The organism is Marinomonas pollencensis, assembly GCF_003387375.1.
GTDB lineage: Bacteria > Pseudomonadota > Gammaproteobacteria > Pseudomonadales > Marinomonadaceae > Marinomonas > Marinomonas pollencensis.
Genome location: NZ_QUNG01000009.1, coordinates 57,672 through 114,691, shown reverse-complemented (window position 1 = coordinate 114,691; position 57,020 = coordinate 57,672). Strand labels below are relative to the sequence as shown.

General features: G+C 45.1%; 61 protein-coding genes. 24 read left to right on the top strand and 37 right to left on the bottom strand.

Annotation, left to right across the window (positions count from 1 at the left end; translation table 11 throughout):
- Window positions 1-451: 451 nt before the first annotated feature.
- From pcnB to pgi, 5 genes are read left to right on the top strand one after another with little or no spacing between them, the layout of a single operon-like run.
- Entirely contained in the window at window positions 452-1,882 is a 1,431-nt protein-coding gene (gene pcnB, locus DFP81_RS13290; RefSeq protein ID WP_115898385.1) for a polynucleotide adenylyltransferase PcnB, read from the top strand.
- 11 nt (window positions 1,883-1,893) lie between these two features.
- Window positions 1,894-2,379, top strand: coding sequence for a 2-amino-4-hydroxy-6-hydroxymethyldihydropteridine diphosphokinase (gene folK, locus DFP81_RS13285; RefSeq protein ID WP_115898384.1), 486 nt, complete (start codon window positions 1,894-1,896; stop codon window positions 2,377-2,379).
- Window positions 2,380-2,382: 3 nt separating this feature from the next.
- Entirely contained in the window at window positions 2,383-3,210 is an 828-nt protein-coding gene (panB, locus tag DFP81_RS13280) for a 3-methyl-2-oxobutanoate hydroxymethyltransferase (protein WP_115898383.1), read from the top strand.
- The gene (gene panC, locus DFP81_RS13275; protein ID WP_115898382.1) at window positions 3,207-4,058 is read left to right on the top strand and encodes a pantoate--beta-alanine ligase; all 852 of its coding nucleotides are present in this window, start codon (window positions 3,207-3,209) and stop codon (window positions 4,056-4,058) included. Before panB ends, panC begins: the two co-directional genes overlap by 4 nt.
- Before the next feature lie 27 nt (window positions 4,059-4,085).
- The gene (gene pgi / locus DFP81_RS13270) at window positions 4,086-5,732 is read left to right on the top strand and encodes a glucose-6-phosphate isomerase (protein WP_115898381.1); all 1,647 of its coding nucleotides are present in this window, start codon (window positions 4,086-4,088) and stop codon (window positions 5,730-5,732) included.
- Between the two features lie 80 nt (window positions 5,733-5,812).
- On the opposite strand, the gene DFP81_RS13265 is transcribed toward pgi, so the two are convergent.
- Entirely contained in the window at window positions 5,813-6,151 is a 339-nt protein-coding gene (locus DFP81_RS13265) for a zinc ribbon domain-containing protein YjdM (protein WP_115898380.1), read from the bottom strand.
- Window positions 6,152-6,576: 425 nt separating this feature from the next.
- Here DFP81_RS13265 and DFP81_RS13260 point away from each other — a divergent pair, with 425 nt between their 5' ends.
- The 3 genes from DFP81_RS13260 to DFP81_RS13250 are packed head-to-tail and all read left to right on the top strand — an operon-like array spanning window position 6,577 to window position 8,285.
- Complete coding sequence (locus DFP81_RS13260; protein WP_115898379.1) at window positions 6,577-6,909, top strand: cupredoxin domain-containing protein; 333 nt, start codon at window positions 6,577-6,579, stop codon at window positions 6,907-6,909.
- A 13-nt stretch (window positions 6,910-6,922) separates the two neighbouring features.
- Window positions 6,923-7,759 carry an FTR1 family iron permease gene (locus tag DFP81_RS13255; RefSeq protein WP_181903094.1) on the top strand — a complete coding sequence of 279 codons (837 nt, stop codon included), beginning with the start codon at window positions 6,923-6,925 and terminating at the stop codon, window positions 7,757-7,759.
- Entirely contained in the window at window positions 7,746-8,285 is a 540-nt protein-coding gene (locus tag DFP81_RS13250; RefSeq protein ID WP_115898377.1) for an iron transporter, read from the top strand. The genes DFP81_RS13255 and DFP81_RS13250 overlap by 14 nt, the downstream gene beginning before the upstream one ends.
- Window positions 8,286-8,410: 125 nt before the next feature.
- Here DFP81_RS13250 and DFP81_RS13245 read toward each other — a convergent pair whose 3' ends face one another.
- From DFP81_RS13245 to DFP81_RS13215, 7 genes are all read right to left on the bottom strand, one after another.
- Window positions 8,411-9,112 (bottom strand): nitroreductase family protein, encoded by a 702-nt coding sequence (locus tag DFP81_RS13245; protein ID WP_245959163.1) that lies wholly within the window; start codon window positions 9,110-9,112, stop codon window positions 8,411-8,413.
- Between the two features lie 150 nt (window positions 9,113-9,262).
- Window positions 9,263-9,739, bottom strand: coding sequence for a transcription elongation factor GreA (gene greA, locus DFP81_RS13240; protein ID WP_115898375.1), 477 nt, complete (start codon window positions 9,737-9,739; stop codon window positions 9,263-9,265).
- Entirely contained in the window at window positions 9,739-12,954 is a 3,216-nt protein-coding gene (gene carB, locus DFP81_RS13235) for a carbamoyl-phosphate synthase large subunit (protein WP_115898374.1), read from the bottom strand. The genes greA and carB overlap by 1 nt, the downstream gene beginning before the upstream one ends.
- 16 nt (window positions 12,955-12,970) lie before the next feature.
- On the bottom strand, window positions 12,971-14,101 hold the full coding sequence (carA, locus tag DFP81_RS13230; protein ID WP_115898405.1) for a glutamine-hydrolyzing carbamoyl-phosphate synthase small subunit: 1,131 nt from the start codon (window positions 14,099-14,101) through the stop codon (window positions 12,971-12,973).
- Between the two features lie 260 nt (window positions 14,102-14,361).
- Complete coding sequence (locus tag DFP81_RS13225; RefSeq protein ID WP_115898373.1) at window positions 14,362-14,913, bottom strand: DJ-1 family glyoxalase III; 552 nt, start codon at window positions 14,911-14,913, stop codon at window positions 14,362-14,364.
- A gap of 61 nt (window positions 14,914-14,974) precedes the next feature.
- Window positions 14,975-15,433 carry a ribosomal protein S18-alanine N-acetyltransferase gene (gene rimI, locus DFP81_RS13220; protein WP_245959162.1) on the bottom strand — a complete coding sequence of 153 codons (459 nt, stop codon included), beginning with the start codon at window positions 15,431-15,433 and terminating at the stop codon, window positions 14,975-14,977.
- Between the two features lie 84 nt (window positions 15,434-15,517).
- Window positions 15,518-16,339 carry a hypothetical protein gene (locus tag DFP81_RS13215; RefSeq protein WP_115898371.1) on the bottom strand — a complete coding sequence of 274 codons (822 nt, stop codon included), beginning with the start codon at window positions 16,337-16,339 and terminating at the stop codon, window positions 15,518-15,520.
- 253 nt (window positions 16,340-16,592) lie between these two features.
- Between DFP81_RS13215 and DFP81_RS13205 the strand changes: the two genes are divergently transcribed.
- Both DFP81_RS13205 and DFP81_RS13200 read left to right on the top strand, forming a co-directional pair.
- Window positions 16,593-17,387 (top strand): transporter substrate-binding domain-containing protein, encoded by a 795-nt coding sequence (locus DFP81_RS13205; RefSeq protein ID WP_115898369.1) that lies wholly within the window; start codon window positions 16,593-16,595, stop codon window positions 17,385-17,387.
- Between the two features lie 88 nt (window positions 17,388-17,475).
- The gene (locus DFP81_RS13200) at window positions 17,476-18,282 is read left to right on the top strand and encodes an amino acid ABC transporter permease (RefSeq protein WP_115898368.1); all 807 of its coding nucleotides are present in this window, start codon (window positions 17,476-17,478) and stop codon (window positions 18,280-18,282) included.
- A 43-nt stretch (window positions 18,283-18,325) separates the two neighbouring features.
- Here DFP81_RS13200 and DFP81_RS13195 read toward each other — a convergent pair whose 3' ends face one another.
- From DFP81_RS13195 to nrdR, 11 genes are all read right to left on the bottom strand, one after another.
- Entirely contained in the window at window positions 18,326-18,772 is a 447-nt protein-coding gene (locus DFP81_RS13195) for a DUF6314 family protein (RefSeq protein ID WP_115898367.1), read from the bottom strand.
- A gap of 48 nt (window positions 18,773-18,820) precedes the next feature.
- The gene (locus tag DFP81_RS13190) at window positions 18,821-19,303 is read right to left on the bottom strand and encodes a phosphatidylglycerophosphatase A family protein (protein WP_115898366.1); all 483 of its coding nucleotides are present in this window, start codon (window positions 19,301-19,303) and stop codon (window positions 18,821-18,823) included.
- A 57-nt stretch (window positions 19,304-19,360) separates the two neighbouring features.
- Window positions 19,361-20,311 (bottom strand): thiamine-phosphate kinase, encoded by a 951-nt coding sequence (gene thiL / locus DFP81_RS13185; RefSeq protein WP_115898365.1) that lies wholly within the window; start codon window positions 20,309-20,311, stop codon window positions 19,361-19,363.
- A 172-nt stretch (window positions 20,312-20,483) separates the two neighbouring features.
- The gene (locus DFP81_RS13180) at window positions 20,484-20,780 is read right to left on the bottom strand and encodes a YkgJ family cysteine cluster protein (protein WP_115898364.1); all 297 of its coding nucleotides are present in this window, start codon (window positions 20,778-20,780) and stop codon (window positions 20,484-20,486) included.
- A gap of 70 nt (window positions 20,781-20,850) precedes the next feature.
- A complete protein-coding gene (locus tag DFP81_RS13175) occupies window positions 20,851-22,149 on the bottom strand; it encodes an MFS transporter (protein WP_115898363.1) in 1,299 nt (432 codons plus the stop codon).
- A 404-nt stretch (window positions 22,150-22,553) separates the two neighbouring features.
- Complete coding sequence (nusB, locus tag DFP81_RS13170) at window positions 22,554-23,057, bottom strand: transcription antitermination factor NusB (protein WP_115898362.1); 504 nt, start codon at window positions 23,055-23,057, stop codon at window positions 22,554-22,556.
- 8 nt (window positions 23,058-23,065) lie between these two features.
- Window positions 23,066-23,542 (bottom strand): 6,7-dimethyl-8-ribityllumazine synthase, encoded by a 477-nt coding sequence (ribH, locus tag DFP81_RS13165; RefSeq protein WP_115898361.1) that lies wholly within the window; start codon window positions 23,540-23,542, stop codon window positions 23,066-23,068.
- Between the two features lie 11 nt (window positions 23,543-23,553).
- The gene (gene ribBA / locus DFP81_RS13160) at window positions 23,554-24,696 is read right to left on the bottom strand and encodes a bifunctional 3,4-dihydroxy-2-butanone-4-phosphate synthase/GTP cyclohydrolase II (RefSeq protein WP_115898360.1); all 1,143 of its coding nucleotides are present in this window, start codon (window positions 24,694-24,696) and stop codon (window positions 23,554-23,556) included.
- Between the two features lie 63 nt (window positions 24,697-24,759).
- Window positions 24,760-25,446 carry a riboflavin synthase gene (locus DFP81_RS13155; protein ID WP_115898359.1) on the bottom strand — a complete coding sequence of 229 codons (687 nt, stop codon included), beginning with the start codon at window positions 25,444-25,446 and terminating at the stop codon, window positions 24,760-24,762.
- Complete coding sequence (ribD, locus tag DFP81_RS13150; protein ID WP_115898358.1) at window positions 25,447-26,610, bottom strand: bifunctional diaminohydroxyphosphoribosylaminopyrimidine deaminase/5-amino-6-(5-phosphoribosylamino)uracil reductase RibD; 1,164 nt, start codon at window positions 26,608-26,610, stop codon at window positions 25,447-25,449.
- Window positions 26,607-27,107 carry a transcriptional regulator NrdR gene (nrdR, locus tag DFP81_RS13145; RefSeq protein ID WP_115898357.1) on the bottom strand — a complete coding sequence of 167 codons (501 nt, stop codon included), beginning with the start codon at window positions 27,105-27,107 and terminating at the stop codon, window positions 26,607-26,609. Before nrdR ends, ribD begins: the two co-directional genes overlap by 4 nt.
- Window positions 27,108-27,401: 294 nt before the next feature.
- Here nrdR and DFP81_RS13140 point away from each other — a divergent pair, with 294 nt between their 5' ends.
- From DFP81_RS13140 to DFP81_RS13130, 3 genes are all read left to right on the top strand, one after another.
- Window positions 27,402-28,307 carry a DMT family transporter gene (locus DFP81_RS13140; RefSeq protein ID WP_115898356.1) on the top strand — a complete coding sequence of 302 codons (906 nt, stop codon included), beginning with the start codon at window positions 27,402-27,404 and terminating at the stop codon, window positions 28,305-28,307.
- 128 nt (window positions 28,308-28,435) lie between these two features.
- Window positions 28,436-30,097 carry an energy-dependent translational throttle protein EttA gene (gene ettA / locus DFP81_RS13135; protein ID WP_115898355.1) on the top strand — a complete coding sequence of 554 codons (1,662 nt, stop codon included), beginning with the start codon at window positions 28,436-28,438 and terminating at the stop codon, window positions 30,095-30,097.
- A gap of 197 nt (window positions 30,098-30,294) precedes the next feature.
- Window positions 30,295-31,392: a hypothetical protein gene (locus DFP81_RS13130; RefSeq protein WP_115898404.1), complete on the top strand. Its 1,098-nt coding sequence runs from the start codon at window positions 30,295-30,297 to the stop codon at window positions 31,390-31,392.
- 20 nt (window positions 31,393-31,412) lie between these two features.
- Here the strand turns inward: DFP81_RS13130 and DFP81_RS13125 are convergent, their stop codons facing one another.
- The 5 genes from DFP81_RS13125 to DFP81_RS13105 all read right to left on the bottom strand — a co-directional run bounded on the left by DFP81_RS13125 (window position 31,413) and on the right by DFP81_RS13105 (window position 34,280).
- Window positions 31,413-31,715 (bottom strand): helix-turn-helix domain-containing protein, encoded by a 303-nt coding sequence (locus DFP81_RS13125; RefSeq protein ID WP_115898354.1) that lies wholly within the window; start codon window positions 31,713-31,715, stop codon window positions 31,413-31,415.
- Window positions 31,708-32,097 carry a type II toxin-antitoxin system RelE/ParE family toxin gene (locus tag DFP81_RS13120; RefSeq protein WP_245959161.1) on the bottom strand — a complete coding sequence of 130 codons (390 nt, stop codon included), beginning with the start codon at window positions 32,095-32,097 and terminating at the stop codon, window positions 31,708-31,710. The genes DFP81_RS13125 and DFP81_RS13120 overlap by 8 nt, the downstream gene beginning before the upstream one ends.
- A gap of 250 nt (window positions 32,098-32,347) precedes the next feature.
- Complete coding sequence (locus DFP81_RS13115) at window positions 32,348-32,707, bottom strand: hypothetical protein (RefSeq protein WP_147299453.1); 360 nt, start codon at window positions 32,705-32,707, stop codon at window positions 32,348-32,350.
- A 26-nt stretch (window positions 32,708-32,733) separates the two neighbouring features.
- Window positions 32,734-33,006: a hypothetical protein gene (locus DFP81_RS13110; protein ID WP_115898352.1), complete on the bottom strand. Its 273-nt coding sequence runs from the start codon at window positions 33,004-33,006 to the stop codon at window positions 32,734-32,736.
- A 314-nt stretch (window positions 33,007-33,320) separates the two neighbouring features.
- Window positions 33,321-34,280: a DMT family transporter gene (locus DFP81_RS13105; protein ID WP_115898351.1), complete on the bottom strand. Its 960-nt coding sequence runs from the start codon at window positions 34,278-34,280 to the stop codon at window positions 33,321-33,323.
- Window positions 34,281-34,414: 134 nt separating this feature from the next.
- Between DFP81_RS13105 and DFP81_RS13100 the strand changes: the two genes are divergently transcribed.
- From DFP81_RS13100 to DFP81_RS13085, 4 genes are read left to right on the top strand one after another with little or no spacing between them, the layout of a single operon-like run.
- Window positions 34,415-34,891, top strand: a complete 477-nt coding sequence (locus DFP81_RS13100; RefSeq protein WP_115898350.1) for an Lrp/AsnC family transcriptional regulator — start codon at window positions 34,415-34,417, stop codon at window positions 34,889-34,891.
- 35 nt (window positions 34,892-34,926) lie between these two features.
- On the top strand, window positions 34,927-36,168 hold the full coding sequence (gene codA / locus DFP81_RS13095) for a cytosine deaminase (protein ID WP_115898349.1): 1,242 nt from the start codon (window positions 34,927-34,929) through the stop codon (window positions 36,166-36,168).
- The gene (locus DFP81_RS13090; protein ID WP_115898348.1) at window positions 36,169-37,551 is read left to right on the top strand and encodes a DUF2868 domain-containing protein; all 1,383 of its coding nucleotides are present in this window, start codon (window positions 36,169-36,171) and stop codon (window positions 37,549-37,551) included. It abuts the gene before it with no gap.
- Window positions 37,552-37,553: 2 nt separating this feature from the next.
- Window positions 37,554-38,939 carry a DUF3482 domain-containing protein gene (locus tag DFP81_RS13085; RefSeq protein ID WP_115898347.1) on the top strand — a complete coding sequence of 462 codons (1,386 nt, stop codon included), beginning with the start codon at window positions 37,554-37,556 and terminating at the stop codon, window positions 38,937-38,939.
- Window positions 38,940-38,943: 4 nt separating this feature from the next.
- Here the strand turns inward: DFP81_RS13085 and DFP81_RS13080 are convergent, their stop codons facing one another.
- Together DFP81_RS13080 and DFP81_RS13075 are read right to left on the bottom strand one after the other, a co-directional pair.
- Entirely contained in the window at window positions 38,944-39,684 is a 741-nt protein-coding gene (locus tag DFP81_RS13080; RefSeq protein ID WP_115898346.1) for a 1-acylglycerol-3-phosphate O-acyltransferase, read from the bottom strand.
- 65 nt (window positions 39,685-39,749) lie between these two features.
- Window positions 39,750-42,047 (bottom strand): bifunctional diguanylate cyclase/phosphodiesterase, encoded by a 2,298-nt coding sequence (locus tag DFP81_RS13075; RefSeq protein ID WP_115898345.1) that lies wholly within the window; start codon window positions 42,045-42,047, stop codon window positions 39,750-39,752.
- A 339-nt stretch (window positions 42,048-42,386) separates the two neighbouring features.
- On the opposite strand from DFP81_RS13075, the gene DFP81_RS13070 reads away from it, so the two are divergent.
- Together DFP81_RS13070 and DFP81_RS13065 are read left to right on the top strand one after the other, a co-directional pair.
- Complete coding sequence (locus DFP81_RS13070; RefSeq protein ID WP_115898344.1) at window positions 42,387-43,463, top strand: PfkB family carbohydrate kinase; 1,077 nt, start codon at window positions 42,387-42,389, stop codon at window positions 43,461-43,463.
- The gene (locus DFP81_RS13065; RefSeq protein WP_115898343.1) at window positions 43,460-44,395 is read left to right on the top strand and encodes a pseudouridine-5'-phosphate glycosidase; all 936 of its coding nucleotides are present in this window, start codon (window positions 43,460-43,462) and stop codon (window positions 44,393-44,395) included. The genes DFP81_RS13070 and DFP81_RS13065 overlap by 4 nt, the downstream gene beginning before the upstream one ends.
- Before the next feature lie 63 nt (window positions 44,396-44,458).
- Here DFP81_RS13065 and rlmF read toward each other — a convergent pair whose 3' ends face one another.
- Both rlmF and DFP81_RS13055 read right to left on the bottom strand, forming a co-directional pair.
- Window positions 44,459-45,448 (bottom strand): 23S rRNA (adenine(1618)-N(6))-methyltransferase RlmF, encoded by a 990-nt coding sequence (gene rlmF / locus DFP81_RS13060; RefSeq protein WP_115898342.1) that lies wholly within the window; start codon window positions 45,446-45,448, stop codon window positions 44,459-44,461.
- Between the two features lie 55 nt (window positions 45,449-45,503).
- The gene (locus DFP81_RS13055; protein ID WP_115898341.1) at window positions 45,504-46,451 is read right to left on the bottom strand and encodes a LysR family transcriptional regulator; all 948 of its coding nucleotides are present in this window, start codon (window positions 46,449-46,451) and stop codon (window positions 45,504-45,506) included.
- Between the two features lie 111 nt (window positions 46,452-46,562).
- Between DFP81_RS13055 and DFP81_RS13050 the strand changes: the two genes are divergently transcribed.
- A complete protein-coding gene (locus DFP81_RS13050; protein WP_115898340.1) occupies window positions 46,563-47,531 on the top strand; it encodes a DMT family transporter in 969 nt (322 codons plus the stop codon).
- 107 nt (window positions 47,532-47,638) lie between these two features.
- Window positions 47,639-48,055, top strand: a complete 417-nt coding sequence (locus DFP81_RS13045) for a CBS domain-containing protein (RefSeq protein ID WP_115898339.1) — start codon at window positions 47,639-47,641, stop codon at window positions 48,053-48,055.
- Here the strand turns inward: DFP81_RS13045 and DFP81_RS13040 are convergent.
- The 9 genes from DFP81_RS13040 to DFP81_RS13000 form a co-directional block, all read right to left on the bottom strand.
- A complete protein-coding gene (locus DFP81_RS13040; RefSeq protein WP_115898338.1) occupies window positions 48,052-48,402 on the bottom strand; it encodes a DUF6164 family protein in 351 nt (116 codons plus the stop codon). The two genes, DFP81_RS13045 and DFP81_RS13040, sit on opposite strands and share 4 nt — an antisense overlap.
- 76 nt (window positions 48,403-48,478) lie before the next feature.
- A complete protein-coding gene (locus tag DFP81_RS13035) occupies window positions 48,479-49,039 on the bottom strand; it encodes a DUF3833 domain-containing protein (protein ID WP_115898337.1) in 561 nt (186 codons plus the stop codon).
- Between the two features lie 23 nt (window positions 49,040-49,062).
- Window positions 49,063-49,791 carry a hypothetical protein gene (locus tag DFP81_RS13030; protein WP_115898336.1) on the bottom strand — a complete coding sequence of 243 codons (729 nt, stop codon included), beginning with the start codon at window positions 49,789-49,791 and terminating at the stop codon, window positions 49,063-49,065.
- Window positions 49,788-50,312 carry a DUF2878 domain-containing protein gene (locus DFP81_RS13025; protein WP_115898335.1) on the bottom strand — a complete coding sequence of 175 codons (525 nt, stop codon included), beginning with the start codon at window positions 50,310-50,312 and terminating at the stop codon, window positions 49,788-49,790. Before DFP81_RS13025 ends, DFP81_RS13030 begins: the two co-directional genes overlap by 4 nt.
- A gap of 6 nt (window positions 50,313-50,318) precedes the next feature.
- The gene (locus tag DFP81_RS13020) at window positions 50,319-51,590 is read right to left on the bottom strand and encodes an SAM-dependent methyltransferase (RefSeq protein WP_115898334.1); all 1,272 of its coding nucleotides are present in this window, start codon (window positions 51,588-51,590) and stop codon (window positions 50,319-50,321) included.
- A 23-nt stretch (window positions 51,591-51,613) separates the two neighbouring features.
- Window positions 51,614-52,405, bottom strand: coding sequence for a DUF1365 domain-containing protein (locus tag DFP81_RS13015; RefSeq protein WP_115898333.1), 792 nt, complete (start codon window positions 52,403-52,405; stop codon window positions 51,614-51,616).
- Entirely contained in the window at window positions 52,405-53,655 is a 1,251-nt protein-coding gene (locus DFP81_RS13010; RefSeq protein WP_115898332.1) for an NAD(P)/FAD-dependent oxidoreductase, read from the bottom strand. The genes DFP81_RS13015 and DFP81_RS13010 overlap by 1 nt, the downstream gene beginning before the upstream one ends.
- Window positions 53,656-53,707: 52 nt before the next feature.
- Window positions 53,708-54,454, bottom strand: coding sequence for an SDR family NAD(P)-dependent oxidoreductase (locus tag DFP81_RS13005; RefSeq protein ID WP_115898331.1), 747 nt, complete (start codon window positions 54,452-54,454; stop codon window positions 53,708-53,710).
- Window positions 54,455-54,463: 9 nt separating this feature from the next.
- The gene (locus DFP81_RS13000) at window positions 54,464-54,895 is read right to left on the bottom strand and encodes a nuclear transport factor 2 family protein (protein ID WP_115898330.1); all 432 of its coding nucleotides are present in this window, start codon (window positions 54,893-54,895) and stop codon (window positions 54,464-54,466) included.
- Between the two features lie 236 nt (window positions 54,896-55,131).
- Here DFP81_RS13000 and DFP81_RS12995 point away from each other — a divergent pair, with 236 nt between their 5' ends.
- The 3 genes from DFP81_RS12995 (at window position 55,132) to DFP81_RS12985 (ending at window position 56,739) form a co-directional block, all read left to right on the top strand.
- Complete coding sequence (locus DFP81_RS12995; RefSeq protein ID WP_115898329.1) at window positions 55,132-55,707, top strand: sigma-70 family RNA polymerase sigma factor; 576 nt, start codon at window positions 55,132-55,134, stop codon at window positions 55,705-55,707.
- Window positions 55,708-55,709: 2 nt separating this feature from the next.
- The gene (locus tag DFP81_RS12990; RefSeq protein WP_245959160.1) at window positions 55,710-56,429 is read left to right on the top strand and encodes a ChrR family anti-sigma-E factor; all 720 of its coding nucleotides are present in this window, start codon (window positions 55,710-55,712) and stop codon (window positions 56,427-56,429) included.
- 127 nt (window positions 56,430-56,556) lie between these two features.
- Window positions 56,557-56,739 (top strand): hypothetical protein, encoded by a 183-nt coding sequence (locus tag DFP81_RS12985; protein WP_115898328.1) that lies wholly within the window; start codon window positions 56,557-56,559, stop codon window positions 56,737-56,739.
- Window positions 56,740-57,020: the final 281 nt, after the last annotated feature.

The following is a 57,020-nucleotide window of genomic DNA, read 5'->3' as shown; positions in this document are numbered from 1 at the left end:
TATGATTTTTGGCACAAGAAATGCCTTATATAGATCACAACGATAATAAGATTGACCAAGAATAAGAATAAGTTAGTCGTCGTGTGTAAGTTCTTAACAATAAAAATAAGATATAGGAACACCGTAGCCTCTTAAAACAAAAATAAAAACTTGAGGCTATGGATAGAAAATCGCTTTGGATAATTGATTTTTTTAGATATAGAAGCCTTCGGGCAATGAAAACATTGCAATAATAAAAATAAAACCTGAGTAGAACTGCATAAGCAGCACCCACTTTGTTTTCGGAACTAGTATCTTCATGTATCCAAAGCGATTATTTTGTTTTCGAATAATCGCTTCTCCCCTACGCTCGTCTTACTATAAATCTTCCATTTTGAATGCTCTATTACTCGTGTAACTTCTTTGCCACACGTGTAGAATACAGTTTTCGCTAACTAAAATTTGTTGTCTAATGCTTACAGGATTAAAATCTCTGGTACGTAAAGCCACCTCAATCTTTGCCTCTCCTAAGGCTCAGACTTATCCCATTATTATTCCGCGCAGTGATCACAGCTTATCTCGCCAGCAGTTAAGCCCAAACGCGGTCAAGGTCCTTTATCGCTTAAACAAAGCAGGCTTTGATGCTTACCTTGTTGGCGGCTGTATTCGTGACCACTTGATCGGCGTTAATGCGAAAGATTTCGACGTCGTTACCAACGCGACTCCTGAAGAAATTCACGATCTATTTTCCAATTCACGACTGATAGGTCGACGCTTTCGTCTTGTACACGTGACATTTGGCCGTGAAATTATCGAAGTATCTACATTCCGAGCCAACTCAGCGAAAGATGATAGCGCGAGTAAGCCGCAAGAATCGCTAAAAGGAAAAGACTCGGCACGTTCTGCCCACGGCATCATGCTCCGTGATAATGTCTATGGCAGTATTGAAGAAGACGCGGAACGTCGCGACTTTACCTTTAATGCTCTGTATTACAATGTTCAGGACTTTAGCATCCATGATTATTGTGGCGGCTTAGAAGACATTGAAAACAAAAAAATACGTATTATTGGTGACCCAAGAGAGCGCTATCAAGAAGACCCGGTACGTATGCTCCGCGCAATCCGCTTTGCTGGCAAACTGGGCTTTGATATAGAAGAAGAAACGGCCGCACCAATAAAAGAAATGGCTCACCTACTGGACCATATTCCACCGGCACGCTTGTTTGAAGAAGTCCTTAAACTATTAGGCAGCGGTAATGGCATTAAAACTTTCCATTTATTACGCCAATACGGTCTCTTCAAATACCTGTTCCCAGACACTGAAGCCCTCTTGGTTAGTGGTTGGAAGCGTGATGATATAAACCCTGAAGCTTTTATTCTTCAAGGCTTAGAAAATACAGACAAGCGCCTACAGGCAGGTAAAACTACTGCGCCTTACTTCTTATATGCGGTGATGTTATGGCCAAGCGTTGTGCTTCGCCATGAAGAATTCCAAGCCCAAGGCATGCCTATCACTCCAGCTTTACACCAGGCTGCTAGCATGGTGCTAGACAACCAAGTTGCTTCTACGGCCATCCCGCGACGCTTTTCTACCCCAATGCGAGAAATTTGGGATATGCAATTCCGCTTACCAAAACGCTACGGTAAACGGGCGTTCGTGTTGCTTGAGCACCCACGTTTTCGTGCCGCATTTGATTTCTTGCTGATTCGCGAGTTAAGTGGCACAGAAATGGGTGGACTGGGCGCTTGGTGGGAAGCATTTCAATTTGCCAGCGAACATGAACAGAGAGAGCTCATTAAAAGCATCGATGCTCGTTCGAACGACAAAGAAGGCCCTAAAAAGCGCCGTCCACGTCGCCGCAGAAAAAGCAATGCGCCACAAAGAGAAACTCCTGAAAAATAAGAGGGACCAGAGTGAAACTGGCTTATATTGGACTTGGTAGTAACTTAGCAAACCCAATAGCTCAAATGAATAGCGCTATTGAGCAATTGTCTACACACCCAGATTTGGTAGATTTTCGCGTCTCTGCGCTCTACTCTAGTAAACCGGTTGGCCCTCAAGACCAGCCGGATTATGTAAATTCCGTTGCGGCGCTACGAACACAATTAACGCCCATCGAGTTACTCGACTTATTACAGAGTATTGAACAAGATCATCAGCGTGTTCGTGAGCGCCATTGGGGGCCACGCACATTGGACCTTGATTTATTACTATACAACAATGAGACCATTGATTTACCGCGTCTTACCGTTCCTCATCCTTATATGCTAGAAAGAGGGTTCGTCATCCGTCCCCTTATGGATCTGGCACCAGAAATGCTCTTAACGAACGGCAAAACCGTCACTGAGCATTTACGCCAACTTGATACCAGTGATTTGGTTTCTATAGAAGAAGAATGATCTATGTATTCAAATAACTCTGAAAAAAAGCTCAGCCGTCCAATCTCTTTGTCAGACCTAAAACAAATGAAGGAAAACAAAGAAAAGTTCACCTGCTTAACCAGTTATGACGCAACATTTACTCATGTTATGAATCAAGCAGGCGTTGAAACTATTCTGATTGGCGACTCTCTTGGCATGGTGATTCAGGGTCAAGACAGCACCTTACCTGTTACCATTGAAGACATGTGTTACCACACAGCGGCGGTCAAGCGAGGCAACACAAACGCCTTTATTCTCGCCGACATGTCTTTTATGACCTACAACTCCACTGAACACGCTTTGGAGAATGCAGGCAAGTTGATGCAAGCTGGCGCTAACATGGTCAAAATTGAAGGCGCGGCATGGCTAAAAGATATTATTAAAGCGCTGAGTGATCGCGGTATTCCGGTGTGTGCTCACCTTGGTCTAACACCTCAGTTCGTTAACAAATTAGGTGGTTACAAAGTGCAAGGTAAAGGCCAACAAGCCGCTGATTTGCTGTTGGCAGATTCCCTTGCATTGGTTGCGGCTGGCGCGGATATTCTGCTTTACGAATGCATTCCTAGCGAGCTTGGAAAAACACTAACAGAGGCCGTTCCGGTACCCACCATTGGCATTGGCGCAGGCCCACACACAGACGGTCAAGTCTTGGTAATGCACGATATGCTTGGTGCTAACATAGGCAAACGTCCACGCTTTGTAAAAAACTTCCTGACTAACGGCCGCAGCATTCAAGAGGCATTTGAAGCCTATGTTTATGAAGTCAAGAACCAACAATTCCCTGCACCAGAACACGGATTTAAATCATGAAAACCTTTCACACTGTTGCTGAACTTCGTGCTGCCTTAAAAAAAGAGCGCCTACAAGACAAAAGCATTGCGTTCGTTCCTACTATGGGCAATTTGCACGATGGCCACATGTCGCTCATCCGTCGCGCTGTCAAAGAAGGGGATGTTGTGGTTTCCTCTATCTTCGTTAATCCCATGCAGTTCTCTGCCAATGAAGACTTAGAGCGCTACCCAAAAACACTGGAAGAAGATAAAAAAGTCTTAGCCGCAAATGGCTGTCAGTATTTGTTTGCCCCAGATGCAAAAGAAATGTACCCAGATGGCAAGCGCAGCCAAACACAAATTGAAGTGGTCGGCTTATCTGATATTTTGTGTGGTGCTTCTCGCCCTGGGCATTTTGTTGGTGTTTCCACCGTTGTGACAAAATTGTTTAACATTGTTCAGCCAGACTGTGCCATATTCGGCAACAAAGACTTCCAACAGCTAAAAGTTATTGAAGATATGGTGCGCGATTTAAGCTCTAACGTCCGTATCATAGGTGTCGATATCGCACGCAACGAAGATGGCTTAGCCATGAGCTCACGCAATGGCTACCTAACAGAAGAAGAAAGACGCATCGCCCCTGCAATCTATCAAACCTTGCTATGGGCAAAAGAAGCGCTACTAGAAAACAGTGCGAGTCACGAGGACATCTGCGAACAAGCTCAACAGAAGCTTGAAGCGGCTGGTTTCCGTCGTGATTATTTTGAAATCCGCGCACAAGATAATTTACAAACACCGTCAGAAGAAGAGAAAAGCCTGGTCATTTTGGCTGCGGCATACCTAGGCAGCGCACGTTTGATCGATAATATGCGTATTGAACTGGCCTAACTCACTTTAAGACTAAGGGAGATTGTAATGCATTCACCTACTGAACTTAGTGCTTGGCAAGCACTGACAGAGCACCAAAAAGAAATTGCTTCTGTAGACATAAAATCCTTGTTTGAAGAGGACAAAGATCGCGCCGCTAAATACACTATCCAAGCTGCTGGCTGGACATTGGATTACGCGAAAAACCGCGCAAACGACAAAACATTTTCACTGTTAAACGATCTGGTTAAAGAAGCCGGTTTAGCGACAGCCATTAAAGGCATGTTTAGCGGTGACCACATAAATAACACAGAAGATCGCTCTGTATTGCACATTGCGTTACGTGCCAGCCAAGCTCAAGAATCTTTGATGGTGGACGGTGTTAACGTATTAGCTGAAGTTCGCGCTACGCTAAAACAAATGGAGCAATTTGTTGCTCAGCTTCACAGCGGCGAATGGAAAGGTTACACAGGTAAAAACATTACTGATGTTGTTTCTATCGGTATCGGTGGCTCTTACCTTGGACCAAAAGTCGTAGCGGAAGCGCTAACGCCTTACAAAAAAGAAGACATCAAGGTGCATTTCGTTGCCAACATCGATGGCTCCGATATTACTGGCAAGCTAAAACAGCTAAATCCAGAAACCACTGTCTTTGTTATTTCTTCTAAGACCTTTGGCACCCTAGAGACCTTATCCAATGCTAATGCAGCACGTGATTGGTTCCTAGCCAATGGCGGTTCACAAGACTCTGTCAGCAAGCACTTTGCAGCAGTAAGCTCTAACGTGAAGAAAGCGGTTGATTTCGGCATGGCGGAAGAGAACATCTTCCCTATGTGGGATTGGGTTGGTGGTCGTTACTCTCTTTGGTCAGCCATTGGACTACCCGTTGCCATTGCCGTGGGAATGGACAACTTCTACGCCTTGCTAGATGGTGCACATCAGATGGATGAGCACTTCCGCACTGCCCCTCTGGAAGAAAATCTACCTGTCATCATGGGCGCTCTTGGTGTGTGGTACATCAATTTCCATAACGCACAAACTCATGCTTTGATCCCTTACGATCATTACCTACGCGCTATGCCTGCTCACATCCAACAGCTAGACATGGAAAGTAATGGTAAAGCAAACCTATTGAATGGTGACGGCGTTGAAACAGACACTGGCCCAATCATCTGGGGTGGCGCTGGTACAAATGGTCAGCACGCTTATCACCAGCTATTGCATCAAGGTACACGCCTTGTACCTGTGGATTTCATTGCGCCATTGGCGTCACACAATCCAATCAAAGATCACCACGCACAATTGTTTGCTAACTGCCTAAGTCAGTCTCAAGCATTGATGGTGGGTAAAACCCTAGAACAAGCAGAACAAGAACTGCGTGATGCGGGTGCTACAGATGCTCAAGTGGCTGCGATTGCACCGCACAAGGTAATCAAAGGTAATCGCCCAAGCAACACTCTATTAACCGATAAAATGACACCAGCGACCGTTGGTGCCTTGATCGCCTTGTATGAGCACCGTACTTTTGTACAGGGCACAATCTGGGGCATCAACTCATTTGACCAATGGGGTGTGGAACTAGGTAAAGTATTGGGGACGGACATCTTCAACCGCCTAGTAAGCGACAGTGACAACAGTGCGCTAGATGCTTCTACTCAAGCGTTGATCAACGCCTTTAAAAAAGCGCAAGCCTAACCCCTAGCAGCGTCGTAATACGCTAAAAACACCAGCCTCGGCTGGTGTTTTTTTATGCTTATAACATCCCCAAAAGCCGGCTAGGCTCTTTTTACAAACTTTGCCGTAATCATCATGTCACCAACACCATCAACCTTGCAGTCAAGTTGATGATCTTTTTTGTCAAAGAGTCGTTTTATGACGGCTTTAGTACCTATTTTTAATACCAAAGAACTACTCTTTACTTTCAGATCCTTCACTAAAGTAACCTTATCCCCTTCTTCTAGCACTGTACCATTGGCGTCTTTTACTGCCTTATTAGCTTGCTCTGCAGCCAGCTCTTCTGGGTTCCATTCATAAGCGCATTCCGGACAAACTAGATTACTTTGATCTTGATAAACATACTCTGAATGACAATGGGGGCAGGCTGGATAAGACATAAAAGATGAACTCAACTTCCATAATAAAAAGGGGTGAACGGTGTGCCAGCACAAAAGTCTGCTTGGCTCAGTCATCTATTGTACTTTTTCTATCACTTAGGTTCTTTTGGTTTTTTCTATTTCACCTTAAGTTTAGGCAATTTTGTCGATTATAAAGAAAGTTAACCACTAAACCCTGTTTCTATAAGCAATATAAAAGCCGTTTCATATCACCATTAAAACAGAAACATTACTGTCTAGCCCAATTCGCTCCACTATTTTGCTATCGGGTAAACATTACCGACAAAGCAAGACCTTACGCTCAATCTTATTGACCCAAATCCCTAGCCAGCAGGAAAATAAAAAGGTCATGATAATAATAGTTATCATCATAGTTCGCTCTTTTTTAACGCATTCGTTTTTTAATGCATCACGAGACACCCACTATGTTTGTACGCTGCTTGCTTCTGTTCTCTATTTTTTCTCTGGCTAGCCTGCCCGCCTACGCCGAAAGGCTTGCTCTTCAATTGCAGCTTAATAACAAGGGATTCACTCCCAAAGCCTTTAGCCTCCCACCAAACAAGGCCATCAAAATTGAACTCATTAACAACACAAACAAAGTAGCAGAACTAGAAAGCTACGATATGAAATTCGAAAAAATTGTCGTGCCAAAGGGAAAAATCACCGTCTTTACTGGACCTTTGAAAGCTGGCCAATACCGTTTTTTTAATGATTATGCCACGAATGTTGTTGGCATTGTTCACGTCAAACGACCTTAAGGAAAGCGTTCACATGCTCGCTGTTTTACTCATTGTATTTAGAGAAGTGCTCGAGGCTGGCTTAGTTATTTCCATCATAGCGGCCGCATGTAAAGGCATAACTATTCGCCTTCAAGTATGCACTGGCATCGCACTTGGCTTATTTGGTGCGCTACTGTTGGCTAAATTCACCAGCTTGATAGAAGCCGCATTGTCTGGTTACGGGCAAGAAATTTTTAACGCGGGTATTTTAGCCATCGCAGCACTGATGCTGGCTTGGCAAAATATCTGGATGTCAGCCAAAGGCCGTGAAATGGCCGAGAGAAGCAAGGAAAATATCAAAGGCTTATTACTCGATGGCAAAGGCAGCTTTGCTATTGTGATCGTCATTGCCATTGCTGTATTACGTGAAGGCTCAGAAGTCGTACTCTTCTTGTACAGCCTTTTCCTGTCTTCTGGGTTAACCGAAAACAGCATGTTACTGGGCGGCTTACTCGGTACCGCACTGGGGGCTTTCGTCACCTATTCTCTGTACCGTGGCATTGTGATGATCCCTTTACGTTACATTTTCTCCTCTAGTAATTTGATTCTATCCCTCATAGCCGCAGGCTTATCCAGCCAAGCAGTGGGTATTCTTGCCAACATTGGTTTCTTGCCACAATTAGGTTCACAAGTGTGGAATAGCTCTTTCCTCTTATCCAATAACAGCTGGGCTGGGGTATTAGCTCACTCTGTCATTGGTTATACCGCAACCCCCATGGGGCTACAAATACTCACCTGGTGTGCCGTTTTATGCGTTATTTCTCTAACCACTCAACGACTTAAACAAAGCCACAAACAAAATAAGGACACTCTAGATGCAACTCACTAATAACGTGAAAAAAGCGCTTTCCTTCACCGCGTTACTTTGTAGCGCTGCCCTCATAAGCCAATACGCAAGCGCCCGAGAATACCCAGTTGGTGGTCCCATCCATAAAGATGGAATGGAAATCGCTTCGTCTTATTTAGTCGATATTAAGACCGCCCCCTCACCAGCCTCAATGATAACAGGCAAAGATGTGGTACACCTTGAATCTGACGTACACGCAACTCAAGACAACAAATGGGGCTTTCCAAATGGTGCATGGATTCCCTATATGAGCATTAATTACGTCGTAACAAAAGTAGGAGATCCAAGCTTTATGGAATACGGCCAAATGCTGCCCATGACGGCTGGCGATGGTCCACACTACGCACACTCAGTACAGCTGAAAGGTAAAGGCACCTACATAGCTCATCTTGAATATACAGCACCAGACGAAAAAGGCTTTTTGCACCACGTAGACAAAGCCACTGGTGTCGCAGATTGGTTTAAGCCATTTAAAGTCGATTTCAAATTCAAATACCCACAGTCTTAACGACTTCCTAAATAACAGCCTATAAAAAAACACCGGCGAAACCGGTGTTTTTTATAGTAAAACAAAAGCCACCTTGCTTTCACAAGGTGGCTTCCATTATCAAAGATAAATGTTTAACGGTTTGATTAGGCTGTGGCGATAATATCATCCATCGCTAGGCGGGCTTTTGGCAGACCGTGGTTCCAATCATCGCCGTCTTTGTGGTAACCCATTGCCAAGGCAACTTCACACACATGGCCATCTAATTCTGCCGCAAATTTCTCACCAATCAATTCAGGATCAACCCCTTCCATCGGTGTAGAAGCAATGCCTAAACGGGCTAGGGTATGCATGATGTTACCTAATGCCAAGTAAACTTGTGCTTTGGTCCAGCTTGCATTATTGCCGTGTTCGTCTGTGTTCATTTCAGCGAAAGCATAAGCCCCCATAAAGCTGTCGTACATTTCAGCAGGCAAATGACCTGAACTTACTTCAGCATCAACACGCTTTCTAAATTTGTCTTTGGTAAACGCAGGATCGTAGGCTAGCAATAACGTATGAGAAGCTTCTTTCGCATGCAGCTGGTTAAACTGGTGTTTATTAGCAAAAGTGTCGTGTAAACGCTGCTTACCTTCATCACTTTCTACTAAGACAAATTTCCATGGCTGAGAGTTGATAGAAGAAGCTGATAAGCGGATCGCTTCTTTGATCACCTCTAGGTTTTCAGGAGAGATACGCTTATCCGCATCGTATTTTTTAGCAGTATAGCGACTGTTCAAGTCTTGAATAATTTGATGAGTCATCATCTTCTCCAACGAGTTATAAGGGTAATAACGAATTGAAGCCATTATAAATACATCATTTAAACTTTATAATTAGTCAAATGTACTAAACTCTTTAAACTTTTTGTTAATAGTTTACTTGCTTCGCTGGGCAAACAAAAAGCCACGATGCTTTCACATCGTGGCTTTTAAAAGAATGAAATTAGCTAATACAAATTAGATGTATTCGACTTTCTCAATCTCGTACGTTGCTTCACCGCTTGGAATTTTCACAAGGACTTCATCACCCTCTTCTTTCCCAATAATGGCTTTAGCAATAGGTGAAGCATAAGAAATTTTCTTCAACTTCACGTCTGCTTCGTCATCACCTACGATACGGTAAGTCACGGTCGCTTCAGTATCTACGTTATATAAGGTAACAGTGGTACCAAACACAACTTTACCCGTTGCTGGCATTGCCTTAACGTCGATCACTTGTGAATCAGATAACTTACCTTCGATCTCTTTGATACGACCTTCAGCAAAGCCCTGCTCTTCACGGGCAGCGTGATATTCTGCATTTTCTTTCAAATCGCCGTGCTCGCGAGCCGTTGCGATATCCGCAATCACGCGAGGACGAACTACGGTTTTCAAATGGTTAAGCTCTTCACGTAGACTTGCTTCACCTTCTACCGTCATTGGTACTTTTTTCATTATTTCCCCAAGTGCAAATCTTGCAGTCTTCTAACTTTGGTTTCACCTTTCAGACTGATCGCCATGCTAGTCGCTTCAGCGCCAGCCAATGTTGTAGTGTAACAAACCTTGCGCTGCAATGCTGTGCGACGAATAACCGAAGAGTCAGCAATCGCCTGGGTGCCTGAAGTTGTGTTGATAATGTAATCAATCTCGCCGTTTTTCAGCATATCAACAATGTGTGGACGACCTTCGTTCACCTTGTTCACTTTACGCGCTTCTACACCACGCTCAGTTAAGAATTTTGCGGTACCTTCAGTACCCACAATATCAAAACCTAGCTCGACTAAACGACGCGCCACATCAACCGCACCTTCTTTGTCCATGTCACGAACACTGATAAACGCACGGCCAGACGTTGGTAATACGGTACCACCACCTAGAACCGCTTTGCCAAAGGCTTCAGCGAATGTATCGCCAACACCCATGACTTCACCAGTCGATTTCATTTCAGGGCCAAGAATCGGGTCAACACCTTGGAACTTGTTGAACGGGAAGACAGCTTCTTTCACACTGTAGTAAGAAGGAATGATTTCGCTAGTGAAACCAAGCTCTTCCAATGTCTTACCAGACATAACCAATGCAGCAACTTGGGCTAAAGAGCGGCCGATGCATTTGGAAACAAACGGTACCGTACGTGAAGCGCGAGGGTTAACCTCGATCACGTAGATTTCACCATCTTGCACTGCAAGCTGAGTGTTCATCAAGCCGATAACACCAAGCTCAAGCGCCATTTTCTTAATCATTTCACGGATGTCATCTTGGACATTCGCAGGCAATGAGTAAGGAGGCAAAGAACACGCAGAGTCACCAGAGTGAACACCTGCTTGCTCGATATGCTGCATGATGCCACCGATCACAACTTGCTCACCATCACTGATACAGTCGATATCGATCTCGATCGCCGCGTTCAAGAAGTGATCCAACAATACTGGGCTGTCGTTAGAGACTTTTACCGCAGTCGTCATGTAACGCATCAATTCTTTTTCGTTATACACGATTTCCATGGCACGTCCACCTAGTACATAAGATGGGCGAACAACAAGCGGATAACCGATTTCTGCGGCTTTCATTGCGGCTTGGTCAACGCTACGAACAGTCGCATTATGCGGCTGCTTGTAACCCAAACGCTGAATCATGCTTTGGAAACGTTCACGGTCTTCCGCACGGTCAATCGCTTCTGGCGTAGTACCAATGATAGGTACGCCTTCGTTTTGCAAAGCGCGAGCAATTTTCAGCGGTGTTTGACCACCAAACTGAACAATCACGCCTTTTGGCTTCTCTTTACGGACGATTTCAAGCACATCTTCTAAGGTAACTGGCTCGAAGTACAAACGGTCAGAGGTATCGTAATCGGTCGATACGGTTTCAGGGTTACAGTTTACCATGATGGTTTCGTAACCCGCGTCACGCAAGCCTAATGCCGCGTGCACACAGCAGTAGTCAAACTCGATACCTTGACCGATACGGTTTGGACCACCACCTAGAATAATAATTTTATCTTTGTCCGTTGGTGCAGCTTCACACTCTTCTTCATAAGTAGAGTACATGTACGCTGTGTTGGTCGCAAACTCAGCAGAACAAGTATCAACTCGCTTGTAGACAGGATGCACATCCACCAAGTAACGGCGTTCACGCAATGATTTCTCAGTCACTTGCAACAAGCTTGCAAGACGTGAATCGGAGAAGCCTTTACGCTTCAAACGACGCATCACATCGTGCGTCATGTCGACCAAGCCTTGATCCGCCAAAGCTTGCTCTTCTTTGATCAAGTCTTCGATCTGAACTAGGAACCAATGGTCCACACCAGTAACGGCGTAAATTTCATCGATCGTCATGCCAGAACGGAATGCATCACCAATGTACCAAATGCGATCAGCACCTGGGTTTTGCAATTCGTAAGCTAGCTTCTCTTTGCTGTTTTCTTCGGCGAAATCCAGTTGTGGATTAAAGCCATCTGAGCCCACTTCCAAACCACGCAATGCTTTTTGCAAAGACTCTTGGAAGGTACGGCCAATCGCCATCACTTCACCCACAGACTTCATTTGCGTCGTTAGACGATCATTAGCCGTTGGGAATTTTTCAAAAGTGAAGCGAGGGATTTTTGTTACAACGTAGTCAATTGCTGGCTCGAAACTCGCTGGTGTTTGACCACCAGTAATGTCATTTTGCAATTCATCTAGAGTGTAGCCGATCGCCAATTTTGCGGCGATTTTCGCAATCGGAAAGCCAGTCGCTTTAGAAGCAAGTGCAGAAGAGCGAGACACACGAGGGTTCATCTCGATGACAACCAAACGGCCTGTTTTCGGATCCATACCGAACTGTACGTTCGAGCCGCCAGTTTCCACACCGATCTCACGCAATACCGCCAAAGAAGCGTTACGCATGATTTGGTATTCTTTGTCTGTTAGCGTTTGCGCTGGCGCAACGGTAATGGAGTCACCTGTGTGAACCCCCATGGCGTCAAAGTTTTCAATCGCACAAACAATGATGCAGTTGTCTTTTTTGTCACGGACAACTTCCATCTCGTACTCTTTCCAACCGATCAATGACTCATCGATTAGCAATTCGTTGGTTGGCGACAAGTCCAAACCACGCGTACAGATTTCTTCGAACTCTTCCATGTTGTAAGCGATACCACCACCGGTACCACCCATGGTGAAAGAAGGACGAATGATACATGGGAAGCCTACTTCACGTTGGACGCCTAGCGCTTCTTCCATATTGTGAGCAATACCTGCGCGTGGACATTCAAGACCAATCGCTTTCATTGCTTGGTCAAAACGATTACGGTCTTCCGCTTTGTCGATGGCATCCGCCGTCGCACCAATCATTTCAACCTTGTGTTTTGCTAGAACGCCGTGACGCTCTAGATCCAATGCACAGTTCAGTGCAGTTTGACCGCCCATAGTCGGTAGAACCGCATCTGGACGCTCTTTCTCAATGATTTTTTCTACTGTTTGCCATTCGATTGGCTCAATGTAAGTCGCATCAGCCATCACTGGGTCAGTCATGATGGTCGCTGGGTTAGAGTTCACCAGAATAACGCGGAAACCTTCTTCACGCAGCGCTTTACACGCTTGAGCACCAGAATAGTCAAATTCACAGGCCTGACCGATGACGATAGGACCTGCACCCAAAATTAAGACGCTTTTTATGTCAGTACGCTTTGGCATAGTATTTCGTTCCTGCTCAGGCTTTGGAGGCTTTGATGTTTTCGATGAACTGATCGAACAGTGGCGCAACGTCATGTGGCCCCGGGCTCGCTTCCGGATGACCTTGGAAGCTGAATGCGCTCTTATCAGTACGGGAAATTCCCTGCAAAGAACCATCGAACAAGGATTTATGTGTCATTTCAAGGTTAGCAGGAAGTGTGTCTTCATCTACTGCGAAACCGTGGTTCTGGCTAGTAATCATCACAGTGCCTTTTGCAATGGCTTGTACTGGATGGTTGGCACCATGGTGACCAAATTTCATTTTCTTAGTCTTAGCGCCTGAAGCCAAAGCCAAAAGCTGATGACCAAGACAGATACCAAAAACAGGAATCTCTGTTTCTAGGATCTCTTTAATTGCCTGGATTGCGTAATCACATGGCTCAGGGTCACCCGGTCCATTGGATAAGAAAACACCATCTGGATTCAACGCTAGCACATCGCTTGCTGGTGTTTGCGCTGGCACAACCGTAAGGCGGCAGCCACGCTCAACCAACATGCGTAAGATGTTTTGCTTAACACCGAAATCGTAGGCAACAACATGGAAATCAAAAGATTCAGGTGTTGTATGGCCTTTCACTAGATCCCAAGTCGACTCAGTCCACTGATAAGACTCTTTAACAGATACTTCTTTGGCTAGATCCATGCCTTTTAGGCCAGGGAAGCCTTTTGCTGCGGCAATCGCTGCGGCCTCATCTAGATTGTCACCCGCCATGATGCAACCTGCTAACGCCCCTTTTTCTCGCAGAATACGTGTTAACTTACGCGTATCAATGTCTGCGATACCAACAACACCTTTACGTTTTAGATAAGAATCTAATGACTCTTCTGCGCGCCAGCTGCTAGAGACTAAAGGAAGATCACGAATGATCAGACCTTCACACCAAACATTATTGGATTCTTCATCTTCAGAGTTAACGCCAGTATTCCCAATATGGGGATAGGTCAAAGTGACCATTTGTCGAGCATAGGAAGGGTCAGTAAGAATTTCTTGATAACCAGTCATCGAAGTGTTGAAAACCACTTCGGCCGTTGAGGAGCCATCCGCTCCGATCGACACCCCTTTAAATACAGTGCCGTCTTCCAGAGCTAGAATCGCTGATGTTGCCAAAGGAACCTCCCATTTAGAGCCTATCAGGTTGCAAAAAAGCGAGACAAGCCACCGGCCCATCTCGCTTTTAAGAATTTGCGTTTTTGCCGTTCATCTATTAACCAATTATTAATAGATCTCGCGTTCAAAAAATCTGCCCAATTTTACTCCGATCAGCCCTTAGCGTCCACCGCAAAGCCGCGGAAATAGAGAAAAAATAAGCCTTTCGTGCATTTTTTAATTGACTTTTTGGTCAGGAATAATCATTGCGCCCGGCTGCGTTAACACAAAAGCCCATTGGCTACTTCTTGAGCAGCTTCGTAGCCTTTCAAATTTGCCAATACCGCCAAAGAAAATGTCATGGCCGCTGCTGGTCCTTGTCCGGTAATAATATTATCGTCCATAACAACCGGTTGATCGGCAATGTATTCTGCGCCAGTCAAGCCAGCTTCAAAACCTGGATAACAAGTTGCTTGCTTATCTACCACAAAACCATGAGTACCAAAGACCAGCGCAGGAGAAGCACAAATAGCCGCCAATAAAGCATCCTGTATGTCATGCTTTTCCAACATATCGACCAAAAGCTCACAATCACGCAAATGCTCCGCGCCTGGCATACCACCTGGTAATACAATCGCATCGTACTGCACTGCTGATACTTCTGTTAGCAGGGTGTCCGCTTCAATTTTGCAACCATTCGCTCCCGTGATGCTTTTTGCCTCATGAATGCTGGCTACCGTTACATCAACGCCGCCACGGCGTAAAACATCGATAATGGTGATCGCTTCAATTTCCTCATTGCCATTGGCAATCGGCACTAATACTTGACTCATGATCTGATTCCTTTTTCTGTTGCTGCTATTCAATATCTAGAGAGGTTTCGCAACGACTCGTTTAAATCGTTAAGGTAAACAAGCATGCCGCTTCTTTACCCTGCTCTGTCGCATAATAATTCTTCCGGCGTCCCACCTCTATAAAACCCAGAGAACGGTATAAATGGATAGCGCCAAGGTTTGATTCACGTACTTCTAACAAACATTCAAGCACACCTTTAGCTACCATCTGCTCAATCCAAGTCTCCAGTAATTTCCTACCCAATCCTTGGCGGCGCTGAGTTTGATCCACCACGATTAACTCTAATTCTGATTGTTCCAGTAACATCGAAGCCGTTAACCAAGCTACCACTCTGGCTTCGCTTGTCCCAGTGTTTTGCTCAACCAGCCAATTAAACCGCGAAGCCAATGCCTCTTCTATCAATGCATCACTCCAAGGGTAAGGGTTCGAGCTTTGATCCAAGCGCAAAATCGCAGCGAAATCTTTCTCTGTAGCAGGGCGGGTTGTAAACGAGGGCATCACTAAAAAAATCCATGATTAATGGTGAAAGAAGCTACTAACTAAATACGAGCCAAACAAAGGGAACAAGATTAAAGCAATGGCCTAAAATAGTGCTCGCTGCATAACTTGCCAAGCGTCTTTACGCAGTTCTGGTATACGATACAGTTCTGGCAAACTCACAATACGCGCGACAGGAAACGCTTTAATCACACAGTCGTCTGATAATTCATCATACAGTGTGGCAATATGATCCCCGGCAAGAACAACTTTAGGCGCTCGAGTAAATGTGCCAACCAAGCCATTTAGAAAACTTTCTAACGCGCCTAGCAACCAATCTTGTCGCGTCAGAAAGTAGGGGTTTCTTAATGCTCCAGGCCAGGACAAGCCTCGACTTGTCCACTCATCGACTGGCGTTTTTAATAATGCCTGTCCCATTTTAACTGCCAAATGATCAATATCCTCTTGCTGAGTAAAGGAGACTGGTACCTCACTTACAATCAACAGTTCTCCAGCCAATGCATAGGCCCGCAATTCAATCTGCGAAATGCTACTCGTTGTGGGCACCTCTTCAATCGCAACCTCGATATCTACAGCTAGCTCTTCAATTGGCTGCAGGTCTTCAACTACAATTTCAGGGCCAGCGCTTAGCTGCTCTCGTAAGTGCGCTACGGACTGCTCTTTCTCTTCTGGCGCAATAATTTTAGGCTCAGTATCTGGCAAACCGGCGCTAAAACCTTGCGTCGGTGCTGAGGTATCCAAAGCTGGCGTTACGCTTGCTTCAAAAGCTTGATCCATCGCCCAGGGCTGAGGCGCGTAAAACACATGACCCACAACCTCACTCGAAGCAGACAACCAAGAGGTCACTCCCATTTGAGCCAAACAATGTGTTTGAAAAGCTTGTTTTTGATCTAATTCGCGCGTCATAGCAGCCTTTATTGTTCCAGCAAAGACACGGCCATTAGGGCAATTTTCAGCGCGTCTTTGCAAACCTTAATAAAGAGGGGAATATACGCTTTTAGCCGAAAACTTACCACTTCATACCTACTTAATCTTGTTTTTAGACCTTCATTGATTAACTCTATAAGGATGGCGTAGTCGGTCATTCTTGACCTGTGTATAATCCCAACAAAATGATCGATCATCCCAAAAACTCTTTGCCTTCGAAGGATAACCATTCATGAAATCTCTTATTTCATGTCTTGCTCTTGCTGTCGCTGTCACCTTCAGTGGACTAAGCCAAGCAGAGAATTTACCAGACCTAAAAGGTCGCACCATTGTCGCCGTAACAGAAAATGCTTACACCCCTCTCAACTTCGTGGACCCAACTACAGGCGAAGGTATTGGCTGGGAATATGATGCTATGAATGAAATTGCCCGCCGCTTAAATGCTAAAGTCGATTGGCAACTCAGTAGCTGGGACACCATGATCCAAGGGGTGAAACAAGGCCAATATGACATTGGTATGGACGGCATCACGATCAATGCAGAACGTGCGCAGCAAATCGACTTTTCGATTCCATATATGACCTCACAACAATTTATGCTGGTAAGAGCCGACGAAACTCGCTTTGATGATGCAAAATCCTTTGCAGCTAATAAAGATCTTCAATTTGGCGCCCAACCTGGTACCACAAACTTTTACGTGGCGGTGTACGATGTCTTGGATGGCAACGAAGACAACCCAAGAATCACCTTGCTCGAAACCTTTGGCGCGTCCGTTCAAGCACTAAAGACTGGCGATGTAGACAGCGTATTAATGGACGCAACATCCGCTCGTGGTTATATCGGCGCTAACCCAGGCGCTTTTAAAATCGTCGGCGGCCCGCTTGGAACTGAAGATTTTGGTTTTATTCTGACGCCAGGATCTGATTTGCGACAACCTATTAATGCCGCCATTATGAGCATGCAAAAAGATGGAACAATGGACGCGCTAAATCAAAAATGGTTCTTTGATTACAATCAACACCACTAAGCCTTCTGGGCCATCGCGTTATTCATAACGCGATGGCCCAGTTTGAACTCATCCGATCGCATCCGGCGGTCTAGCTATTTTGATCATTATGCCCTTTAAAAACACCTTAGAACGCACGCCTTGGTGGCTAGTCGCAACCATTATCATTTCTGTAACGCTACTTTGGCACATGGTCGCAGACCAAAGCTACCAGCGTATTGCGAACACCCTAAGTAAAGGCTTACTAACTACCTTAGGCGTGACTTTAAGCGCATTCTTATTAGCCTCTATTATAGGCTTATTGGTGGCCGTTGCAGGCTTCTCTCGATGGCGTATTGTACGAGAATGCAGTCGTTTCTATGTGGAGATCATTCGCGGCATACCTGTGCTTGTCTTATTGTTCTACATTGCTTTTGTTGGCGCCCCAGAATTAGTGAAGCTGTACAACTGGGCACTGCAAATACCGATAGAGGCAGGCTTAATCGACAAAGCTAGAAGTCGCGATTTCAGCATGCTATGGCGCGCAGTTTTTGCCTTATCCATTAGTTACAGTGCATTCATCGCAGAGGTGTTTCGTGCCGGCATTCAAGAGGTCAGTAAAGGGCAAGTTGAAGCCGCTCAAGCACTTGGCTTATCCAATTGGCAACGTTTTCGTTTTATTGTCTTTCCACAGGCTATTCGTAAGATCCTGCCGCCACTGGGCAACGACTTTGTGGCCATGATCAAAGATTCTGCCTTGGTATCGGTACTCGGCGTACAAGACATCACGCAGCTGGGCAAGATATTCAGCGCATCATCATTTCAATTTTTTGAGACTTATAATGTCGTGGCTTTTATGTACTTGGTACTAACCCTGACCTTATCGCTGATTATTCGCGGTTTTGAAGCGCATCTTAGACGCAACGATCGACATTAACCAATAAGGCTCATAAAACGTCATACCTTATATAGGCGGACGTTTAGCCTAGCTGCTTGATAAAACGAGTGTGAATGGAATAATCTTTTTTGGGGCCTTCCACCGTAAAGCTCAGTACAAATTCCTGCTCGGAGAGAAACTCAAACTTGGCATTATAATGATCTTTTATACAAAGATGATGAGAGGTTAGCAGGCTGGCCTGAGTAAACGCGAAGCTTAAAAATAATGCTCCATCTGTTGCGCCGTCAGAAAAGTAAATGTCAAAGCCCGCTTCTGTCATACGATAAGTATAGCGTCTAAACGCATTGGGTTTATGCGCCTCAGAACCAGGCAATACCATAGCCTCTTGGAAGTCGAGCCATTGTTCATTGTCAGCATGGCGATGAAAATGGGCTTCCCCAGAGACATCACCAAACCCCGAAATCGTCCGCTCCACTTTCCAGTCCCCTAAAAAGTAAGATAAAACCTCTTTTGCTGAGATAGCATACATTTGGATAAGTACTCTTTTTTCTGACAATAATTCGGCTAGCTAAATCGACTAAAAAACAAAATAGATAAGAGCCTGAAGCACAACAAACGACATAACACCGGCCAGAATGTCATCGATCATAATGCCAAAGCCACCATGGACGTGTTTATCCAACCAAGAAATTGGCCAAGGCTTCAGAATATCAAACAAGCGAAACAGCACAAAACCCAACAAGATATATAACCAACCCGTTGGCGCGAGCCACATAGTAATCCAGAAGCCAACAAACTCATCCCAGACGATCCCAGAATGATCATGCACGCCTAAGTCTTTAGCGGTTTTGTGGCACAAGAAAATACCAATTAAGGAAGTGACCACCAGCATCAGTAAGTATTGCTGGGCATTAAGGTGCTGTAACACAAAAAAGAAAGGGATAATGGCCGCTAGAGTACCAAAAGTACCAGGTGCTTTGGGAGCGGCACCAGAGCCTAAACCGAAGGCTAAGAAGTGAATAGGGTTGCGCCAAATGGAGCGGGGAACAGGGTGAGCCATGAATGTTTTTCCGTGTTTATTAAAATCTATATGCGAATCGATGAGTCTCATCGACTCTTAAAAATGTTGCCAGCCATGTCGCTCGCCCTGATAACCATCGATATCAAAACCAGACGCAACAATTTTGCCGACTTTCGTGCAAGGCAGGTGTAATGTTTGAGTAATCAAAGCAATCTCATCTGCCATCTCAGGTGCTGCGGTAAAACAAAGCTCGTAATCATCGCCACCGGTTAGTGCTAGCGTAACTGCGGCTTCTGGTTGCCACTGACACAAGGTATCAGAAATAGGCAGAGCGTGAGCATCTAACTTTGCCCCTACTCCAGACGCCTTAAGGATGTGTTGTAGATCTTGTGCGAGTCCATCGGAGATATCCATCATGGCATGCACTACTCGCTTTAACGCCATACCTGCAATAAGGCGTGGCGCAGGGCGCCAAAAACGATCGTAGAAGTAATCAAATCGTTCACTGGATACTTGTACTTCTCCGGTCACGATCGGCACCGCGGCCGAAGCATCACCGAGTAATCCAGTGACATAAATATCGTCCCCAAGCTTAGCGTGAGAACGCAATGCTGTCTGCCCTGCTTCTACATAACCATGCACTTGCAAGGTCAGGGTTAGTGGCCCTTTTGTGGTGTCGCCACCCACTAAAATCAAACCGATTGGCTCCGCTAACTCTGCCATTCCTTGAGCAAGCCCAGCAAGCCATTGAGGGTCGGATTCGGGGATGGTTAATGCCAAGGTAAAAAAGGCAGGCTTGGCCCCCATCGCGGCCAAATCACTGACACAGGTTGCGACGGCGCGATAGCCGATATCAACGGGGTCAGCGTCTAACGGAAAATGGCGTCCTTCTACCAAGGTATCCATGGAAAACACCAAACTCTGTCCTGGCGGCACAGCCACCTGGGCGCAATCATCCCCAATGCCGACTAAAATATCATCGCGACCTTGGGTGTTGGCCATCATTGACGCTTGAAAGATGTTTTGTATTAACTCAAATTCTTTCAATAGAATGCCCTTTTTCTGATACGACGTAATGCCTTAATTACAGCCCTATACCTGCTTCACACTGATCTCTATAGAGGCTGCTATTGATCCGTAAAGAGGATACCCCATTGGCGCGACAGCTGCGACTCGAAAACGCGCAAAGCAGGTTGATGATCGTTACTTTGATTCGGCGTTAACGACCTAAAATCTCAGCCCTTTCATCCAAACACTCATAAGACCCCATCTCAAATTCACGACAAATCCAAGGGCGATTCTCATAAATAGTACACATCAAGGTTTCACGATCGACTGCAGAACACCAGCCGTCGTCTAAACGAAGCATGGTTTCAGCGCCCCACTCATCAACCGAGATATGCTCTTCTGGCACTCCCGTGTCAGTAATGATCATCACTTCTAGGCGACAACAACACGCCTCACAGTTAGAGCAAGACACCTCAGACTCGGTGATATTTTTAATCGGTATACTCATGTCTCTCTATCAATCATTCAGTGACGCTATAGTACTGTAAAACACAGTAAATTTATCTAGCGCCCTTCACCTAACTTTTCTGGTCTTTATTCTTAGCTTCTGCCTCTGCCTCTGCTTCTGCTGCCTCTGCTTCACTATGCTCAACAGCCCACTCACCAGCCGCTTCAACAGCAACAACCGAAGCCGTTGGCAATACACCCAAGTAGCTGTCTGTTTCTTCCACTGGTACAACGGCCCCTTTCTGAGCCATGTAATACAGGGCATAAAGCGCAATACAAGCAAACGTCACAGCCATCGCCAACCAAAACACAAAAGGGCCAAAAACCTGCATCATCCAACCACTAATCAAGGGGCCACCAATAGCACCTAAACCAAAGGTAAATACCAAACCACCAGAAGCCGCGGGCATATCATCGGTTGATAAAGAGTCATTAGTGTAAGCAAGAAACAGCGAATACAGAGGAACAGTGACCCCTCCTGAAAAGAAAGCCGCCACCATTAAAGACCAAAAAACATTGCCTAATAACCAACCCATCACACAAAAGAGGCAACCAATACAGGACAGTCCAAGGATCAACTTACTACGATCAACTCGGTCTGATAGCCAACCAATGGGATATTGTAGAATCAGCGCACCAGCAAACAACATGGCAACAAACAACGCGATACTGTTCGCACTCATGCCTATTTGACTGCCAAAAACGGCCCCCATACCCGTTTGAGCGGCATACACACCACCCAGCAGAAATATACCTACTGTGCCCAACGGGGAGCCTGAAAAGAGGGTGCGTAGGGACATCGGCTTCGCCACTTCCACTACAGGTACAGAGGACACCGACAGAAGAATCGGGGCAAATGAAATCGACACTAAAATTGAAGCACCAATAAATAATGCTGAGTTACTCGCATCACCAAACCCTAACAAACCTTGCGCGCCAATTACGCCTAAGGTTTGAGCAATCATGTAAGCTGATAACACCTTACCTCGTGTGGCATTACTTGCCGCCGCATTCAACCAACTTTCAGCCACCACATAAATGCCAGACATACAAAAGCCTAATAGCAGGCGCAATATTGTCCACGCCCAAGGCTCAGCCAGTAATGGTAACGCAATGACCCCAGCTGACATAAAACTGCCCAGTGCAGCAAATACACGAACATGTCCAACTCGGCGAATTAAGGCCGGCGAGAATCGCGCGCCCAACAAGAAGCCAACATAATAACCTGAGGTAATAATCGCGAGTTCGGCCGATGAAAACCCCTCAATTCCACCGCGCAAACCAATCAGTGTAAATTGCATGCCGTTGCCCAGCATAATCAGCACAACACCCAGCAACAGAGCCCAAACTGTCATTAAGACTTGAACCATAAATATCCTTATCCACACGGATGACAAGCAGCAAGTTTTTGCCTGCAACAAGAGGCCAAAACACGATTATTTCCATCAAGGTGACGCCCAAAACAGCAGCCAACCCAAGCGAAAATAGCATGTTTCTTTGCCTATCGCTCTGCCTAAAAACGACCTCTACTCGCGTATTCATGATTTTATCGAGTCTTCGCCTTATATCAGGTTAAGAAGCCGCACAACTAAGAGGTATTTCGACTCACACCAACGTCAGGTTACCGACATAAAAAAGCCCCCTAGGTTTTGCTTTTCAGCGCTCCTATGGGGGCTCTTGGCTATCTATTGATAGCGCTATTCATTGTCACTGTTGTTGCTAAACAGCTATTACCTTCGAGGTTTAAGCATTGTCACACAAACCTCATAGAAAATTAGCTGTTGCGACGCGCTGCAATTTCTTCGCGACGCACACGCTGTGCTAGCTTATCAAGAATACCATTTACGTATTTATGGCTTTCAGTTGCACCAAAGCCTTTCGCCAGTTCAACACTTTCATTGATAACAACACGATATGGAACATCCAAACGTTCAGACAATTCGAACGCACCGATACGCATTACGGCAAGCTCAATAGAGTCTAATTCACTCAAAGAACGGTCTAATAGCTCTTCGAACAAATCGTCTAATTTTTTTGCACGGCTAGTCACACCTTGCAACAACTCACGGAAATAGGCCTTGTCACAATCGCTCATGTCTTGGTCTAGGGTGAATTGTGTTTCGATTTCGTTGACCGATGAATGGTTCATCTGCCATTGATAAATCGCTTGTAATGCCAAACGACGAGAAGCACTGCGCATTTGAGAACGAGAAGGTTTTTTAGCCTTACGTTTCTTCGGTGCCGGATTTTGGTCGTTTGTTGTTTCCACTTCGCTCATTTTCTGCCTCAGTTATCCAGACTACGTAGGACAGCCACGGTTTCTAGAGCAGAAATTGCGGCTTCTGCTCCTTTATTACCCGCTTTTGTGCCCGCACGCTCAATCGCCTGCTCAATGGTATCTACGGTCAACACGCCGAAAGATACCGGAATACCATATTGTAGCGCTAATTGGCCTAGGCCTTTCACACATTCACCTGCCACATATTCAAAATGTGGCGTACCACCACGAATCACCGCACCTAATGCGATAATGGCATCATGCTTTCCTTGATCTGCCACTTTTTTTACTACCACTGGAATTTCAAATGCACCTGGTGCACGAACAATGGTTAAATCTTCTTTGCGAATACCGTGGCGTACTAATGTATCCACAGCACCTTCTAATAAACTTTCAACAATGTAGCTATTAAAGCGACCAACAACCAACGCGAATTTCGCACCAGGTGCCGCGAAGTGACCTTCGTAAGTAGTAATATCGTTCATTATCATCTCTCTTAATCTTGTTTCACGGCTGCAGTATCTGCACCCGGATAAGGAATAAATTCAACCGCTTCTAAATCGAAGCCCGTCACCGAAAATTTCTTCGGTGAGCTTAATAAACGCATTTTACGAATACCAAGGTCCCGCAAAATTTGTGACCCAGTACCGACTGTCAAATAGGTGCCAGAACCGCTTTGATCTGCCCCTTTGCCAGTAGATGGAGATAGCGAAGCCGCAAAACTACTCGCTAAATCATTCGTTTTTTCTGGGCTGTCGATCAAAACAACCACACCTTGTCCAGCTTTACCTACGTATTCCAGTGACTTACTCATTGACCAACGAGGTTCATCCGAGTCGCTGACAATACCGGCAAAATCTCGTGCTGGATCTGCCACATGAACACGAACTAAGCTCGGCTCATCGGCTTTAATCTCACCTTTCACAAAAGCCAGATGCGACAAGCCCTGAACGGTATCGCGATAGGTAATCAGGTTGAATTCGCCCGCTTCCGTTTGCACTGTACGTTCGTCTTCACGAACCACTGTGGTCTCATTCAGCGTACGATAATGTATCAGATCGGCGATTGTACCAATTTTTATGTCGTGTTTCTCGGCAAACTTCTCTAAATCTGGTCGACGCGCCATAGTTCCATCATCATTGATTATTTCAACGATAACAGAAGCCCCTTCATAACCTGCCATTCGTGCCAAATCACAGCCTGCTTCAGTGTGTCCTGCACGACTTAGCACCCCGCCAGCTCGGGCCATTAATGGAAACACATGGCCCGGTTGGACAATATCACTTGGCTTCGCATTCGCCATCACAGCGCGCTTAACAGTCAGGGCTCGGTCAGCTGCAGAAATACCAGTGGTAACTCCTTCTGCTGCTTCAATGGAGAGGGTGAAGTTAGTTGAGTAAACGGTGCCGTTATCATTAACCATCAAAGGCAAATTCAGCTGTTGGCAACGCTGTGGTGTTAAGGTTAAGCAGATCAGGCCACGGGCGTGAACCGCCATAAAATTAATAATTTCCGGCGTAATACATTCTGCTGCAACGATTAAATCACCTTCATTTTCGCGATCTTCATCGTCCATCAAAATGACCATTTTACCTTGACGGAAATCGGCTAAAATTTCATCTACACTATTTAACGCCATGTTGGTCTCACTTCTTATTCATGGTTATCGTTGTATGTATTCTAAAATACGCCAAGACGCCCGTTAGCGGCGACGCCCCATAAACCCTTGTTCAGCTAAAAAAGCCTCGGTAATTGATGAGTCTTTTTCTTCTTTCACCGTGTCGACAAGCGAGCCTTGATTGCTCAGTAACAAACGCTCGAGATAGCGCGCAATTTGATCGACTTCGATATTCACCTTATCACCAACTTGATAAGATTCCATTACTGTTTTTTGCGCCGTATGAGGCACTATGCTTAATTCAAAAGTATCGTCTCGTAATGCGGTTACCGTTAGGCTAGTACCATCGATGCAAACCGAGCCTTTTAATGCAATATAACGCATTAAGGCTGGCACACTCTTGATACGGTAACGTACGCTTCGTGCATCAGGCCAAATTGCCAGCACTTCGCCAACACCGTCCACATGCCCACTCACTAGGTGGCCTCCCAAACGGGAATGAGGTTGCAAGGCTTTTTCTAAGTTAACACGACGCCCCACATGCCAGTCCGATAAGGTGGTATGAGCCAGTGTTTCTGCCGATACATCAGCCCAAAAAGCGTCTCCTTCAAGGCGTGTCACCGTCAAACAAACGCCGTTCGTCGCAATACTATCGCCCAATACGACCTCTGCCATAGACAAGCTACCAGTACGTACCTTCAGACTTAAATCACCGCCCTTGCGTACTATTTGAGCAACGTCACCTAGCGACTCCACGATACCTGTAAACATTTATTCAGCCTCTTCGCCTAAGTTGCTGTCATCTTCTTCAAATTCTAGATATTGAGGCACATACACCAAACGTAAATCTTCACCTATTTGGCGTACTGAGGTTAATTCTAAATTCAGCGCTTCGTCCATTTTATCTAAGGGTAGTTGAAACATAGGGCGAGCGCTGGAGCCCATTAATTTAGGCGCCATATAGACAACGATCTCATCGACTAAACCGGCTTGTAAAAAACCACCAGCAAGCTCAGCACCCGTCTCCACTAACACTTCATTAATGCCCGCGTCAGCCAATTGTTCCATCGCATCCAGTAGGTCTAAACGACCGTCATCACCACGTGGCGCAAAGCGCACACTGACGCCTTTATCTTGTAAAACATCTAGATGCTCAGACTCCACCTCATCTTCCAACACAAACACACACGCCTGTTTCGTTGGGTAGAGAATCTTGGCTTCGGGAAGGATCGATAATGCGGTATCCATCACCACACGCAATGGCTGACGAACCTGCTTGGCATCTACCGCTTGATCAGCATCATTAATACGCACTGTCATACTGGGGTTATCGGCCAACACAGAACCAATTCCGGTAATGATGGCATCGCTCTGCGCACGCAGACGCTGCACATCTTGGCGCGCTTCCGCTCCGGTAATCCATTGGCTTTCTCCGGATTCCATCGCCGTACGACCATCCACGCTCATGGCCAATTTCACTCGAATAAAGGGTAGGCCTTCGCGCATCCGCTTAATAAAACCAGGATTCAGCGCTTCACAATCCGCTTCTAAAACCGGCCCGACCACTTCGATTCCGGCGTTATTTAGTTTTGCCAAACCGCTACCTGACACCGCAGGGTTAGGGTCTTGCATACCAAACACAACACGCACGACACCAGCTTTGATCAGCGCGTCAGCACAAGGCGGCGTTTTACCCTGATGACTACAAGGCTCTAATGTCACATAAGCCGTAGCACCTGCGACATCTTGGCTGGCATTAGCAAGGGCATTCACTTCGGCATGACCTTCACCAGACCGTACATGATAACCTTCACCAATCAACTCGTCGTCTTTCACAATCACACAGCCTACTCTTGGATTTGGGTGCGTGGAGTACAAGCCTTTACGAGCCAATTGCAGCGCTTTAGCCATCCAGTATTCGTGATTGTAGGTCATGATTTATTCTCTTCTTTCAAAACAGGGGATGATTGATCGTCTTCTTTATTGCTTTCTAAATGATCAATGGCATCGCGAAATTCGCTAATGTCTTTGAAGCTCCGATAGACGGAGGCAAAACGCACATAAGCCACTTGGTCTAGACGCTGTAATTCTTCCATGACCGCCTCACCGGTCCAACGTGAAGGCAGTTCACGCTCTCCTGTGGCCTGCATTTTTTCCATAATACGAGTAATAGCAGTTTCTACCGCTTCAATACTTACAGGGCGTTTTTCAATGGCTTTTAAAATACCACTGCGTAATTTTTCTTCGTTAAAGAGCTCTCGACTACCATCACTTTTGATCAGCTTTGGCATCTGTAACTCAGCTACTTCAAATGTAGTAAAGCGCTCCTGACAATGGCTACAAGCACGACGACGGCGCACTTGAGAGCCTTCTGAGACTAGGCGGGAATCTACAACTTTGGTATCTTGCGTTCCGCAAAATGGACATCGCATGGCGTTTCCAGAATGACAGTAAAAAGGATGAAAAAACCGTCTAAACGGCTCTATTTTCTAACCAGAATAATACCAACCTCATCCTAATATAGCTACCAAACGGCAGCCTAGCATCCGCCTATAAAATGATTTGGATCATGGCTGGCATCATGCGCTTTGTGACCACCATGGGCACTATATAAAGAAGCATTGGATTTATAAACTCAGACCTTTGTACAATGCGACCAAGCAAACAATAGATACCACCAGGTTTTCTACTCGCGTCTATCATTCGTATTTTAATAAGGACATAACATGCCTTTCGCAGAATTATCTGGGCTCGTCGCAGCACTGTGCTGGACCATTTCTAGCTTAATGGCGCCTAGATTAATTGACCGCTTTGGCACCATGCGATTCAATACTTTTCGAATCATCACCGCTAGCACGGTTTTGCTCTTTATTAGTGTCCTCACCCAGCGCTTTGACCCTACTTTATGGGCGCACAAAAATGGCATTATGCTGTCTGGAATACTTGGCATCTTTTTAGGTGACACCTGTTTATTCAGCGCCGTACATCGACTCGGCCCAAGGCGGGCTGGTATTTTATTTGCCACTAACGCCCCCATTTCGATTTTATTAAGCTGGTTGTTTTTAGATGAAGTGCTCACCTTATGGCAGCTTTTTGCCTGTGCTTTGGTGCTCAGTGGCGTCATCATTGCCATTCTGTTTGGAAAACGCTCACAAGCCCATGACTGGGAACAAACAAAAGGCCGTTTGAGTATTGGTATTCTAATGGCCTTGGGCGGCGCACTCGGTCAGGCCAGTGGCGCATTGCTCAGCAAACCCGCACTGCTCGATGGCGCAGACCCTATTGCCGTTTCAGCTTTACGGGTATCAACAGGTGCGATTGCTCTTGCCTTGGCCTATGGTCTTTATTACCGCCACCACTTACCCACAAATGCTTTGCCAATTAAACAACTGACACATAAAGATGCGTTAGGGCTGATCACAATTTCGGTTGTTGGTATGGTCATTGGCATGAGTGTTCTAGTCTGGGGGATTGGTCATTCTGATGTGGGCTTAGTGACAACCTTGTCGGCTACGGTACCCGTTTTGATCTTACCTGGGCTGTGGATTACCACTCGGCAGGTTCCTTCCTTTGGCGCTTGGTTAGGCGCAATTTTAGTTGTGCTAGGCGCCGCGCTGATTATTCTGCATTAAGGTCAGCTGTGCTATCCTTATGCCACTTTGTTTCATCAGCACCCTTGGTTTCGAATGATTAAAAAGTCATAACAGACGAAGCGTGTTTCATCTTATTTAATTAACTACTTTCAGGATTATTACTCGCTATGGCTCAGTTTGTTTACAGCATGAACCGCGTAGGGAAAGTCGTACCTCCTAAACGCGAGATTCTTAAAGACATCTCTCTTTCTTTCTTCCCTGGCGCCAAAATTGGTGTATTGGGCCTTAACGGTTCTGGTAAATCCACACTACTTCGCATCATGGCAGGTGTCGACACAGAACATAACGGCGAAGCTCGCCCTATGCCTGGCATCAAAATCGGCTACCTAGAGCAAGAACCTCACCTTGATCCGACAAAAAATGTCCGTGGTATCGTTGAAGAAGCTTTCAGTGATGTGATCGAAGCGATGGCACGTTTGGATGCGGTTTACGCGGAATACGCCGAGCCAGATGCAGACTTCGACGCCCTAGCAAAAGAGCAAGGTCAACTTGAAGCCTTGATCGAAGCGAAAGAAGGCCACAACCTAGAGCGCGCGCTAGAAGTAGCCGCCGACGCCCTTCGCCTGCCTCACTGGGACGCTAAAGTAGAGCACCTTTCTGGTGGTGAACGTCGCCGTGTTGCGCTTTGTCGTCTATTGCTAAACAAACCCGACATGATCCTTCTAGACGAACCGACTAACCACTTGGATGCAGAATCCGTTGCTTGGCTAGAGCGCTTCTTGAAAGATTATCCAGGCACCGTTGTGGCAATTACCCACGACCGTTACTTCCTAGACAACGCCGCTGGCTGGATTCTGGAACTTGACCGTGGACACGGTATTCCATACGAAGGCAACTATTCTTCTTGGTTGGAGCAAAAAGACGCTCGACTGCAAGCCGAAGCGAAACAACAAGCTTCTCACCAGAAAGCCATTAAATCTGAGCTTGAATGGGTTCGTCAAAACGCCAAAGGCCGTCAGTCGAAATCCAAAGCACGTTTGGCTCGCTTCGAAGAAATGAACTCCCAAGAGTTCCAAGATCGTAACGAAACCAACGAATTGTACATTCCACCAGGACCACGTCTTGGTTCTAAAGTCATCGAAATCGAAGGCGTGAGCAAAAGCTTCGAACACAAGATGCTACTAGAAGACTTCAACATGGTAGTGCCACAAGGTGCGATCGTTGGTGTGGTTGGTGGTAACGGCGCGGGTAAATCTACCCTGTTCAAAATGATCGCAGGCATCGAACAACCAGACACAGGTACAGTCACTCTAGGCGACACAGTGCAACTGGCTTACGTTGACCAAATGCGTGAACTGGACGGTGATAAAACCGTTTTTGAAGAAATCGCCGACGGCCAAGACATGATCACGGTTCACAACTACAAAGTACCGTCTCGAGCTTACATCGGTCGCTTTAACTTCAAAGGGTCTGATCAACAAAAATTGGTTAAGCATCTGTCTGGTGGTGAGCGTAACCGTTTGCACCTTGCAAAACTGCTCAAAGAAGGCGGCAACGTATTGCTACTGGATGAGCCGACCAACGACCTTGACGTAGAAACCTTACGTGCACTGGAAGACGCGCTTCTTGCCTTCCCAGGCGCCGCGATTGTTATTTCCCATGACCGTTGGTTCCTAGACCGTATCGCAACACACATCCTTGCGTACGAAGGTGACTCGAAAGCAGTGTTCTTTGAAGGTAACTACGCAGAATACGAAGCCGACTACAAACAACGTACCGGTAACGACGCGACACCAACCCGTATCAAATACAAACGTATTGATGCCTAGTTCTAGTTAATAGGATTGTTGAATATAAAAATACATCTAACTCAGATTTGATTTAGGTAAAAAGTTAGAGAGTTCACTAATAACGGTAGTTATAGGGCGACTCTCTAACTTTTTCTAATTTCTTAACTGATTTTGATACTAAGGCTGTAGGAATAATTAAAATTTAGGCCAATTCTAGGAATGGGTGTGTGGTCAAAATGAAAGGTATTGTAAGTGATAAAAAAATCTCAGACTTTAGAGATTTAGTTAATTCCAATTCAAAGTTCGTTTATCATATTTACAAAGACAAGGGCGGCAAAAACCTCTTTAACCTCGTTTGCTCTTGTATGGACTGGATCAGTGTCTCAGTTCGGCATTTAGAAAATGCGCCTGAACTTGATTCAAATATAGACGTAAAATGCATGCAAGTTTATTCCCTCATATCATCTATTGACCTCATCCTAGAGTCAGTCAAGCAACTTCACAGAGTATTTGTAAATGAGAAAACTGAACCCTTCAAGGGCGAAAAGTTATGTTTTCATAATCGCCTAATTGAGAGAGAAGATGACAACACCTACTTTAAAACTCTAAGAGCTTGTTTCGGCGCTCACCCTGTTTCATTAAACCAATTAGACTCAAAACGCTTTGCTAGTTGGCCATTTAAAAGCCTCTTAAAAAAAGCAGATTTAACGGTTCATTTATTTAGCAGAGAGGTTGATGAAGAGGATTTAACTTTGGATCTCTACATAAATGAATTACTGGAATTTCTCAGAACTCGTTATGAATATCTTGATGAAATTGCTGAAAAGATTCAGGCCTTATTTAAAAAACATCAAACAGATCTTTCTAAACAGGCTATTGAGACTAAACCTGACCCTCTAGAACAGCTCTATATTCTAAGAAGCGAATCAAAAAAGCGATTAGATAATGACTATTATAACGGTGAAATTGAAGACCTGATTATGATATTCGAAGCAGAAATAACTAATATTGAGCTTGTAGCTCTGGCTAACTCGTATAGAAAATCACTTCTACCTGCTATTGAAGAGATTAAAACGAATCTTCAATCAATGAACATTGTTGATTTAAAAGTTGGTTCTGATCTGGGATCTAGCTCAGACCTAAGAAAAGAATTTATTTATGAGCTGCCTAAGTTCTACTCTTGGATCTATACTGGTAGAAATGATGCGCTTCTTGAGTTCTATATTGAAAGATTTAATGATGTCACTAATCATAAATTCAATTTCAGTGAAATTGATGAAAGAAACTTGACGTTCCTTAAAGTGAAGCTGATGTTAGCTACTGGATTACAATAAGTACGCTTAAAATTATAAAACTAAGCAATCACTTCTATCCCTTTTTTCTCAGCCAGCGACAGCATTTTCAGCGCCGCGCCTCTAGGCTTGCTTTCGCCTTGTTCCCATTTTTTGACGAGTTTATCACTGACGTTTAGGTATTGAGCAAAAACAGGTTGAGAGAGGTTGTTAGCCAGTCGCAGTTGACGAACTTTCTCAGGCGTAAATTCATGGATAGACGTGAGGCACAATGCATCAAACTTACGCATAGTCGTTTTGTCTATCACACCAGCTTTGCTTAGCCCTTTGGCCGTTTTATGTACAGATGTTAAAATATCATTCATGATCCTCTCCTTTCCCACTAGCACCGACTGTCGTTAATTCGCCAGACAAGATCAGGCGATCTATCTCTTCCGAATCGAAAGAAATAAAAGTTTGAGCCAACTCTCGAAGTGCGAGTTTTTCTTGATGAGAAATATTTGCTCGTTGATTCTTGGCAAATGCATATAAGAAGAAGTACCTCTCACCAATAACCGCACCAATCAGGGTACGAAAGCCTCCACTCTTACCTTTGTTTCCTGACGCAACTCTCTTTTTATAAAGTGATCCGCCCAAGTCCGCATCGATCAAACCTCGCTTTATTTCGTCACATGCCTGAATCAAATCAGCATCAGACATGCCTTCTTTCTTAGTTAAAGAACAAAACGCTCTTGTCTTATAAATCAAAGTATACCCTCCTTGGGTAGTATTTCAACAATACTCTACACATCCTGTGTTTGTTTTATCTTGCCATCTATTTCACTGTAGCACTCTTTTAGATACTTCAACTAAGCACATTAAAAGCCGATCGCTATGGCTCAAGTTATGCGTTTGCAACGCAGTGCGATCGTGTAGGGTTAGAAATGAGAAGCCGTTTTCAAAAATAGGAGCGGCTTTTAAGACATAAAGAGGGTGGTTTTATCGATTTTTGAGGGGGTTAGAGGAAGAGTTTTCCGATCTGGATCTTAAAACTGTCTTTTTGTACGAACGCGTATTCTACTTTGTTTAACAGCCCTAAGTTTCCTAGCACGCTCAGTAAGACGGTTTCATCGCAGCTCTCCATCCGCTCGCCGGTGATGATTTTAGACAAGGACTTCTGATCATATTGCAGAGAGTCGGATTTTTCCGTTATAAAACGATATTCCTTTTCATTCTCAAATTCTTTCGGCTTTTGGAAAAAGAGGTTTCGATACATGTTTTTGTCGCGCAAAACCTCATGATCAACACCGGATAGCGGCTCTGGCCCTTGGTCGCTAGACAAGGGATCTAACAAGGTTCTACCCGATTGATAATGCACATCTCCATTGAATAAAACGGCACTCTCTATGCTTGAAACAAAGCTGTCGAAGCCAAACAGAAACCTTTTAATTCATTGCTGTAATGCGCCCACATAAAAGGGGAGTTTTCTATTTGAGAAGGCTCCCCTTTCGTCATACTAAGAATGCCAAATTTTTTTAAATCTTTACTGTGCCCCTCTAAAGCAAACATGCCTTCTGTTGGGTCATTTAACTGATCAGTTCTGGCAAAATATAGGCTATGTTTGATTAACCCTTCTAACGAGAGGTTATTGATCGTTTGAAACTTATATAGATTCATCCAATACTCCATCGATAACGTTTGACGAGCTCGGCCATCACATCAATGTCTTTTTCAGCCAATGACAGTATTTTCAGCACAGCATCTTGAAGGCGTTCGCCTTGCCCCCATTGTTAACGCGCTTGTCACTGGCGTTTAAGCATGGTGTAGAAAACGCTGGTGACCGTTTGTTGATGAGCCTTAAAGCCTTGACCTACCCTAGGATGAAACCATAAATACAAGTAAGGCATCAAATTTACGCAGAGTTATTTCCTCCCGATAGACATTGCTTTAACTAGCCTACCGGTCATAGAGTCGTAATAGTGGTGGTTTGATCACGGACGTTTTTTCAAGATGCCACTGGCAATAACAACACCAAGGCTAACCAGAATAAGCCCAACGATGGAGTAACCTTCGAGTTGTTCACCAAGCACAGGGATGGCAATAAGCGCGGCGAGTACTGGCGTAAAAGCCCCAATGGCCGCCATACTTTCTGCGCCTAATTTATGAATGGCATACCCGTAGGTAAACCCAGTGAGCAAGCCCACCAGTAAACTCTGCACAAGAACCTGCCCTGCGAGCATATCCCAGGAGGCATCTGCCAATCCGCTAGACACCATTCCTGTGGCGTACATAAACAAAAGAACCAATGTGGATGAGAGCCCCATTAAAGCGGTAGAGACCAAGGGTGGTAGCCCAGCAATACGGAGGCTGACGGTATATATCGCCCAGAACACACTAGCACCTAGCAACATCAAATCCCCTATCCAGGTGCCTGCTGGCGCACTCAATAACGACAACACCATTAACACCACAACGCCAGCGCAAACAAAACTCAAACCAATTTTACGCGCAGGGCTGACCTTCTCTTGATAAAAAAGCACCGCCAATAAAGTCACAAAAAATGGATAAGCGCCGAGGATCAACAAGCCCGCATGGGACGCTGGCGCATATTTTAAGCCGGTGGCGCTTAGGTAGAAAAAAGGGACGCCTGCGCCACACACAATGCCCAGCAATAATATCGGCGATACCGCTTTAACTTGCGCACGAGCGCGCCAAAGAATCGGCCACAACAATAATGCCGGTGGCGAAAAACGCAAAATGCCTAGATCAAACGCAGTTAATGCGTTGGTCATCCCAGCACGCATACTGACCAACCAAGAAGCCCAAATTAAAATGCTCACTAACGCGGCTAATAAACCAAGGCGGAGCCCCCACCCTGTGGCATATTGCTTATATTTTGGGGGAACAGATGCTGATAGGTTTTGCGGCTTTTCAAAATAACTTTGTGTCATGGCTACCTCACGGAAATCGATAAGCCATTATCTTCGCTGTCGCCTAGGCATGTCCTTGCTATTACACCTTATATAAGGCTATTTTTTAGCATACAGCACCCTAAATAAACCCATAAAACATGAAGTATGCCAACATGGACAAAACCGACATAGATATTCTGTCTCATCTTCAATCCGATGGACGTCTCACCAACGTAGCACTAGCGGAAGAAATACACCTATCACCTTCCCCTTGTTTGCGTCGTGTAAAGCAATTAGAAGACGCGGGCGTAATCGAGGGCTATCACGCTCGTATTGACCGCCAGAAGGCGGGTTTTTCAATGACCGTCTTTGTTGAGGTACGCTTAAAAAGCCACGCTGATGATAAGCACATTGCTTTTGAAAAGGCGATTTTAGAAGTTGGTGAAATTATCAGTGCACACCTTGTTTCTGGCAGCGCGGATTATCGCTTAGAAGTCGTCGCTGTAGACCTGCAAGACTACGAACGCATTCTTAAAAGACTACAATGTTTACCACACGTAAAAGATATTCAAAGCCATTTTGCAATTCGAACGGTGAAAACAGCAGCCCCTTTGCCTTTAATAAAAGCATCAGGTAAAACAAAGGCATAGCCTAACGAAAAAAACGCCAGTCTAGGAGTATGAAGATGAAGGTCATTAACGCGCGATTAAGACAAAAGGATGGGCTTTATACGATTCTGATCAAAGATGGCGTGTTCGCTGCCATTTCGCCACAGGAAGAATCTGTCTGTGCTTCGGATCAGGATATCGATGCCCATGGCCAACTCTTGTGCGCGCCATTGGTAGAGCCTCACATTCATCTTGATGCGGCCTTAACCGCCGGCGAACCAGAATGGAACCGCAGCGGCACCTTGTTTGAAGGCATCGAGCGCTGGTCACAACGCAAGCCTATGCTTAACCGTGAGGATATTCGCCGCCGAGTGAAACAAACCGTGTCACTGCTGATCGACAACGGTGTGCAGCATATTCGAACTCATATCGACACCACAGACCCTTCTCTGATTGCTATGCATACTTTATGTGAACTGCGTGACGAACTGAAAGAGGCGGTGGATATTCAAGTCGTCGCGTTTCCACAAGAAGGCATCCACTCTTACCCAAATGGCGAAGCGCTAATGGAGCAAGCCATGGAGATCGGCGCCGACGTGGTCGGTGGCATTCCACACTTTGAATACACTCGCGAGCTAGGTGAAAAGTCCGTTAAGAGCTTAATTCAATTAGCGCTGAAGTACGATCGCTTAGTGGATGTGCATTGTGATGAGATCGACGACCCAAATTCGCGTTTTTTGGAGTTTCTCGCCCACGAAGCAATGCAAGCAGGTATTGGCGATCGAGTCACTGCGAGTCACACGACCGCGATGCATTCATATGATAACGCCTACTGTTCAAAACTGTTTCGTTTGTTGAAGCATTCAGGAATTCATTTTGTATCTTGCCCAACCGAAAGTATTCACCTACAAGGCCGCTTTGATTCTTACCCAAAACGTCGTGGTTTGACCCGAGTGAAAGAGCTCACCGCCGCCGGCATGAACGTCGGTTTAGCGCAGGACTCTATTTTTGACCCTTGGTATTCCCTCGGCAATGGCAAGCTGCTGCGCTCATTGGATTTTGGCTTACACATCTGCCAAATGATGGGCTATGACGACTTTGTCCATGCTTTGGATTTTATCACCGACAACAGCGCCAAACTGATGCAACTGGAAGATTACGGCATTGCCGTCGGCCACCCAGCCAATGCGATTTTGTTAAGCGGAGAAGACGATTACAGCGTGCTACGTAATCAAGGAGAAGTCTTATTAAACATGCGTCATGGCAAAATATTGATGCAACGCCAGCCCTCCAAAGTTACCCATAGAGTTCGTTTATAAATGACTTCCCTGCCTGAAAAAAACCTCTCTTTTGAGGCATCAACTAGCCGTCTTTCTTTACGTGCTCGTCTGTCTGTTGCGGCGTGGTTAGAATCTCATACGGATTTTCGCTTGCCCCATCAGGCAGCAAATTTAGACAGCGCTTTACAAGCACTCAATAACACGCCAAAAGAGCAAAGTTATCTTGTTCAAGTGACACAATTAGCACGTTATTTTCAGCGTGGTTTGTGGCTTATTTTTGCCCTTACCTTTGTTTTAGGCTTATTAGCAGTGCCACCTGCGTTTGCCGTCTCAGCTTCTGGCACAGTCAATATTTTCTGGCTACTCATTGTCCTGTTGGGTTTTCATGGAGTGAACCTCTTAATCTGGTTCATTGCTTTACTGGCGCTGGGGCGAGGCGCAACACGCTCAAAAGGAATCCTACTTGGGAGCCTTATATTGATAAGCAACAAGATTGGTAAGTATTCACATATAAACTCACTCAGCAGCACTGCATTTTGGCATTGGCAATGCTCTAAACACTCCAATCCTTGGCTGCTAAGCGCTATTTCCCATACCGCTTGGTGCTGCTATTTGTTTGCTGGTTTTCTGATGACCCTATTACTACTGCTTACCAATCAAGTCAATTTTGTTTGGGAAACCACTTTATTAGGGGAGCAGCAATTTCTTTGGCTTACCCAACAATTAAGCGTATTGCCTAATCTGCTGGGGATCGCGGTGCCAGACCAAGTGGACATTCTAGCCAGTCGCATAGACATAGTTTCTCAAGCACCCAATACCAGACAGCATTGGGCTAACTTGCTGCTCGCAAGCTTAATCTTATACGGCGTATTACCTCGCTTTCTATTAGGGCTATTTAGTGTTTTTATGTATCGCTTAAAGCGCTTAACGCTACCAAAAACAACACAAGAACTGGCTATTGAACGCCGCTATCAAGAACAAAGTCGTAGCCAGATACTGGATAAAGAGAAGCTCAACAAAGACGCACAGGATCAGCACCTGAACGCCTCCGGCCTTCATCAGCAAAGCTGCCTCAGCGCCATTCCCAATGCCTCACTCAACAACACTTGGGGGCTGTTTGAATGGAGCCAACCGATCCCTGAGCGTCTAACTGGCGTACAAGATCGCTGCGTACTGAATGACGCCAGCCAACAGCAAGACTTTTTGGCCGCATCTCACCCGCAACCTGTGTATATTTTAGTGGATGGTGAACACAGCCCTGATCGCGGCTCCCGGCGTTTTTTGTTGAGCCTGTGCGCCTCGTTCCCCGACGCATCTCTGGTCATCACCAACGGCAGCTTCTCAAACGCTTGGCAACGCACTGGGCTAGAGTCTGGTATTCGCCCAGATCAGCTTTTTACCCTACAGGATGATAAGGAGTAGATGTGTCGATTTCTCTTTTGGTAGTCGGTCATGCCAATACCGGAAAAACGTCTTTAATCCGAACTTTACTGCGCCAGCAATCATTTGGTGAAATCAGTAATCAAGCTGGCACAACCCGTCATGTTGAAAGCGCCGCGCTTACCTTGTCAGGTAAGACATTGCTGACCTTAACAGACACTCCAGGTTTCGAAGATTCCATTGGCCTGTGGAACGCTCGCCAGCAAACGCCATTCTCATCCTACTCTGGCGCAGACTGGATAGCTTATTTTTGCCAGAGCCAGTTGGCCCAAGATGAATTCGAGCAAGAAGCCAAAATCCTTAAACAGCTGAATCGCTGCGATATCATTCTGTATGTGGTGGACATCCGCCAAGCGCCTTTGGGCAAATACCTCGATGAATTAACCCTATTGGCCAGTGCCAGTAAACCCATTGTCCCCATTTTGAATTTCAGCGCTTCTCCTAGTGCACATTTAGAAACATGGCGTAAAACCCTTGCCGAGCGCCATCTCCATGCGGTGATACGCTACGACTCTGTGGCGTTTTATTTTGAAGATGAGAAACGACTTTATCAAAGCATACAAAGCTTAATGCCCGACCATTATGACGACATTGAAAGCCTGCTAAAAAGTCGTGAAGAAGCCGCCAAATCACGTCGCTCTGCAGCCATTGAACTACTTTCTGAGCTGCAAATCAAAGCCGCTAGTAGCCGTAAACGTTGTTCTCAACACCCCCCTATTCAGTCCGATATCAATGCATTTGAAAACCAAATCAGAGATTTGGAAAATCACTTTATTCATAGGTTACTGCAGCTTTATGCGTTTCAAGATGAGGACGTGTTACCCGACACTTTCTCGGTTAAAAGCGGCACCTGGCAACAAGATATTTTTGCCTTAGAAACACTTAAAGAATGGGGATTAAGCACTGGGGCCAGTGCCATGACAGGCGCTGCGCTTGGCGCAGGGATTGATGTGATGACGGGGGGATTATCGTTAGGCGCCGCAGCCACACTGGGCGCTATCTTGGGGGCGTCTTGGCAAACTGGTCGTCACTACAAAGACACCTTAAAAAGCAAGCTTACAGGACGCTATTACCTGTGTGTCGACACATCCACCTTGAGCCTTTTATGTCTACGCGGGTTAGCACTGATTGCCCATCTTGATCAACGAGGCCATGCCTCCCAGCAGATTTTTACCCTGAACAACAGCGCGCTGGAAGAACAGACTGAGTTAGTTAAACAACGGAAATCTCTGCTCAATACGTTAACGCCATTCTGGAAAAATGCCCAGCAGCATCCAGAATGGGCTGAACAAGATTTAGCTAAAGATCACGCTAGCAAACAAGCCATTAGCCGTTTGCTAAGCCCTCTTATCAAGACAAATGAACGCTAGCCTTTCACTGTGATAATGAGTGGTGAGGGTTCTGCTGCAGCTCATCATCTAACTTTTGTTTTGTTTCATGCATCAGTGTTTCACACTGTTTCATCAAATGCACAACATCGGTTTCATGCAAACCTGTGGTATCAATCGGTGGTAACACTGACACAATCACCTTACCGTTATGCCAACGATTTACCTTGACCTGTTCGTGAGTATTACTGCAAACAATCGGAATAATTGGCACACCAGCTTGTACTGCTGCATGGAAAGCACCTCGCTTGAAAGGCAGCCAACCGCGTCCGCGACTGCGGCTTCCTTCAGGGAACATTAGAATAGATAAGCCTGTGCTTTTCATACTTCTTACCACTTGATCTATTGTTGCGATGGCTTTTTTTCGATTATCACGATTGATTAAAATATTGCCACTGGCCCAATACAGCGCGCCAAAAAAGGGAACCCAACGCAAACTACTTTTACCCACTGTCACTACCCCTTCAGGCACCACTGCCGCTAAGGTAAACAGATCAAAATTATTCTGATGATTACCGATATAAACGGCTTGGGGCACTTCTTTTGCCTCTGGAGAGACTCGCCCTTCTACCGTTAAGCCAAATAAAGGTGCCACCCGAGCAAATACTTTTCCAAGATAATACACGCGGTTTTTAGAGCGCAATATGAGCAAACAGAAAATAAAACCGAAGAGCGTCACGCCAACAATTAAAATCAGTAATAAAAACATTCGAATTAAAAACAGCATACTAATCTTTACCTTGTCCTCAAATAGTAGGAATCTTGAGTTTATTCACTAAGATTTACTGCGCTCTAAACCTTGCGAAAATCGTCCAGCCACCGAAGAAAATCTTCTGAGATTAATGGCTTAGAAAAATAATAGCCTTGAATCTTATCACATTGATAATGCTCAAGGAGCGCGACACCTGAAGCATTTTCAGCGCCTTCAGCCGTCACCTGAAGGCCCAAGCTATGAGACATTTCAATGGATGCCTTAACAATAAATTCATCTCCTTTGTTGGTATCAATGAATTGGATAAAAGCGCGATCTATCTTTACCTCATTGACCGGCAGCTCACGTAAATAGGCCAATGACGACTGCCCTGTTCCAAAATCATCAATCGCTAAATGAATGCCTAATGACTGCAAACCATTTAACACCTGAATCACTTTATTACGATCTTTCATCACAGCACTTTCTGTGACTTCTAACGCTAGGGCTGTTACTGGCAGGGCTTTGTCTTCTAATGCCTGAGCAATATAAGCGGGAAGTTGTTCATTAACGAGATCGTGTACAGACAAGTTAATCGCGGCTCGAATCTGGTGCCCATTACGCCACCATACTTGTAACTGAGACAACACGGTTTCGATCACCCATTGCGTCAACTGCTGTATATTCCCCGCTTGCTCTAAAAGCGAAATAAACTCATCAGGCGGAATAAAACCTAGTTCCGGGTGCTGCCAGCGAACTAAGGCCTCTACTTCATGGCAATCTTTTTCAGCAACACTGACTTTGGGTTGGTAGACAACGAACATTTGTTGCGACACCAAGGCCTCAGTCAAATCGCCGATAATCCGCAGCTGGCGCTGATGACTTTCATCCTGCCCCGTCTGATAAAAAGCACAACTGGCGGACGCTTCTTTTGATCGATCCAAGGTAATGTCTAAGCGCCTCATGGCGTCATTGGCACTGAGTATCGTTGCTTCAAAAGGCAGCACACCGACCGCCACAGACAAATGCACTTCAGAGCCATCAACAATGAAAGCAGGTTCAAAACAGGCACACAGTGAATGACATTGTGCGCCGTTGATCTCTTCATCAAAGACTAATAAAAACTGATCACCGGCAATGCGAGCTTGCATTACTGCACCACTTCCCCAGCCTAATAAGCGCTCTGTGACCCCCAGCAGCAGCGCATCTCCATGATCAAACCCCAACAAGTTATTAAGGTCTTTGAAATGGCGGATATCCACCAGCACTAGACAACCATTATGCCGTGGCAACACCTTAGTTAGATATTGCTCTACGGCATTTCGGTTATATAACCCAGTATGCAAATCGTGCAAAGCACGGCTAGTAAGCTCCTCCTCGCGCAGAGCGATGGAGCTTTGCATTGCCATCATGGTATTGGATAACACACCAAACTCCCCCGTCACAGCTGGGGCTTTGGCATCACTGCCCACCAAACCTATTTGCCGAGCAAACTCAACCAAACGCTCAATCGGTGCAGTTAAATTACGTGCCAGAAAAATCCCCACCAACAAAGCAAATGCCAAACCACCAGTAAAAATCCACAGTAACTGAGTGCGGGTGCGGTTATAGCTCTCCAGCCAAGGTTGGTAAGGTAAGTGTAAAACGCCCCATTGATTCTTGGCCGCCAAGTTAATACTCAACGAGAGGTATTTGTCATTATTAGTAAATGTCGGCTGCTGCGCTAGGCTATTAAGGTGCTGTGCTTGTTGAAATAAAGCCGCTTTATCTTGCTCCGGTAAAGTTGAATACCCAGTGAGTTTATTTCCATCACGAGGGTTGCCGACAAAACTGATTTCAAAACCTGTCACGGCCTTTAGCTGTTCCGCTAGCGCTTTATCCAGTAAAAATGCCATCCCTACCCACGCAATGATATTAGGCGCTTTAACGGGGACTAACACTAACTGATAAGCCTGCCCTGAAAATGAGATCATGGTACTGATTGAAGCGCTGCCAGTTCGACGCGCTGAGCGCACTAATTGCGTCACTTGCTGATCAATATTAAGTTCTTTTGTTGCAGCAACTATCTTGCCATCTGGTGCGATCAGTAACGACACATCGGCACTAATACGCGCACCATGATTTGCCAGCACCGAGCGTATCGTACCAATCTCTTGTGTCGCTACCGCTTGTTTAAAGCCGAAGTCTGAGGCTAGAATTTTTACACTCTTGGTTAACTGATCCACCCGACTGTCCAGCGAGGAATCAAAGACATTCTTCGCCACCTCAATGGCTTGAACACCCTGTTTATAATTGTCTTCTTTTAATGAACTAAGTACCGCAACACCAGTACCTAATTGAACCATCGCGAGCATACCTAACAGTAAAGCAAGTAATCGGGAGCGAAAGCTGGCTAACATCTATTTATATCCCTTTGTGTTTATATCAATATGCTTTGTTAAGAATCTCGTCAATAGGTCGACTATTCACATCCAAGGCTCGCCGCGAGCAGCAAACTTTTATCCACATAATAAGGCAAGAGAAGCTGTTCATACCTCCCCTCACCGCTCATAACATCACCATGCTTCAGCATAAGAAACGCAAGCACCGAGTGTGTTATTAGAAATTATCCTTTTTTTGTTCATTGATCCATCCCTCAGGATCAATAAAGAGTTTGAAAAGACATCTTGAATTTTTTATTGGCTATTTTATAACCAATAACATATGTTTAATTTAATAACATAAGTTATGGTGATTTTATGACGGAAGTAGAATCCAGGGTATTTAACGCAGTGAAGCGGCACCCTATGGCGTCCCAACAACAGCTTGCGGACCTGCTAGGGATGAGCAGAGAGTCCATTGCCGGGCATATTATGCGCCTAACAAGACAAGGCCTCATACTTGGGAAAGGCTATATTGTACCTAGCCAAAATGGCATCGTTATTGTGGGTGGAAGCAACTTAGATATTCATGGCAAAAGTCGCTCTCCTTTGTGTCTAGAAGACTCCAACCCTGGGGATGTTATACAAAGCCCTGGGGGAGTTGGAAGAAATATTGCCGAAAATCTAGCGCATTTAGGAGAACCAACCACTCTACTCTCTATGGTGGGTATGGATCCTTCTGGCGACTGGGTCATTGAGCAAACCCAGCTCTCGGGCGTAAATACAGAAAACATTATTCAACACCCTGAGTACCCAACCAGCACTTATCTTGCAGTCAATGATGACCAGGGACAACTGGTTGCAGCCATTGCCGATATGCGAATTATTGATGCTCTGGACTCAAGCTTACTCAATACTAAAACATCTCTTTTTCATTCAGCTCAATGCCTAATAATCGAAGCAAACCTTACGTCTAGTGTCATTGAGTGGTTTAGCCATCAGCCTTTCCAAACATTCTGGGTCGCTGATGCTGTCTCGGCGAGCAAAGCCCCTCGCTTAAGACCTATTCTCAGTAGGCTTAACCTACTAAAAGTAAACCAAGATGAAGCACGTGCTATTTTAGATTCTTCAGCTCAACAGCCAACTGCCTTGGCGAGTGAATTACTAGACACAGGGGTGTCCGCGGTACTACTCAGTTTAGGGGACCAAGGAATGCTGTATCAAGATAAAACACAAAGCCTAGAAATCCCTTGCTACCAGACCACCCCGATAAGCGATACAGGCGCAGGAGATGCCTTACTTGCAGGCTTCATCCATGCTCGAAACAAAGAATGGCCTCTTAAAGAACAACTGAACTTTAGTCTCGCTTGTGCCGGCATTACCTTAGAGTGCCAACACGCTAACCACCCAAACCTAAACGACCCAACAATACACACATGGATGAAAACAAGATGAATGATTATCTGGATATTAGCGCTGAAGTAGCTTATGCATTAGCAAATAATCAACCCGTCGTTGCTTTAGAAAGCACTATTATTTCCCATGGTATGCCGTGGCCTGAAAATGCCCAAACAGCCAAAGCCGTCGAACAAGTGATTCGAGACAATGGGGCTATTCCTGCGACAATTGCAATTATTGATGGTCGCTTAAAAGTGGGGTTAAACGAACAGGAAATAAATACGTTAGGGCAAGCCGGACAATCTGTTATGAAATGCTCACGCCGAGATTTGCCTTTCGTGGTAGCCACCCAGCAGCACGGAGCAACGACGGTAGCTGCCACTATGATTATTGCAGAAATGGCAGGGATTAGAATATTTGCTACCGGAGGGATTGGCGGCGTCCACCGTGGCGCTCAACAAACCTTTGATATTTCAGCAGACCTACAAGAGCTTGCCAAAACTAGCGTGGCCGTCGTATGCGCAGGGGTCAAATCTATTTTAGATTTGGCTCTGACTCGTGAATACTTGGAAACGCTTGGAGTGCCTATATTGGGCTATAACACGGACTTTTTACCTGGGTTTTACACCAGAGAAAGTGACCAAACGGTTGATTTCAACTTCTCTTCACCCCAAAGCCTAAGTGACTTTTTAACCACCAAGTGGGCCATGAATTTGACTGGCGGTGCGGTCATCGCCAATCCAATTCCTGAAGAGTTTGCCATGGATAAAAAGGTCATTGATAAGGTTATCGAACAAGCATTAAACGAAGCCAATGAGCTGCATATCTTAGGTAAGGACACCACTCCCTTCCTGCTTTCACGGGTTGCCGAACTCACCGCTGGTGACAGTTTAGCAAGCAACATTCAGCTGGTTTTTAACAATGCGAGGTTGGCTGCCAAAATCGCTCAACAGTTAACAGCGACAAGCACATCATTGCCATTGATATAGAAGAAATATCGAGCATAAAGACTTAAAAAAACTGATGCACAACCTACTGGTAAGCAAGCGACATTAATGCTGCCAGTAGTTGTCTTGCCAGTAATCTATTTGGTTGTCTTGTAAGAAGCTCCAAGCCACGAAGCGGCTGACTTTTTGCCCCTGAGCCATTTCAATCGTTTTTATTTGTCTAGCACCGACTTCTTTTAAAGTCCGGTAAATCACCTCTAGATTGCTTTGCCTAGCCACGAGAGAAGTAAACCAAAAGCAATTATCTGCATACTGAAGGCTTTCTTTGATCATGCGAGAAACAAAGCCTGCTTCACCACCGTCACACCATAATTCTGCTGCCGTACCACCAAAGTTCAACACTGGCTTCTGATTATTCTTTTCCGCTTTCCCTTTGACCCCTCGCCACTTCCGTTTTGACTCACTCTGCATCACCGCCTCACTGGTATGAAAAGGAGGGTTGCACAGCACCAGATCAAAACGTTCTTTGGGCAGCCAAATGCCATCAAATAATTTGGCTGCATTGCTTTGTAAGCGCGCACTGACAACGCCTTTCAAGCAAGCATTTGACTTAATAATGGTATCGCAGGTTGCGATCGCGACCGGATTCACATCAGAGCCAACGAACTGCCAGCCGTACTCTTGATGACCAATGATGGGATAGACGCAGTTTGCTCCTACACCAATATCCAATGCTCTAACGCTTTTCCCCCTTGGGATGACACCATTATTACTGCTGGCGAGTAAGTCGGCCAAATAATGTATATAGTCAGCGCGGCCGGGAATTGGAGGACACAAATATCCTGGTGGGATATCCCAAAATGAGACCCCATAGAAATGACTCAATAGAGCCCGGTTTAAAGTTTTGACGGCATCAGGGTTGGCAAAGTCTACGGACTCATTGCCATACTGATTAGGCTTAATAAAACGGGATAGCTCTGGACAGGAGTCTGCTAATAGCGAAAAGTCATAGCGCGCTTGATGTGGGTTACGTGGATGTAACTCAAGCTTATTAGTACGTCGCCCTTTAGGTTGTTGGTTTTTCAATGCCGCCATAATGTCGTCGATTTGATCAAAAGATTAGTATAACTGAGTTTGCCTTTAAGTTGGACTAACTCTCCTCATCCAAACCGACAGGATAAGGAATTAACCCTTTAACAACGCGCTCACAAAGGTCTCTAAACCAGATAACACCAGGATCATTTTCCATAGATTTCGGCCAACCCAAATAATAATTCAGGAGTGGAGATTCCATTGGTAAATCTTTTATCACCAAGCCAAACTGAGATTTAAAGCGCTCAGGCAACAAACCGCTATTGCTCATCAATAAAGAAGTGCGACCAACGGTCTCAAACGCGGCCAGCAAATACGGGGTACGAAACGCAAAATGGCGCTCTCGAGCACGCTCGCCAAGCCATACATCACTGACGACAGGTGTCGGCCCACCTAAATTAACCAAGACATGTGAATAAGCCAAATAGTCATCCACGCTGATGGTTTCTTGTTTCGCTAACTCATGACTGGATGACATTATACAGCGGAACTTCTCACGCCCTAATAGGCGCTTTTCAAATCGATTTGGCAGCTGTATGTAATCACTACATAAAACAAGGTCGAGTGAATGCTCCGCCTGACTCAGTAAACTGGTCTCGGTGAGCGTACTGGTTTCTAATGAAGCAAACGGCGCTTCTTGATAAAACAATTCTGCAATAGCAGGAATATAAGCTTGGGCTTGATAATGGGTTGTTTGAATGCGAAAGGTACGCTGACTACTTTGGGGTTGAAACTCCGATTGAGAACCGAGTCCTGCCATTTGCTCTAACATCAACTTCAGCGGGGCCTCTAAGGCCAATGCTGTTGAAGTCGGTACCATTTCTTTTGACGTGCGAATAACCAAAGGGTCATCAAATGCATTGCGTAAACGGTTTAACTGCCTGCTCATGGCCGATTGACTTAAAAATAAACGTTGTGCAGCACGTCCGACATTACGCTCTTCTAGCAAGTAAAGAAGCCCTGTCAGTGCTTTCAAATCTAAATGTTGTAGTGCGCTAGGAATCATGAGTAAATCTCGATTTGTGCATAATACTTAGACCTATTATGCATTGGATTTCATCGTAATAGAAAGCCATCATGTACGCTTGTTTTTACTTTTTCTTGAAAGGTCTTTGTTATGCCAACACCAAAGCAAGTTTTCCTATCTGGCCTGTTTTTTAGCGGCATTACTGTGTTGTTTTGGGGAATGCTACCAATCGCCTTAAAGCTGTCTTCTGGGTTTTCAGATCCGGTCACATTAACTTGGCTGCGTTTTTCTGTAGCCGGCATTATTTTAGGACTGTGGCAATGGCAGCGAGGAAATCTCACCGAGTTTAAAAGCCTGTCAAAAAAGGATTGGGGACGTCTTGCAACCGCAGGAACTTTCTTAATTATCAATTACACCAGCTTTGCCTGGAGCCTTCAGTTTTTACTCCCAGGTTCTGCCCAATTAAGTTTTCAAATCGCGCCGCTCTTTTTAGCGCTAGGTGGGCTGATCTTTTTAAAAGAGACTATTCATATTAAACAATGGGGCTGCTTTGCCTTGCTTAGCGCCGGTATGATGGTGTTCTTCCACCCGATTTTTTCGAGTAACCAAGGCAGTACCATTTGGCTTGGCTTCGCCATTGTGCAGATGTCTGCATTAGCTTGGTCACTCTACGCATTGCTGCAAAAATCGCTTTTTACTCAGCTATCGCCATCCAACATATTGCTCGCTATTTATGGCTATGCTCTGGTGGTTATGTTGCCCTTTTCTTCCCCTGCGGAGCTAACCAAGATGTCTTTTACGGATGGCATGGTGGCGGCATTTTGCTGTCTCAATACCTTGATCGCTTATGGAGCTTTTGCCCAAGCATTGCGCTATTGGCAAACTGTTCAGGTCAGTGCTGCCGTAGCGTTAACACCTGTGACTTCATTTATTCTGACTGAAGTCTGTGTAGCATGGGGATTTTGGCCAGAAATCATCCAGTCCTCCCATGCGGATGCGTTGAGTTTATTTGGTATGTTATTAGTCATAGTCAGTGCGATCAGCGTGCAGTTTATTAGTGCCTCCATGCAACGCAAAAAGCACTTAGCTGGCATTAAACCGCCATTAGAAACAGCCTGATACTTTTCTTTTGAAACAACGAAAAAAGCAGCAGAGCTGATAATAGCGAACTACACTAAAAGAGTGGCAAGATCGCATCTTAATGGGTTTCTCATAAGGAGAACGATATGGCAACAGAAGCTCTTTTAGTGAAAGATATTATGTCCAAAGATACTTTTTTCGTGCACCCAGAAAATAGTATCACTCAATGCGTATTGGGCTTAGTTCAACACAACCTTTCTGGTGCTCCAGTGGCTGACCAACATGGTAATTTAATTGGCTTTGTGTCTGAGCAGGATATGCTCTCGGCATTAGTACAAAGCGTTTATTATTGTGATGAGTCAAACCGAGTGGACAGTGTCATGCAGCATAATGTACTGAGCGTCAGCCCAAACCAGCATGTGTTACAAGTCGCCAAACTAATGATGGAAGCTAAGCCGAAAGTGTACCCGGTAGTGGAAGGAACCCGCTTGATTGGTGTAATTACCCGTAAGCACGTTGTACGGGCATTAATTCAAAGCCAAGAGAAGTGTGTTCCCGTTTAGAGCCATGCCCAAAAAGGCAACACAGAGACAGTTAAAATCATTAAGATCGCAACTAATGTAAACAGACTTTCCGCTGGATTTTGTCTAGCATGTTGGACATAACCTACTAACCACTCCCATGGGGTTGGCGGCTTTCTATTGGTTACTCGTTTAGCCTGATCTTCACGAATTAACAATAAAGCTGCCTTCGCCTGTTCTTTCTCCTTTACCCAGATACCCGCCAAGGAGATCTGCCAGCGTCCTGCTGATGTTTCGTAAAAAGGAATGTCATTATCAAACAGCAACTGGCGAATATCGTCCGCTTCTTCATCAGGTACATATTTAAGTCGAAAAACCAGAGTAGCCATAACACGCCTTTTGTCATCAATCGGAAGAGAACGGCGCAAGGATAAGAGAAGCCCTTAGAAAATACAATCGCCTCGCTTATTCTGGCGCAGTGACTTTTGTTATCACAAGCGTTAAGTAGCCTACTTCGAAACCAAACTTACTCAAGGTAGATTCATTAATCACAACATTCTCATTCACTCGGTACATGCGGTCATCAACACTCACATCAAGCGAATCGTCATTATAAGGAACTCGTAACACGTAGTTCATGAAGAGGGCATTACCTGACTGATGCGTGACTCCATAACCAATTACATCATTTGCGGTTGCGATATATTGTCCATTTTCATTGGGGGTCATCGTCCAGGTACGCTGTTGTTTTTCCCCGTCATCAAAGACAAAGTCTTCTTTTAATGTGCCTACCCCATCGACCCATTCGCCATGCAAATCGGCATTAAAATAGCGAATTACCTTACCACTACGGTTTTTTAAAATGCCCTGTGCTGTTAGGTGCCCGGAAAAGAATTGAGCTAGAGAAAACTCTGGGGTGTTATTGGCATAATCCGAAACGGTGGGGGAGGAACAGCCAAGCAGACCAATAAAACTCGCAAACACTACACCTTTAAACCACACTATTCTCACTGCAAGTAAAGTCATGTCCGGCTTCCCCTTAAAGTCACTCAGTAATAGCGGTATTGAATATCCACCGCTTGGTAGTCACCATTTTTATCCGCAATATTGGCACGCCCGGTAAAACGTAATAAACGCTTTGAATCTGAGTCATACGCTAACAAAATAGGATCGACCAACATTTTTACCAACCAAGAATTTGGCGTAAGCACAAAACACTCAGCTCCTTTTTGAGTATCCGGCTTACATAAACTACGACTCACGGTAAAGCCTACTGTCGATTGTCGGCTTGGCACCACAAATTGAATTTTCATTTTGGTGTCATTCTCTAACGACTGCCAATATTCACGAACAAAAGCATTAAAGCCCGCATCAACTACCATACCTGGCTCGTAACTAATATCGGCCTCTTTCCGTTCTGAACTCCGGTCTTTTTTGTAATCAACAACAATCGTTTTTGCACCACTGTCTACTTTAATTTCTTCGCCATTGCGCATATTGGTTTGCGTGAAACTGGGGGCGATTTTAGACAGACTATCATCAAGCACTTTATGGCCAAACACCAAGCCGTCTGGCTCTGAATACTCTACATTATGCGTACCATTCGCACTCAACGTATGTGTTTCTCGGTATAAAAGCGCACCAGATTTGACGCTGTAAGCTGAGCCAACCACTTTCTGAAAGCTCTCCTGTGCCGATGCTAATTGGCTAAAGCCTCCTAAAAGCAGAGTAATTAATAAAGGCAAAGATGGCTTACGAATAATAGCTTGCTTGATCATAACGGCTTATCCTCTTTCGTATACAAAGCCCATTTTTCACAGTAATAAACACCTGCGGGCAAAATCAACGACCAAACCAAAGCCACAGCAAAAGCCGAAAAAAAGCTAGGTTCAGCTAAGGTAATACCGGCTAGTTTTGCTCCTGCGATGTAGCTAACTGTTGGTCCAATAAAGCCCAACATAGCACTCAAATAATAGCGGCTTCTTAAAAAAGCTAAACTATGGGCAAATAAAGTCGCAACCGCCCCCCATAAACATAACAACCATATTGGCGGGAAGTTACCAAAATATTGCGCGTCCGCTGAGTAGGAGAAAATACCAAACTGGAAAAAACTGCCATCGACTAGGACGCCCAAGAAGAAAAACAGTAACACTAAACGCCACTCGCAACGTTTATTCATAAAGTAATGATCATGCAAAAATAAGTACAGTGGCGTAATCAGCAACGCCACAGTACTCCCTCCGAGCACACAAGCCAGCCACACACCTTGAAATAAAATGGCGTTAATGATGGCTTTCATCGCTTCTTAGCCTCTTTGCGATAAGGCAAAACGGTGCTCTGGTTTCGCAAAAACAAATTGCCCGGTACTAATCGCTCGCTCTTTAAAACCACCTTCACAGTAGGCTAAATAAAAATCCCACATCCGACAAAACACATCATCAAATCCCATATCAAGTACTTCCCGTCGGGCATGATGAAAACGCTTCCGCCAATCAGACAGTGTTTTCGCGTAATGCTCAGTAATGTCCTCTAAACCAATGATCTGCATATCCGTTTTCTGCGCTAATTTGTGCGCAATAACTTGGTTGGATGGCAGGCAGCCTCCAGGGAAAATATAACGTTGAATAAAATCCACAGACTCACGTGCGTAGTCATAGCGTTGATCAGCGATGGTAATGGCTTGTATCACCATCACTCCATGGGGTTTTAGCAGTTCACTGCACTTACTAAAGTAACTGTCGTAGTATTCATGTCCTACGGCCTCGATCATTTCAATGGAAACCAACTTGTCGTATTCACCGGTTAATTCACGATAATCTTTTAGTAACAACGTAATTTTGTCGCTCAACCCCGCAGCGGCTACGCGATGCTTGGCAAACTCATATTGTTCTTTGGAAATGGTCGTGGTGGTCACTCGACAGCCATAATGCTGCGCCGCGTGCATTGCCATTCCTCCCCAACCAGTACCAATTTCCAACAAATGGTCACCCGCAGACAACTGCAATTTCTGGCAAATTCGATCCAATTTATGCACCGCTGCCTCCTCCAAAGAGGCCTCAGCATTGGGATAAACAGCGGCTGAATACATCATGCTAGGGTCAAGAAATAACGAGAAGAAATCATTGCCTAAGTCATAATGCGCCGAGATATTTTTCTTTGCCCCGCGTTGGCTATTGGCGTTCAATTTATGGACTATTTTGGCTCCAAGTCTGCTCCAAATAGGCCTTTTTGCGTCCATCCTATTAATAACATTCAGGTTTGCCACCATCAGTCGGATGACACCTACTATATCCGGTGAGCTCCACCAGCCTTTCATGTAAGCTTCTCCGGAGCCAATACTGCTATTCAGGAAAACATCCCGATATGCGCCCTTATTATGAAGCTGTATGTGTGCATGATAACGAGCGCTTTCTTTCGGCTCACCAAACTCATAAATTTGCCCTTCGTCTTCCAGCGTTAAATGCCCAACATTGAGTTTTTTTAGCATGCCAAAAACAACACGTTTGGCCAATTGATCAAACCACTCACTGCGGCGACTTTTATTAACTTTCTGCTCATTTATACTCACTGAATTCATCTAGCCATGCCCCTTTTTCTAGATCATTTATGATGAGATGACGCGTCGTTTGGATGGGAATAAAAAGGTACTTTTTTAAGCCATAACCGCAAAGCTTGCCAGTAAATACCCGCAACAACCTTCAATGTCATAACTGGGTAACCGAACAACACTTTCGCCAAAGACAAACGAGAAATACCCCTTCGTGATAATGTTAATGTGGCATCAAACACGCACGCCTCATTGTCATCGTGTTCTTTATTCTGCATGTGAACCGCCAATGTTTTACCAGGCAAGGTACTGCGCCAGTCATAAAAATGATTCATCGGATGAAATGGTGAAACATGCATTTCCTTGTTAAAAACAATACGCTGAGAGCGGCGAGTCGGATCACATGAAAGCACATAAGTTACTCGCTCCCGCCAAGGTGTATTGGTAACCTCTAGCAAGATGGCACACAACTCTTCTTGCCCATTGAAGCAGTAATACAGCGTAATAGGATTAATAATAAAGCCGAAATAACGACAATTTGTCAGCACTCTGACAGGGCCGTCTAAGTGGGTACCAAGCTTAGTATTAACGGCTTTGAGTACCGCTTCTTTTAACGGAACTGACTCCTCACCGAAATAATCCTGACGTTTAAACCGTGCCAGATGAAATGCCTTTTTGGACCACCATGGGCTCAAACCTAGCACCGTATCCAATTCATCTAAGTCAAAATACATCATGAATACTTGATAACAAAAAGCATGTTTTTTGGGCTCGAATCGGCGATGTCTCACAGTGCCATAGTAAATGGCGCTGTGATAAGGGTCGCGGTTGTTGATCTTAGCCATTACCACTGCACTCCCAAGCCATTTGCGACTCGCACCCCGCTCCAGCAGCCATCCTCATGAAAACCATTACGCCAATACGCGCCACAAAACCAAGTGTTATTAACACCATTAATCTCATGCCAACGCTGTTGGGCTTCAATGCCACTTAAGGTAAAAGTGGGGTGCGCGTATTGGTAGCGCCCCAATATTTTTCTAGCGTCGATCATTTCTGTTTGATTGAGCGTTACAATGTAGCTTGTCTCACTGTCAAAGCCCTGCAAAATATTCATGTTGTAACTTAACGTGGCAGCTTGACTTGGCTGTACACCAAGCTGGTAATTCCAGCTCGACCATGCCAGTTTCGCGGCGGGTAATAAGCGAGTGTCTGTATGTAACACAACCTCGTTATTACGGTACGGTATTGCCGACAAAATGGCGTGTTCGTCTTCACTTGCATCAGCCAGCAGTGCCAACGCTTGATCACTATGGCAAGCAAATATGACTTGGTCGAAGCGCTCCACCTCTCCATGCTCAAAGTACAATGACACTGAATCCACTGAGCGGGTCACTTTTTTAATCCGACTATTGGTGCGAATGCTATCTTTAAACGAGGCGACTAAAGGCGCTAGATACGCTGAGGATCCACCTTTAATCACTCGCCATTGAGGACGATTATTAACGCTGAGCAGACCATGATTTTTAAAAAAACGCACAAAAAACACGAGAGGAAAGTCCATCATCTCCGCTAACGTCGCTGACCAAATGGCGCTGCCCATCGGAATTAGGTAATGGCTAGCAAAACGCGCACCATAATGTTTTTTCGCTAGGTATTCTGCTAGTGATATACCCTCTTCTAATTGACCGCTTTCTAGGTCTTGAATCGCCTCTTTATTGAATCGCATTATGTCTTTTAACATGCCTAAGTAAGACCAGTTAAACAGGTTTCGACGCTGTGCAAACAAGGTATTCAGGCTGTTACCGCCATACTCCAACCCCGTTTTTTGACAGCTCACACTAAAGCTCATTTCCGTCGGGGTAGACGCCACCCCTAATTCGTCCATCAGGCGAATAAAGTTAGGATAAGTCCAGTCATTAAAGACGATAAAACCGGTATCAATGCCACGCTGTGAACGTCCCTCTGAGACTTGAGCTGTGGCTGTATGGCCACCAATTTTTAAGGCGGATTCAAATACCGTTATCTGATGTTTCTTATTTAATAAATAAGCGCTTGTTAACCCAGAAATCCCTGATCCAATAATGGCAATTTTCACTGATTGTCTCCTTCATCTTATTGGCTTCATCCACCAAGCAATCACTGCTGTTCTATTGTTTAGGACTCATCATTACAGTCCAGCGCTTTGCAAAACGCCTTGCGAACCAAAGCATGACACTGAGTCGTCTAGGAAATGCATACTCGTAGGGACGCTTTACTAGTGCGGTCTCGATGCGTAACGCGGCTTCTTCTGATGACATTAGAAACGGCATAGAAAAAGTGTTTTTTTGTGTCAATGGGGTATCAACGAAGCCAGGCAAAACACAGGTCACATCGATATTAGAAGGTCGTAGGTCAACCCTTAGAGAAGCGAGAAAATAGCGCACCGCCGCTTTACTTGAGCCATAAGCTTCGGCTTGAGGAAAGGCCGCCTGTACAGCCTGAGAGCTTACTCCCACTAAATGTGGCGACTGAGCTTGTTTCAATAATGGCAAACTTACCGCCACACTATTGACTAGACCTAAATAATTCACTGCCATGATGCGTGCCATCATGGTCCAATCCGGATTCTGGAGATCCAAATACTCGCAATTCCCTGCATTGAGAATCACACAATCTAGGTGCTTTGTATGTTGCTCTATTTGGCCTCGAACGCCGTCTGTTTGAGACTCATCCGTGACATCATAAGGAATAAAGCGTAACGAGGGATGCGCTGATAAGGTGGTTAATTTGCCTTCGCTTCTGGCACTGGCAAGCACATGGTAACCACGCGATAGATATCGCTCGACCAAAGCAAAACCGATTCCAGAACTGGCGCCAGTAATCCAAACAGTAGGCTGTTGCTTCGTTTCGTCCATGACTTTCTCCTACTTCACCGTCAAACGTGTTTTTAAACCTTTCACGACACACCCTAATAAAGGTACGTGCTCATAAAGCATCTGCCCTAGGTCATACACATCTTCATGGTAGTAAATCCGCTCATTAAACTGGATTTGGCTAATACCTCGAACCGTCAGCGTTTTATTGCCTAATTTAGGATGTTTAAAATGCATATTCCATTTAATGTAAGCGCTGTTTTCTGTCACTAATTGATCTAGGTATTCAAAGCAGCCACTGTGCACATCCATGCACGAGTCGGATAAGTAAGCATGCAACTGTTCAACACTTCGTACCTCTTGTACTGGGTCTTTGAAAATCACATTGTCATCATATATGTCACCAATATGAGGCAGAGGAATGTGCTTTAGGTCCTTGTAGAAGTGCTTAAAGCGCTCTATTAATTTGTCTTTAGCTTCCATTTAGTGCCACCGTCACTCAGCGAATTATCTTTGCGATGGTTTGCCATCACGCCATAAAACGTTAAACGCACGTACTGCCCAGTTGGACCACTTAATTTCCCTAATGTCGATAAAATTATTTATTCAGTTTCATACACTACAATGTGATCCACTATGCTTGATGAAACGTATAACAATAAACATGCAGCCCAACACAGCTCACAGCGTTGCCTTTTTAGCCTTTTATGGAGTCATATATGGAGCGTGCCAAACAGACACAAGCTGAAGGCCAGCTAGTGCAAGATATGCAAGCGGTCGCCGAACATCGAGATCAGGCTGCCTTGACTCGTCTGTTTGATCACTACGTACCAAAGATCCGTGCATTTTGCTTGGCTGCCCAGCCAGGGGCGAATTTAATGGCGGATGACATAGCGCAAGAGGTAATGATTCGAATTTGGCGCAAAGCGCACTGCTACAACCCTGAATTGGCAGCGCTTAATACTTGGGTATTTACCTTAGTTAGGAACGTCAGAATCGACTACTTTCGTAAAAATGGACGCCATCAGACCAATATTGACTCTGACTATGTCTTTCAAGAAATAGTAGACGAAAGCGCTGATCCCTTTCAAAGAGCGCAGACCAAGCGCGATCAAGAACAGATAAAACATGGCATGAGTAAACTTCCGGAAGACCAAAAACAGGTGTTACATAAGGTGTATTTAGAAGGGAAAACACATAAAGAAGCCGCATTAGAATTATCGTTACCGCTTGGAACGATAAAATCTCGAGTGCGCTTAGCGCTACATAAACTGACCATTCACATTAAGAGGTAGTCATGATGCTTAACTACCACCCAACGATAGAAATGCTCACCGATTATGCTGCTGGCTCACTGCCACTTACTTTTTCTCTGGCCGTTTCGACACATTTAGAGCAATGCCCAGAGTGCCAGCAACAAGTACGAAAACTTGAGCTATTAGGCGCGCACATATTCACTAACATGGCGCTCAACAAGCAATCTACTGAGTCCTTAAAACAAACTTTTTTCGATAAACTCAACGCCATCGATAGCCAGCGACCACAAGCTGACAACCTGCTAGCAAGAGAAACGCTAACGCAGCACTCGAACAACCCACCTGAGGCGCTACTTGATGAATATCAGGTTCCCAGCAGCCTAGGCCAGTTTATTAAACGAAATTACGATGAACTTGATTGGGTTCGTCTGTCTCCAGCTGTCAAAATTGCCACTTTATGCGAAGAAAATGGCGTTCAAGTGGCATTGACTCGCATAAAAGCAGGGGCACATATTCCCACCCACACACATGCGGGTGAAGAAATCACCTTGGTGCTAGAAGGCGTATTTTCCGATGAAAAAGGGGTTTACTGTCGTGGCGATTTTGTCACCCGTAATGCCAAGCACAAACACAAACCTAGAGTAACGAAAGACGCTGAATGTATTTGTTTAACGGTACTGGATGCACCGATCGAATTCACCGGTTGGCTGACCCGTTTTCTTAACCCTATTATGCGCCGCCATCACCCAAGCACGCAGTAAGAGTAAAGTCGCGGCGTGCTAAATAAGTCGAACGATAGCTGCGAGTTTTACGAAGATAGGCTACAACAAGAAATAATTATGAAAATATGGTACAGTCTTTGTTCAACTAACAATAAGGACTCACATTATGGCTACTAAGAAGAAACAACCTGCCGCATCGGAAACCTCGGAATCCATTGAAAAGCAAATGCAAGAATTTCTTGCTCGCGGTGGTCAAATTGACCAAATCAACTCAGGTGTGAGTGGCCAATCACAGCTAACGGGATCTCGTCATATTTCCCTTGGTAACAACAAAGCAAAAAGCCAATAGCTTTTCGTTTTATTGTTTAGTAGAGCCAATTTGTATTGCAAGGATAGCGATCAAATATTTCTTTCCTAGCAATACAAAGCTCTTACACCCTATTGTAAGTGATACTCTAAGCTTCACACTCAAATTGATATACTAGACAAGACTTGGCTCTCTTCTTCCTGACTGTTGAGGATTAGCCGTGGTTATCATTGTCGCCCCCTACAAACTTGGTAACGTTTAGCTGTACCAGAAGACTAAGGAATCTCCACTCATTATGCTTACTGATTCAGATCGAGCTTTTT

Coding starts and splice junctions, on each gene's coding strand:
- DFP81_RS13130 (WP_115898404.1), top strand. CDS start 30,295: ATGAAAGGTATTGTAAGTGATAAAAAAATCTCAGACTTTAGAGATTTA.
- panB (WP_115898383.1), top strand. CDS start 2,383: ATGTATTCAAATAACTCTGAAAAAAAGCTCAGCCGTCCAATCTCTTTG.
- DFP81_RS13055 (WP_115898341.1), bottom strand. CDS start 46,451: ATGATTCCTAGCGCACTACAACATTTAGATTTGAAAGCACTGACAGGG.
- DFP81_RS13015 (WP_115898333.1), bottom strand. CDS start 52,405: ATGGCTAAGATCAACAACCGCGACCCTTATCACAGCGCCATTTACTAT.
- DFP81_RS13050 (WP_115898340.1), top strand. CDS start 46,563: ATGCCAACACCAAAGCAAGTTTTCCTATCTGGCCTGTTTTTTAGCGGC.
- DFP81_RS13020 (WP_115898334.1), bottom strand. CDS start 51,590: ATGAATTCAGTGAGTATAAATGAGCAGAAAGTTAATAAAAGTCGCCGC.
- DFP81_RS13070 (WP_115898344.1), top strand. CDS start 42,387: ATGACGGAAGTAGAATCCAGGGTATTTAACGCAGTGAAGCGGCACCCT.
- DFP81_RS13175 (WP_115898363.1), bottom strand. CDS start 22,149: ATGGTTCAAGTCTTAATGACAGTTTGGGCTCTGTTGCTGGGTGTTGTG.
- codA (WP_115898349.1), top strand. CDS start 34,927: ATGAAGGTCATTAACGCGCGATTAAGACAAAAGGATGGGCTTTATACG.
- rimI (WP_245959162.1), bottom strand. CDS start 15,433: ATGCCCTCGTTTACAACCCGCCCTGCTACAGAGAAAGATTTCGCTGCG.
- pgi (WP_115898381.1), top strand. CDS start 4,086: ATGCATTCACCTACTGAACTTAGTGCTTGGCAAGCACTGACAGAGCAC.
- DFP81_RS12990 (WP_245959160.1), top strand. CDS start 55,710: ATGATGCTTAACTACCACCCAACGATAGAAATGCTCACCGATTATGCT.
- DFP81_RS13075 (WP_115898345.1), bottom strand. CDS start 42,047: ATGTTAGCCAGCTTTCGCTCCCGATTACTTGCTTTACTGTTAGGTATG.
- DFP81_RS13045 (WP_115898339.1), top strand. CDS start 47,639: ATGGCAACAGAAGCTCTTTTAGTGAAAGATATTATGTCCAAAGATACT.
- DFP81_RS13105 (WP_115898351.1), bottom strand. CDS start 34,280: ATGACACAAAGTTATTTTGAAAAGCCGCAAAACCTATCAGCATCTGTT.
- DFP81_RS13260 (WP_115898379.1), top strand. CDS start 6,577: ATGTTTGTACGCTGCTTGCTTCTGTTCTCTATTTTTTCTCTGGCTAGC.
- nrdR (WP_115898357.1), bottom strand. CDS start 27,107: ATGCGATGTCCATTTTGCGGAACGCAAGATACCAAAGTTGTAGATTCC.
- panC (WP_115898382.1), top strand. CDS start 3,207: ATGAAAACCTTTCACACTGTTGCTGAACTTCGTGCTGCCTTAAAAAAA.
- DFP81_RS13040 (WP_115898338.1), bottom strand. CDS start 48,402: ATGGCTACTCTGGTTTTTCGACTTAAATATGTACCTGATGAAGAAGCG.
- nusB (WP_115898362.1), bottom strand. CDS start 23,057: ATGAGCGAAGTGGAAACAACAAACGACCAAAATCCGGCACCGAAGAAA.
- DFP81_RS13225 (WP_115898373.1), bottom strand. CDS start 14,913: ATGAGTCAAGTATTAGTGCCGATTGCCAATGGCAATGAGGAAATTGAA.
- rlmF (WP_115898342.1), bottom strand. CDS start 45,448: ATGGCGGCATTGAAAAACCAACAACCTAAAGGGCGACGTACTAATAAG.
- DFP81_RS12995 (WP_115898329.1), top strand. CDS start 55,132: ATGGAGCGTGCCAAACAGACACAAGCTGAAGGCCAGCTAGTGCAAGAT.
- pcnB (WP_115898385.1), top strand. CDS start 452: ATGCTTACAGGATTAAAATCTCTGGTACGTAAAGCCACCTCAATCTTT.
- DFP81_RS13195 (WP_115898367.1), bottom strand. CDS start 18,772: ATGTATGCTATCTCAGCAAAAGAGGTTTTATCTTACTTTTTAGGGGAC.
- DFP81_RS13110 (WP_115898352.1), bottom strand. CDS start 33,006: ATGAATCTATATAAGTTTCAAACGATCAATAACCTCTCGTTAGAAGGG.
- DFP81_RS13065 (WP_115898343.1), top strand. CDS start 43,460: ATGAATGATTATCTGGATATTAGCGCTGAAGTAGCTTATGCATTAGCA.
- DFP81_RS13255 (WP_181903094.1), top strand. CDS start 6,923: ATGCTCGCTGTTTTACTCATTGTATTTAGAGAAGTGCTCGAGGCTGGC.
- DFP81_RS13250 (WP_115898377.1), top strand. CDS start 7,746: ATGCAACTCACTAATAACGTGAAAAAAGCGCTTTCCTTCACCGCGTTA.
- DFP81_RS13155 (WP_115898359.1), bottom strand. CDS start 25,446: ATGTTTACAGGTATCGTGGAGTCGCTAGGTGACGTTGCTCAAATAGTA.
- DFP81_RS12985 (WP_115898328.1), top strand. CDS start 56,557: ATGGCTACTAAGAAGAAACAACCTGCCGCATCGGAAACCTCGGAATCC.
- DFP81_RS13125 (WP_115898354.1), bottom strand. CDS start 31,715: ATGAATGATATTTTAACATCTGTACATAAAACGGCCAAAGGGCTAAGC.
- DFP81_RS13200 (WP_115898368.1), top strand. CDS start 17,476: ATGCCCTTTAAAAACACCTTAGAACGCACGCCTTGGTGGCTAGTCGCA.
- ettA (WP_115898355.1), top strand. CDS start 28,436: ATGGCTCAGTTTGTTTACAGCATGAACCGCGTAGGGAAAGTCGTACCT.
- ribBA (WP_115898360.1), bottom strand. CDS start 24,696: ATGGCGTTAAATAGTGTAGATGAAATTTTAGCCGATTTCCGTCAAGGT.
- DFP81_RS13030 (WP_115898336.1), bottom strand. CDS start 49,791: ATGATCAAGCAAGCTATTATTCGTAAGCCATCTTTGCCTTTATTAATT.
- DFP81_RS13100 (WP_115898350.1), top strand. CDS start 34,415: ATGGACAAAACCGACATAGATATTCTGTCTCATCTTCAATCCGATGGA.
- DFP81_RS13245 (WP_245959163.1), bottom strand. CDS start 9,112: ATGGCTTCAATTCGTTATTACCCTTATAACTCGTTGGAGAAGATGATG.
- DFP81_RS13035 (WP_115898337.1), bottom strand. CDS start 49,039: ATGACTTTACTTGCAGTGAGAATAGTGTGGTTTAAAGGTGTAGTGTTT.
- DFP81_RS13090 (WP_115898348.1), top strand. CDS start 36,169: ATGACTTCCCTGCCTGAAAAAAACCTCTCTTTTGAGGCATCAACTAGC.
- DFP81_RS13080 (WP_115898346.1), bottom strand. CDS start 39,684: ATGCTGTTTTTAATTCGAATGTTTTTATTACTGATTTTAATTGTTGGC.
- ribH (WP_115898361.1), bottom strand. CDS start 23,542: ATGAACGATATTACTACTTACGAAGGTCACTTCGCGGCACCTGGTGCG.
- DFP81_RS13025 (WP_115898335.1), bottom strand. CDS start 50,312: ATGAAAGCCATCATTAACGCCATTTTATTTCAAGGTGTGTGGCTGGCT.
- DFP81_RS13000 (WP_115898330.1), bottom strand. CDS start 54,895: ATGGAAGCTAAAGACAAATTAATAGAGCGCTTTAAGCACTTCTACAAG.
- DFP81_RS13215 (WP_115898371.1), bottom strand. CDS start 16,339: ATGACGCGCGAATTAGATCAAAAACAAGCTTTTCAAACACATTGTTTG.
- DFP81_RS13140 (WP_115898356.1), top strand. CDS start 27,402: ATGCCTTTCGCAGAATTATCTGGGCTCGTCGCAGCACTGTGCTGGACC.
- carB (WP_115898374.1), bottom strand. CDS start 12,954: ATGCCAAAGCGTACTGACATAAAAAGCGTCTTAATTTTGGGTGCAGGT.
- DFP81_RS13265 (WP_115898380.1), bottom strand. CDS start 6,151: ATGTCTTATCCAGCCTGCCCCCATTGTCATTCAGAGTATGTTTATCAA.
- greA (WP_115898375.1), bottom strand. CDS start 9,739: ATGAAAAAAGTACCAATGACGGTAGAAGGTGAAGCAAGTCTACGTGAA.
- DFP81_RS13205 (WP_115898369.1), top strand. CDS start 16,593: ATGAAATCTCTTATTTCATGTCTTGCTCTTGCTGTCGCTGTCACCTTC.
- DFP81_RS13190 (WP_115898366.1), bottom strand. CDS start 19,303: ATGGCTCACCCTGTTCCCCGCTCCATTTGGCGCAACCCTATTCACTTC.
- ribD (WP_115898358.1), bottom strand. CDS start 26,610: ATGACCTACAATCACGAATACTGGATGGCTAAAGCGCTGCAATTGGCT.
- DFP81_RS13005 (WP_115898331.1), bottom strand. CDS start 54,454: ATGGACGAAACGAAGCAACAGCCTACTGTTTGGATTACTGGCGCCAGT.
- DFP81_RS13180 (WP_115898364.1), bottom strand. CDS start 20,780: ATGAGTATACCGATTAAAAATATCACCGAGTCTGAGGTGTCTTGCTCT.